The organism is Streptomyces sp. NPDC043680, from assembly GCF_056436685.1.
In genome coordinates, this window is the sequence record NZ_JBWKCE010000012.1 from 57,672 (window position 1) to 115,342 (window position 57,671).

Sequence of the window (57,671 nt, forward strand, 5' to 3'; positions counted from 1 at the left end):
TCGAACGCTGGCGCGGGCTGGCCCTGGGCGGGCTCACCGTCCACGTGACCGAGGGAGACCACATGTCGCTGATGTCCGAACCCCTGATCGGCACCACCGCGGCCCTGCTGCACTCGATCCGGACGGAGGCCCGGCGATGACGACCCTGACGACGATGACGCAGACGACTGCGACCGCGGAAGCGGCGGCGGCGACTGCGACGGCGGCACCCGCCTCCGCGCCGGCCGGCTTCACCGAGCGGTACCTGCTCGACCCCGCCGTCAACGCGGACCCGTACCCGTACCTCAACTCCCTGCGCGACCACGATCCGGTGTACTGGAGCGCCATGCACCGCGCCTGGCTGGTGACGGGCCATGCCCAGCTGATGCACTGCCTGCGCGACCCGGCGGTCTCCGCCGAGCGGGTGCGCCCGCTGATGGACGCCGTACCGGAGGGTGCCCGAGAGGACGCCGAGCGGGCCTTCGCCATCCTGTCCCGCTGGATGGTGTTCAACGACCCGCCGCAGCACCGGCGGCTGCGCCAGGTGTTCCAGGAGCAGTTCGCGGCCCGCTCGATCGGCCGCTACCGCACCTTCGTGGAACGCGCCACCCGCGCCATGCTCGCCCGGCGCGCGGTTCCCGGCCGGACCGGCGACCTGGTCGCGGACATCGCCCGGCCGCTGCCCGCCCTGGTCTTCGCCCGCTGGCTGGGCGTACCCCAGGCGCACGGGCCCTCCTTCTGGTACTGGAACGCCCGGGTGGGCGACCTGGTGCTGGGCGCCGCCCAGGAGGAGCGCGAGTACCGCACCTCGCTCCAGTCCCTGGTCAACTTGGACGACTACCTCGCCGGCCTGGTCCGCGAACGCCGCGCCGACCCCAAGGACGACCTGATCAGCGCCGTGCTCGCGGGCGGCCAGATCGGCACGTCGGTGAGTGAGGAGGAGTTCGTCGGGATGCTGACCCAGATGGCCTTCGCCGGCGGCGAGACCACCAGCAACCTCATCGTCAACACCGTGCTGGCCCTGCTGCGCCATCCGCAGGAGCTGGCGGCCGTACGGGAGGACCCGGCGCGGGTGTCGATGGCGGTGGAGGAGGCGCTGCGCCACGACGGCCCGTCGAAGATGTCGATCCGCACGGCCGCCCGGGACTTCGACCTCGACGGCCACCCGGTGCGCTCCGGCGACCGGATGTTCCTGGTCACCGCGGCCGCCAACCGGGACCCCGAGCGCTTCGCCGATCCCGACCGGTTCAGCGTGCTGCGCGGCAGCGCCTCCCACCTGGGCTTCGGCTTCGGGGCGCACTTCTGCATCGGGGCGGCGCTGGCCCGGCTGGTCGCGGGGGCGGTGGTCGACGTGCTGGTGCGCGAGTACCCGGACCTGGAACTGCTCGAACAGCAGCTCACCTGGCAGCCTTCGCTGCTCAACCGCGCGCTGACCGCCCTGCCCGTCCGCTACTGAAAGGCCCCTCTCATGGCTACCACCTTGGCGGGCGCGGGATCACGGCTGCGCGCCCCCGCCCGGCTGCCGTCCTTCCGCCTGCTGTGGCTCGGGCAGTCCCTGTCCCTGCTCGGCGACGGGTTCAGCTACATCGCGTTCGCGTGGATCACGCTGGGCCTGACCGGGTCCACCCTGGCGCTGGGCTACGTCCTCGCCTTCCAGGCGGTCCCACGGGCCCTGCTGACCCTGGTCGGCGGCTCCCTGAGCGACACCTGGTCCCCGCGGGCGCTGATGAAGTTCTCCAGCTGGGCCCGGGCCGCCCTGATGACGGCGGTCGGGCTGGCCGGCACGACCGGTTCCCTGACGCTCTGGATGCTGTGCTGCGCCGCCGCCGCCTTCGGCGCCGTCGACGCGTTCTTCCAGCCCGCGCGGGCGTCGATCCTGCCGTCGGTGGTCGACGAGGAGCTGCTGGCGCCGGCCAACGCCCTGCTCGCGGTCGGCACCAAGGTGGCCGCGGTGCTGGGGCCGGCCGTCGGCGGCATGGTGGTGGCGTTCAGCGACGCGCCCGTCGCCTTCCTCGTCGACGGGGTGTGTTTCGCGCTCTGCGGACTGTGCATCGCGGGGATACGGCCCCCGGCGCGGCCCGCACCGGATCCGGAACCGGGGGACGCGAAGGCGGCGGAGCCCGCTGCGGCGCCCCCGGCGCCCGCCCCGCTGACGGCCCGGATGCGGGAGGGGCTGCGCTACGCCCTGGAGGACCCGCGGATCCGCACGATCCTGGTCGTGGACGCGGCGGTGACCTTCTGCCAGTCGGGCCCGTTCACCGTCGGCTTCGCCACCCTGGCCAAGATCGACCTGCACGGCGGTTCCACCACCCTGGGCCTGCTCAACGGCGCCCTGGCGGGCGGGGCGATGCTGGGCACGCTCGTCGGCGGGTCACTGGCCGGCCGCCCCCGGGTGGGCCTGCTGATCGCCGCGCTGGCCGGCTGGCTGGCGGTCGGCACGGCGCTGCTGGGCCTCGTCGGCAACACGGCGGCGGCGCTCGCCACGGTCCTGGCGATGGGCTTCGGCATGGGCTTCCAAGGGGTCTTCGGGATGAGCTGGATCCAGCGCAACATCCCGGGCTCCGTGCTGAGTCGCGTCATCGCGGTGGACATGGTCATCGGCTACGGGGTGGCGCCGCTCTCGCTGATCGCCTGCGGGGCCCTGGCCCACTCGGGCAGCGCCCCGATGTTCACCCTCTCCGCCGTGATCCTCTCGGTGACGGCCCTCGGGATCCTGGCCTCGAAGACGGTCCGCGGGATGCGCTGACCGGACGGCCGCAGCGCCGCCCCGCCCCCGGCGGGGCGGCGCCCGGTATCAGGCGGGGCGGCGCCCGGTATCAGGACTCCAGGGACGCCGACAGCTCGCACAGCGCCGCCCGGTTGGCACGGCCCGTCTTCGTGCCGAGTGCGGCGATGTGCTTCTCGACCGTACGCGGCGAGATGTAGAGCCGGTCGGCGATGTCCTTGTTGCCGAGCCGCTCGGCGAGCAGCTGGAACACCTCGTACTCGCGGACGGTGACGCCCTGGGAGCGCAGTACCTCCGGGATCCGGCTCGAACCGGTGCGGCGCTGGTGGACCGGGGCGCCCATCCGGCGCAGCCCGGCCCGGCAGGCGCCGGCGACATAGGCCACCCCGCCCTGGTGGAAGTGCTGTTCGGCGCGGCGCAGCCAGGCCACCGGCTCGCCCCAGCCGTCCTCGAACGCCGCGTCCGCGATCAGCCGCAGGCCCAGGTGCAGGGCGGTTGCGTACGGCTCGGCGGCGTGCAGGGCCTCGGCGACGCAGGCGGCCGCCTCCTCGGGGCGGCCCTCGCGGCCGTGCACCACGGCGCCGGCGAAGTGGACGAACTGCCGGTTCCAGCGCATGCGCCCGGGGGCGGTGGCGGCGATCTCCTCGTATGCGGGGCGCCCGGCGGCGCCGGCGAGCACGTCCAGGAGCAGGCCGATGCCGTAGCGGCCGCTGAGGTAGTAGGTGCTGGGGTTGGTGCTCTCCAGTTCGGCCACGGCGCGCAGTTCGCGTACCGCGCCGGGCCGGTCCTCCTCCATGAGCGCGCAGAAGGCCCGGGCGAGGCCGCGGGTGAGCGGCTCCTCCTGGGATCCGGCCCCGTCCCACTCGGCGAAGGCGGCCAGCGCCCGGTCCATGGCCGCGCGCTCCCCGCGGTGGGCCGCCAGGCTGGCCTGGGCCATCAGGACGTACCGGGTCGCGGGGGCCAGCCGCAGCCGCTGTACGACGGCCAGGCACTCCTCGGCGCACCGCTCGGCGGTGGCGAAGTCGCCGCGCAGGACGGCGTCCAGGATCATGATGCCGTCGATGGTGTGGACGATGGTGGCCGAGCCGAGCCGCAGGGCCTCGGCGCGGGCGTGCAGCAGCGGGGCGGTGTTGCCTTCGGTGAGCCAGTTGTTGCCGCCGATGCGGGTGAGCGCGTACATCCGCTGGAGCGGGAGCTGGTGCTGTTCGGCGGTGTGGAGGGCCGATTCCAGCAGGGCGGTGGCCTCGTCGAAGTCGCGTTCGCGGGCGAGGGTGGCCAGGAGTTCCCAGGCCTGGCAGACGACCGTGGCCAGGCCGTGCCGCTCGGCGGCGAGGAGGCCGGAGTAGGCGAGTTTCTCGGCCAGTTGGGTGCGGTCCGGGCCGGGGGTGTCGAGGGCGAGGTAGGCGGCCGTCACGTCGATGGAGGCGGTGCTGCGCTCGTCGGGGTTACCGCCCAGGAGTGCTCTGGCCTGGGCTATCTGTCTATTGCCGTCCTCCCAGCGGCCGGCGGTGTGGGCCACCTTGGCCAGGCGGGTGTGCAGGGCGGCGAGCCGGGTGGCGCCGAGCCCGCTGCCGACGAGGGTGTGCATGTTCTCGGCGAAGCTGAAGGCCCGTGCGAAGTCACCCGCCTCGGCGAGTGCGGGCAGCAGCGCCTCCAGGGCGACGGTGCGGCCGGCGGCGTCCTGGCTGCCCGCCAGCAGCCGTTCGGCGCGGCTGAGCAGGGTGACCGCCGAGCCGATCGCGCCGGCCGACAGCGCCCGCAGTCCGGCGTCCGTGAACAGGGTGCCGGCCTCGGCGTCGTCGCCCGCCTGGGCGCGCAGCTCCGCGACCAGGGGGCACCAGTCGCCCTCCAGGTCCGGGTAGAGCGCCTGGACCGCGTCGGCGGCCTGCCCCGACATCGCGGCCCGGTTGGCCGGGGTGAGCTGGGTCAGCAGCGCCTCGGCGGTGAGGGAGTGCCGGAAGGCGTACCAGTCGGGCGCGGGCTCGTCGGGGACGACGAGCTGGGCGGCGACGCCCGCGTGCAGGTGGCTGAGCAGGCCGCGGTCGTCGATGCCGGTCATCCGCTGGAGCACGGTCAGGGGGAAGCGCCGCCCGATCACGGCGGCCGCGGACAGCAGGGTCAGCCCCTGGGGCCCCAGCCGGTCGATGCGCCGCAGGATGCCGCGGGCCAGGGCGGTGGACACGTCGCTGCGCAGGTCGCCGACGACCCGCCAGCCGTCCTCGGAGCGGACGAGGGCGCCGCTGCCGATCATGCCCTGGAGGAGCTCCTCGACGAGGAAGGGGCTGCCCGCGCTGTCGTCCCACAGCCGTTCCAGGGCCTCGGCGGGGACCAGTTCGGGTTCGGTGTCCAGCTGGGCGGCGATGAGGCCGCAGACCTCGGTGCGGGTGAGCGGGGCGAGTTCCAGTACGGTCCCCACGCCGCGCCGGCGGGCCGAGTCGGCCATGTCGAGCGCGTCGCAGGGCTCCGTACGGATGGTGGCCAGGAGCACCACGTTGGTGTACTCCAGGTTGTCCACCAGGTACTCCACGACCGCGAGGGTCTCGGGGTCGGCGTCGTGCAGGTCCTCCAGCAGGAGCAGCTGGCCGTGCTCCTTTCCGGTGGCGATGAGCAGCCGCAGCACGGCCTCGCCGAGGATCACCATGGAGCTGTTGTTCTGGGCGTCGCTGCTCCAGTCGGGGATGATCCTGCCCAGCGCCGGCCGGTAGGGCCCCAGCGGCAGGTCGTCCAGCGGTTCGCCGCTCCGGAAGAGCGACATGAGTGCTTCGGTGAGTGGCCGGAACGGCACGGTGGGGCCGGTGGTGCTGCTCCGGCCCCGCAGTGCGCGCATGCCCGTGCCGAAGGCCATGCCGACGGCTTCGGCGGCGAGCCGGGACTTGCCGATCCCGGCTTCGCCGACCAGGAAGACGACCCTGCCGCGTCCTTCGCCCGCGTCGGTCAAGGCCTGCTGGATGTCCCGCAGTTGCGAGTCACGACCGACGATGTACCGCGAACGGGAACGCATGAGCGCAATCTAGTTCATGCGTACGGGGCTCCGTGCGGCGAAAGTTGGCCTTTTCCGATGCCTTGCGAACAGGACGCGGGAGGGGACGGCCGCCCCGGCTACCAGGAGACGTTGGGGGCCGAGACGCTGGTGTCGATCGTGCTCAGGGTGATCACGATGCCGCTGGTGAGGACCACACCGGCCAGAGCACGGGCCCGGGCGCACGCCTTGTTCCGTCCCGACAGGGTGATCCCGCCGGCCGGGTCCTCGACCCGCGTCCCGGCCTCGATCGCCTCGGCGGCCGTCACGGACTGGGCGTTGACCTGGGTCTTCTGCATGGTGGTGAGTACCTTTCTCGATACCTGATGGGAGTGGTGCTCGGTGCAGTGGTACGTGGTGCCGTGACGCTGGTCAGCAGGTGGTGCGGGACGGGCCGCCCGCTACCGCGGGGCGGCGTGGTCGAGCAGCAGGACGGAGGGGACCGCCTCCGGGAAGCCCAGCCGGAGCAGGGCGTACCCGATGCCGGAGAGGCCGGTGAGGAGGCCCGGGGACGGGACGTGGTCGGGGGTGCCGCAGCGGCGGCCGTGGTCGTCGAGCCGGCCGAGCACCTCTCCGGTGCGGCGCACCAGCGCGGACCGGGCGGCGTCGTGGCCCTGTCCGGCGAGGACGCCGAGCAGTTCCAGGGAGCCGAACGCGCCGTGCCGCAGGCTCAGGTCGGGGCATTCGGCGGGCGCGGCGTCCAGCAGCGTGACGCACCGGTCGATTTCGGCCGCCGGGAGCGGGCCTGCGGCGCCGAGCAGGCCGGGGCCGAGGCCCTCGGCGGCGGACAGCGCGTCGGCGGCGGCCAGGGCGGTGCCCGCCAGGCCCGAATGCCAGCCGAGGTCGGCCGGGCCGGGCCGGCCGGCCCGGCGCAGGGACGCGTCCAGCGCCCGCCGCAGCAGCGCGGCTCCGGCGCGGGCGTGGGGGGCCGTGGCCGGGGCGGCAACCGAAGGCTGCCCGGACGGCCGGGCGGACGGCTGGGCGGACGGCTCCTGGGCCGCGGCGTAGCGCAGCAGGGCCCAGCCGATGCCCGCGTCGCCGTGGGCGAAGCCGGGGGCGCCGGGGCGCTGCCGGCCCGCCCGGACGAGCAGCCGGTCGGCGAGCCGTCGGGCCGCTCCCGCCACGGCGGGGTGCCCGTACGTCCGCTGCACCGCGACGGTGGCGGCGAGGGCCCCGGCGAGGCCGTCGGCGAGGTCGACAGAACCCTCGGGGTCGGCCTCGACGGCGAGTTCCAGGGCGGCGAGGGCGGCGGGCAGGCAGGCGGCGAGGCCGCTGCTGTCGCCGTCGCCGTCGCCGGAGTGGTCGAGGAGGGCGGCCAGCCGGGCCGCGGCGTAGAGGATGCCGCCGAGTCCGTGCAGGGCGCCGGGGCCCGCGGCGGCGCTCAGCGCCGGGTCCGCGGCCATCGCGGACAGCAGCCCGGGCAACGGGCGTACGGCCTGCCGGGCCAGCGTGGTGTACCGGTCGGCGCCGGTCAGGGCGCCGAGCTGGGCGAGGAACAGCGCGACCCCGCAGTAGCCCTGGGCGAGGCCGCCGCCCATCGGCAGGACGGCCCAGTGCTCGGCGGCCACCTCCTCCAGGCCCAGCCAGTTGACGCGCCCGTCGCCGTGGACGGCGCGGGCCGCGATCTCGTCGGCGATGCCGCAGGCCGCGGCGAGCAGCCGGGAGGGCTCGGGTACGACGGCCGGTGCCACCCTTCCGGTCAGGGCCGAACGCGGCCCGTCCACACTGAGGTTGGCGCCGGTGACGGCGAGCGTCGCCGAGATCACCCACTCCTGGTCGTGGCGGTCCACCTCGCCCATGGCGGCGATCTTCTCGCGGGCGGCGCGCAGGCTCGGTGCGGGCAGCACCCCGTCGAGGAAGGTGCCCCGGGAGGTCTCCAGCGAGGTGTGCGCGGGGTGGTGGAAGAAGAGCGGCACGTCCCCGCACCACAGATCGGCGATCTCGTCCTCGATCAGGCGCTGCCGGGCCGGGTCGTGCTCGGACTCCGCCCAGAGCACGGCGAGTACCGCGTCCCGGGTCAGCGCGTCGTGCAGCACGTCGGGGTGGGTGGACTCGTCCAGCAGGGTCGTGTAGAGGCGCGTGGAGCGGGCGATCAGCCGCCCGGGGCTGGTGGCCCAGCGGGCCAGCAGGCCCGGCTCGGTCCCGTCGCCGAGGAGTTCGGTGCGGTGCGCGGTGATCGCGTCGTACCCGGCGCGGAAGCCTTCGAGCAGCGCGGCGCGGTGGTCGGCGTGGCCGGCCGCCCTGTGCTGCGGCAGCGGCCGGTTCTGGCCGGCCGGGCTGGCGATGCGCCCGCGCAGCAGCCGCATCTCGTCTGTCCCGGCGGCCTCCCAGCGCAGCCCGTCGCTCGGGTAGGAGCCGCCGTCGGGGCCGCCGAGGGCCGAGATGTCCATGGCGCCGTTCTCGCCGATCAGCAGGCTCGGCAGCAGGCAGGTGCGGTACACCGAGGCCGCCAGGGCCTCGGCCGCCGGGTCGGAACCGCAGGTCACGGCGGCGGGCAGACCGGCGTGCAGCAGGGTCTCCGCGTCCACCAGGACCGGCTGGTCACCGCAGGCGATGACGTTCTCGTAGTGCATGTCCACGCCGTCGATCGCGTAGAGCAGGGCGAGCAGGGCGCCCTGGCGCCGGTAGAACCGGTCCAGTTCGGTGGGCGACCGGCACCAGCCGTGCTCGATGAACTCCAGCCAGCCGTACCCGTCGCGGCGCAGCGAGCCGGGGGTCCGCAGGCCGAGGCCGGGCACCTTGCCGTTGGCCCAGCCGACCGCCTGGTCCAGCAGGGCGTGCTGGCCGAGGGGGCGCGGCTTGTAGACGACGGTGGCACCGCCGGCGAAGTGCAGCAGGGCGACCGACCGGTTCCGCTGGTGGGCGTCGCCCCGCCCGAGGTCCACCCGGACGAGCGGGCCGGGATCGCTGCCGCCCAGCAGCTCCGTGGTGATCGCCCGGCGGTCGGCGGAGAACCGCTCCAGCAGCTCCACCGCGGCCTCGACCGCGTACCCGCAGGTCTGGCCGAGCATCCGGGCCAGCACCGGGTAGCGGGCGAACAGCCGCTCCAGGCCCGGCCGGCTGCCGATGTGGGCGAGGAAGGCCGCGAACCGCTCCCGGGGGGTCTCCCCCCGCAGCAGGCCGGCCGTGCGGGACCGGTGGAGTTCCTTGACCAGGGTCCGGGCGGCCTGCCGCACCAGCCGGTCGCCGAGCCGCTCCTCGAAGGCCGCCCGCACCGCGGCGAGTTCGGGCCCGGCCGGCTCGGTCCGCGCGGCCACCTCGGCCCAGGCGGACGTGACCAGGGGGCGCAGCGCCGGCAGGAACACCTCGGCACCGCCGGCGCGGTCCTCCGTACGGCCGGGGACGCCGTCCTCGGCACCGTCCTCGGCACGGCCCTGCGCCGGGACTTCCCGCGGCGCCCCGGCCACCACCTCCTCGATGTACCGCGCCCACCGCGGCTTGGTGCTGCGCCCGGCCAGCCGGCCCGGCTCCTCCGCCGCGAGGGCGTACGCCGCCTCCTGTGCGGTCCCGAGACCCGCCAGCCGTGCGGCGAAGCCCTCGGTGTCTCCCAGGGACCACGACGCCGGTCGGGTGTGGGGGGCGTCGGCCGGGACGGGTGCGGGGGCACCCGGGGCGGCGAGCCGCTCCCGCAGGTTCAGGGCCCGGGCCCACCAGGAGTGGGTCAGGCCACCGACCCGGGTCTCTTCGGCGGTGGTGGCGGTGTCAGTCACGAGAAGAAAACTCGCAGAGCGCGGCGTCCCGCACATGGGGGCCGTGCCCCCATATTCCCCGGACCGGCCTCCACAAGGGCCGCGGACGCCCCCGTGAGGGGCGGGTGGTGCGGGGGGACACCGGCCCGCCCCCACCCTTTCGACCTGCGGCTGCGCCGCGGCGGCGGTGCGCGCACCGGGCCGTCTTCACAGGATCCGCCCCCCTGGGGGCGCACCTTCACAAATGTGGGGGCCACCGCCCGATGCCGACCGCGCACCCGCGGACCCAGTCTGGGCGCAGTGCCCCTTCCGCCGTCCGGCACCCCGGCCGGCGGATGATCATCGGAGGACCTGGTGGGAGAACCCGTCCCTGTCGACGTCGTCGCATTCGACCCCGTGCTGGAAGCCGGGACCAAGAGCACCCTGTCCGGCTGCCCCGAGGTGTGCCTGACCGCCGCGGGCACGCAGCCGCGGGTCGTGGTCATGACGGTGGACCAGGTCGGTCGGCCGGAGCTCGACGTCCTGCGCACCGTCCGCGACACCCCGGGCCGCCCCGAGGTGGTCGTGGTGGCCGGCGAGCTGGCGCCGGAGGGCGCCCTGCACGCCATCGCCGCCGGCGCCCGCGGGCTGCTGCGCCGCCGGGAGGCGGACGCCGTCCGGCTGCCGCGGGCCGTACTGGCCGCCTCGCGCGGCGACTGCACGCTGCCGCCGGATCTCCTGGACCGGCTGCTGGAGCGCTCGGCCGCCGGCGGACCGGCGGCGGACGGCTCCCCGGACCCCTGGGGCGCGGCGGGGCTCAGTGACCGGGAGCGCAGTGTGCTGCGCCTGGTCGCCGACGGCCACGAGACCAACGAGATAGCCAAGCAGCTGTGTTACTCGCCGCGCACCGTGACGACCGTCGTCCACGACATCACCCAGCGCTTCAGGCTGCGCAACCGCGCCCACGCCGTGGCCTACGCCCTCCGGGTGGGCCTGCTGTGAGCGCCGTCGCCGAACTCACCCGCACGCGGAGCGCCGCACCGGCGGACCGGCTGAGCCTGCTGCGGCAGGCCGGGGACGGCCGGATGCCGTACCCGGCCCTGGTCCGCCTCCTCGGCGCCGTCGCCGCGGAGCCGCCGGCCCGCCCCGCGGCGGCGCCGCAGACCCCGCGCCTGACGGCCCGGCAGACGGCGGTGCTGACCTTGATGGCGGAGGGCCACGGCAACGCGGTGATCGCCCGCACGCTGTCGTGCTCGGAGCACACCGTGAAGAACGTGATCTACGAGCTGATGTCCCGCCTCCAGGCCCGCAACCGCGCCCACGCGGTGGCCTGCGCGGTGCGCCACAGCCTCATCTGAGGTGTTGTCCGGAAAGGCACCCTTGCCCGTCGCGGCGCGGGTGTACGGTCATCGCTCAAACAGTGGGCGGGGTACGGGGGTTGGGGTGGAATGAGCGACAGTACCGGACGTCCGGGCGGCGACGTCGGCCGCCCGCGCGACGAAGACGGCGGCCGGAGCGTCGATGTCCGCCGTCGGGTGGAGCAGGTCGCGCTGGGCCTGATGGCCACGTCGGGTGTGGTGGTCCTGCTGGCGGACCTCTTCGGCTGGCTGGACACGCTCGCCCCCGGAGGCGCACTGCCCAAGGTCACGTTGCTCATCCTGAGCACGGTCACCGTGTTCCTGCTCATGGAGCTCGAACGGCTGAAGAAACTCGACGCCGTCGACGACCGGGTCAGGAACCTCGGCCCCGACGTGGGACGGAAGGTCTCCGCCCTGGAGGAGAACGTCGGCACGAAGTTCACCGCCCTGGAGACCAGCGTCGGCACCCAGATCACCACCCTGACCGCGAACGTCGAGGCGCACCTGTCCAAGCTGGACATCGACGCCATCGCGCAGCGCCTCAAGCGGCAGCACTACGGCGGCGTGGTCGGGATCCACAGCCGCTTCCCCGAAGACGCGTTCACCGGCCTGCTGGAGCGCGCCGGTGACGAGCTGGTGATCCTGCAGACCTGGATCCCCAACCTGCACCACCTCCGGGCGGCCCTGCACAAGGCGATCACCGACCAGCAGGTCCACGTCCGCATCCTGCTGCTGCACCCCGCGTCACCCGTGGCCGGGCTGCGCGACGAGGCGCTCCGGGCGGTGCGGGATCCGGCCCTCGCCGTGAACGTGCGGGCGAGCGTCGAGAGCTGCCTCGCCGGACTGGCCGAACTCAACACGGCGCTCGCCCCGGGGAACCGCAACCGCCTCCAGGTGCGTCTCTACAACTCCCTGCCCTCCATCGCCGTGTTCAAGATCGACGAGCGTTTTCTGGTCAGTTCGTTCCTGCACGGCCAACTCGCCATCGACTCGACGCAGATCGAGATCGACGGCGGCGACACGGTGATGGGCGAGGAGGTCCAGCGGGAGCTGCGCACGCTGTGGAGCATCGGCGCGGATGTGGACCTCCTCGACTGGCGCACGTCGGTGGCCGGCATCAGCCTGTGATCCACGCCCGTGATCCACGGAAAGGTACCGTCATGCACGATCTGCACGCTCTGGACGCGTTCGAGGACGCACTGGTCGAGCGGTTCAAGGAACACCCGGTCCTTGCGAACGTCGCAGCCCTCCCGGACGAGGACTTCGCCGCGCTCCTGCTCCAGCGGCGCTTCGTCTCGCTCGCCTTCACCCCGTCCTACGACCTCGCGATCGACCTGCTGCGCGACGAGGCGGGGCTGCGGATCGCCCGGGTCATCCTGCGCGAGGAGTACCCGGACGACGGCCACGGCCACACCCCCTCGCACCGCGAGGACATGACGGAGGACCTGCGCCGCCTCGGGATCTCCCGCCCCGCCCTGGTGGCCTCGCGGCCCACGGCCCGGACCCGGCAGGTCATCCAGGACACCCTGGAGCTGATCGCCGACGCGGGCGGCCACCCCGACGCCGACCTGCGGCTGCTGACGATCCTGCGGTTCTGGGGCGAGGTGCTGGTCTCCGTCGAGTACGGCCGGCTGTGGGAGCGGATGGCCCCGATGCTGACCGAGGGCGGCAAGAACCGCTCCCGCTTCTACTACCCGCACCACGTCCACGACGCGAAGACCCACTCGCTCGCGACGCTGTCCCTGCTGTCGGGCTCCCACTCGGACCGCCTGGCCACCCGTGTGACCGAGCTCCTCGCCCACGAGGAGTCCACCGCCGGCTTCCGCGAGCTGGAGGAGCGCGCCCTCCACCTCAAGACCGCCTTCTACGACCAGTTCCTCCCGGCCCTGGACCGCGTCGCGGTCTGAGCCGGGGATCCGGCGGGGGCGAACCCCTTGAACGCGTCCTGACCCCGGCGCACGCGACTGCCGGGGTCAGCCCTCGTCCGGGGTCAGCCCTCGTCCGGGGTCAGGCGCAGCGAGATCGAGTTGATGCAGTAGCGCTGGTCCGTGGGGGTCGGGTAGCCCTCGCCCTCGAAGACGTGGCCCAGGTGGGAGCCGCACTTCGCGCACAGGACCTCGGTGCGCACCATGCCGTGCGAGACGTCCGCCCGCAGCTCGACCGCATCGGAGTCCTTCGGGTCGTAGAAGGACGGCCAGCCGCAGTGCGACTCGAACTTCTCCGTGGAGCGGAACAACTCGGCGCCGCAGGCGCGGCAGGCGTACACGCCCGGCGTCTTCGTGTCGGTGTACTCACCGCGGAACGCCGGCTCGGTGCCCGCGAGGCGCAGCACCTGGTACTCGGACGGCGTCAGCTCCGCCTGCCACTGCTCGTCCGTCTTCTCGACCTCGTAGGCCATGGCTCTCCCGCTCCCTCAGCTCGACAGGCGGGCGAGGATGGCCGGACCGAGGTCCGTGACGTCGCCCGCGCCCATCGTGAGAACGAGATCGCCGGGCTTCGCCATTCCCGCGATGACGTCGGCGACGTCTTCCTTCTCGTGCTCGGCGGTGACGTCGGCGCCCGCAGCGCGCGCCGCGGTGATGATGATCTCGCTGGTGACCCCGGGGATCGGGTCCTCGCGGGCCGGATAGATGTCCAGGACCACGGCGGAGTCGGCCAGCGCGAGGGCCTGGCCCATCTCCTTGCCCAGTTCCTGGGTGCGGGAGAAGAGGTGCGGCTGGAAGACGACCAGGATGCGGGAGTCCCCGGCGGCGCCGCGGATGGCCTCCAGGTCGGCGGTCATCTCCGTCGGGTGGTGGGCGTACGAGTCGATGACCTGGACACCCGCCGCCTCGCCCTTGAGCTGGAGGCGGCGCTTGACCCCGGTGTACTTGCCCAGCGCCGAGGCGAGGTTGTGCGCCGGGATGCCGAGGGCGACGCCCGCGGCGAGGGCGGCGACGGCGTTGTGCGCGTAGTGGCGGCCGGGCACCGAGACGGTGAAGGTGAGCATCCGGCCGTCCAGGACGACGGTGACCTCGCTGGTCAGACCACGCGGGGTGATCTTCGCGATCCGGACGTCGGCGCCTTCCTCCTCGCCGTACGTGACGACGGTGAGGCCGGCCGTGCCGGCGACGCGGCGGGCGATCTCGGCGGCGCCCTCCTGGCCGTGGGCCACGACCAGGGTGCCACCGGGCACGATCTTGCCGACGAAGGTCTCGAAGGACGCGTAGATCTCCTCCATCGACGCGTAGTTCGCGTGGTGGTCGAGCTCCGCGTTGAGGATGATCGCGACCTGCGGGGTGTACTTGTGGAAGCTGCGGTCGCTCTCGTCCGCCTCGGCCACGAAGATGTCGCCCTCGCCGTGCTGGGCGTTGGAGCCGGGGGCGTCCAGATCGCCGCCGATCGCGTACGAGGGGTCCAGGCCCAGCGCCGACAGGGAGACCGCCAGCATCGAGGTGGTGGTGGTCTTGCCGTGCGTACCGGCGACCGCGATCGGCCGCAGGCCGTCCATCAGGGCGGCCAGGGCGTCGGAGCGGTGCACGACCGGGACGCCGAGCTCGGCGGCGCGCGCCAGCTCGGGGTTGTCCGCGCGGATGGCACTGGAGACGACCACGCAGGTGGCGTCCGCGGCGAGGTGGTCGGCGGCGTGGCCGATGTGGACCGTCGCGCCGTGGGCGCGCAGCGCCTGGGCGGTCTCGGAGTCACGGGCGTCACTGCCCGCGACCTTCGCCCCGCGCTGCGCGAGGATCTTCGCGATGCCGGACATCCCGGCGCCGCCGATGCCGATGAAGTGCGGGCGTTCCATGGCGGTCGGCAGGCCGGGCGGCGTCATACGGGATCTCCCCAGGGTGCGGGTCGGACGGGTGCGGACGAGTATGTCGGGGGCCAGCCTATTCGTTGTGGGCGAAGAGCTTGAGCACCGGAACGCCGACCTTGTGCCGGGCCCGCGAGGCCCAGTCCCGGTGGAAGAACTCCTCCACGAAGTGCGGGGCGGTCAGGACGATCACCTCGTCGGCCGTCGACTCCTCCACGACCGTCTTCAGCTTGTCGAGCGGATGGTCCTCGACCAGCTGTCCGACGGCCGTGGCACCCTTTCGGCGCAACGCCTCCAGGGAATGGGCGAGCGCCTGCTCGGCGGGGCCGCGGGCGGCCTTCCCCTCGGGGATGTCGGCCTCGCGCAGGGCCTCGGGCAGCTCGCCGAGCGCCACGTCGTCGATGGCGCGCAGCAGCCGGTCCTGGTCGCCCCGGGGCTGCATGAGGACGACGAAGGAGACCGGGTCGTCCCCGTGCAGGGTGGTGACGAAGTCCACGTCGACCGGGGTCAGCGGCTGCTCGATCATCAATACGCTCGTGAACACGGACGCCCTCTCCTTCATGGGCCGCGGCCGGTCGGCCGGCCCCTGCGGAAACCATCCTGCCCCGCTCTCGCACGGGGCCTGCGCAGGTATATGTGCCCAGCGCAAGCTAAGCGGAACGGGGAGTTCCGCCCCTTGTCAGATCCGACGGTAGCTCGTGAAGAGGAACCCGGCCTCCTCCAGTACGGAGGCCGGCGCGAGCCGCTGCGGCACCGTGATCGACGGACCTGCCGAGATGCGCTGGGCGGTCCCCGCCGTGAGCATCGGCGAGATCGTCAGGCACAGCTCGTCCAGTGCGTCGGCGGCCACGAACTGGCCCAGCAGCCGGGGACCGCCCTCGGTGAGCTGGCGGCGCAGCCCCCGGTCGGCGAGCTCGCGCACCACCCGTACGGGGTCGGCGCCCGCGCCTTCTCCGGCCACCACGACCTGGGCCCCGGCCCGGGTGGCCTCGGCGACCCGGTCGGCGGGCGCGGCCGCCCCGGTGACGACGAGGGTGGGCACCAGGGGCGAGGTGAACAGCGGCAGGGAGAAGTCCAGGTCCAGACCGGCCGTGACCACCGCGATGGCCGGGGCGGGGCCCTGGCCGGCGGCCGCGCGCCGGGCCGCGAAGGCCTCCCGGGCCCGGGCCGGGCGGTAGCCCTCCTGGCGAACCGTTTCGGCTCCGACGACCACCACATCGGCGAGCGCCCGGAGGGTGCCGAAGATCCGCATGTCGGTCTCGCCGGAGATCGGCTGCGAGCGCCCGTCGTGCTGGGCGGCGCCGTCCAGGGTCGACACCATGTTCGCCCGCAGCCAGTGGCCGTCCGGCCGCATCGCGGGGTAATCGTAGGCCTCGGCCAGCTCGTCGAGCGACCACTCGCGGTCCGTGGCGGCGGGTGTCTGATCGGTCACAGGGAACAGGCGTCGCATCGGTGCAGTGTGCCATGACCCGTAGAGTTAAGAGCTGTGTCAACCTCACTCTCCGCCTCCGGTCCCCGCTCCGGGCGATCCCCGATAGCCGGTACGGCCCCCGCGGCCGACACGGTCGATGCCGGCCCGCAGGCGCTGTGCGCCCGAGAGCCGCGCGTGCCCGCCGAACGGCTGGTGGCCGAGATGGTGCCGCCGCCGCGGTTCGACTCGGTGCGCTTCGACACGTACGTCCCGGACCCGGCCCAGCCGAGCCAGGCCGAGGCCGTCACCGTGCTGAGCGGCTTCGCCGCCGGCCTGGGCGGGGCCCACGCCACCGGCTCCGGCAAGCGGCGGTGGTTCTCCAGGACCCCGAAGAGCGCGGCCCCGGCCGCCCCGCGCGGGGTCTACCTCGACGGCGGCTACGGCGTCGGCAAGACCCACCTGCTCGCCTCCCTGTGGCACGCCACCCCGGCCGAGCCCGCGCTGAAGGCATTCGGCACCTTCGTGGAGCTGACCAACCTGGTCGGCGCGCTCGGCTTCCAGCAGACCGTGCAGACCCTGGGCGGGCACCGGCTGCTGTGCATCGACGAGTTCGAGCTCGACGACCCGGGTGACACCGTCCTGGTGTCCTCCCTGCTCAGCCGCCTGGTGGAGCAGGGCGTGGCGCTGGCCGCCACCTCGAACACGCTGCCCGGCAAGCTCGGCGAGGGCCGGTTCGCCGCCGCCGACTTCCTGCGGGAGATCCAGGGCCTGTCGGCACACTTCCGCCCGCTGCGGATCGACGGCCAGGACTACCGCCACCGCGGCCTGCCGGAGGCCCCGGCCCCGTTCTCGGACGAGCAGGTGGCGAAGACCGCGTACGCCACCGAGGGCGCCAGCCTGGACGACTTCCCCGGCCTGCTGGACCACCTGGCCCGGGTCCACCCGAGCCGCTACGGCGCCCTGACCGAGGGCATATCGGCGGTCTGCCTGACCGACGTGGGGCCCGTGCCGGACCAGTCGACGGCGCTGCGGCTGGTCGTCCTCGCGGACCGGCTGTACGACCGCGAGATACCCGTGGTCGCCTCGGGAGCGCCCTTCGACCGGCTGTTCAGTGACGAGATGCTGAACGGCGGCTACCGCAAGAAGTACTTCCGCGCCATCTCGCGGCTCACCGCGCTCGCGCGCGACGCGAAGCCCCTGGTGTCCCAGTAGGTTGGGGGCGCCGGCCCGTTCCGCGAGCCGGCCGTGTCCACTTCTGCGAAGGGATCCACCATGGCCACCACGCGTCACGCCCACACCGTCTGGGAGGGCAACCTGCTGGAGGGCAAGGGCGTCGTCACCCTCGACTCCTCGGGCATCGGCTCGTACGACGTCTCCTGGCCCTCGCGCGCGGAGGCGGCGAACGGCAAGACCAGCCCCGAGGAACTGATTGCCGCCGCCCACTCCAGCTGCTTCTCGATGGCCCTGTCCCACGGCCTGGCCGGCGCGGGCACCCCGCCCACCCGCCTGGAGACCAAGGCCGACGTCACCTTCCAGCCGGGTGAGGGCATCACGGGCATCCACCTCTCGGTGCGCGGCGAGGTCCCGGGCCTGGACAACGACGCCTTCGTCGCCGCTGCCGAGGACGCCAAGAAGAACTGCCCGGTCAGCCAGGCCCTGACGGGGACGACGATCACCCTGAGCGCCGAGCTCGCCTGACGGGCACGGCACGGGGACGCAGCACCCCGAGCGCGGGGCCGGTCCGGCGACCGCATCCCCCGGCCGTCCGCGCCCCTCTGCCGAGCCGCCGCCGCGGCCCCTGGCCGGGCGCCCCTGCCGGTGCCCGGCCGGGCCCGGCGCCCTCGGGACGGGATCCGGCCGGTGGGGTGAGCCGCCGGGGGCCGTCGCACGCGTCAGGGCGCGGCCGGCGGGTCCGCGTGGTACCACGGCCCCTCACCCCCTCACCCCTCGCCCCGGGAGCCTTCGATGTCCCTCACCCGACGCAGCCTGCTCGCCGCCGGCACCGGCCTCGGCATCGCCTTCTCCGGAACCCTCGGCGCCCTCTTCGCCGCGAGCCCGCGGGCCGCGCAGGTACGACAGGGGTACGGGCCGCTGCTGCCCGACCCGCGCGGCCTGCTCGATCTGCCCGCCGGATTCGGCTACCGGGTGCTCTCCCGGGCCGGGGACCCGCTGCGGTCCGGCGAGGGCACCGTACCCGCCAACTGCGACGGCATGGCCGCCTTCGACGCGGGCCGGGGGCGGGTGCGGCTGGTGCGCAACCACGAGAACAAGCCCACCGCCGCCCTGCGCGTGCCCCCGGTGGAGGGGCTCACGTACGACCCGCACGCCCTCGGCGGCTGCACCGTCCTCGACCTCGACCCCGCCGGCCGGGTCACCGGCGAGCGCGTCGGCCTCGCCGGCACCGCCGTCAACTGCGCGGGCGGGCGTACGCCCTGGAACACCTGGCTCAGCTGCGAGGAGACCGAGGACCGGGCCGGGGACGCCACCGGGTACACCAAGGACCACGGCTACGTCTTCGAGGTCGACCCCGCCGACCCGCACCGCTGCGGGGCCGTTCCGCTCACCGCGATGGGCCGCTTCGCGCACGAGGCCGTCGCCGTCGACCCGTCCGCCGGCACCGTCTACGAGACCGAGGACGCCTTCATCAAGCCCTTCGGCCTGTTCTACCGCTTCCTGCCCGCGCGCCCGCTCGGCGGCCCCTGCTCCCTGCGGGCCGGCGGCACGCTGGAGGCCCTGCGCGTGCCGGGGGTGGCGGACCTGTCGGTGGTGAGCGAGCCGGGCACCGAGTTCCCGGTGGAGTGGGTGCGCGTCCCGGACCCCGCGGCGGCCACCACCCCGATCCGCTTCCAGGACTTCGGGCCGGGCGGGATCACCCACGCCCAGAAGCTGGAGGGCTGCTACTGGGGCGGCAGCGGCGTGTACTTCGTGTCCAGCTACGCCCGCAGCCGCGAGGGCGCCGCCGCCGACCACCACGGCCAGGTGTGGTTCCACGATCCGCGGCGGTCCGTGATCCGGCTGGAGGTGGTCTTCGGCCCCGCCGCCGACGTCCAGCTGCCCGGGGACGGCCCCGACAACATCTGCCTGGCGCCCGACGGCGGCCTGATGGTGTGCGAGGACGGCGGCGGCGCGCAGTACGTCTTCGGCCTGACCCCGGCCGGGGAGGTGTACCCCATGGCACGCAATGCCCAGGACATCGGCCGACCCGGGGCGCCGGAGTGGGGGGAGTTCGCCGGGGTGACCTTCTCCCCGGACGCGCGGACGATGTACGTCAACGCCTACAACCCCGGAACCACCTTCGCCGTGACGGGCCCCTGGAACTGACCGCCTCGCACCGTCGTTCGATGTGCGGGACGATCGTACGGAGTCGACGGATTGGGGCAGACGGCCGTGGCGCGGAAACCGGAGAAGCCGAAGAAGCAGAAGCATCCGAAGAAGCTCAAGAAGCCTGAGCGGCCGGAGGCGCCGAAGAGGGCGGAGAAGCCGGAGCAGCCTCAGCCGGCGCAGCACCCGGCCGCGGCCGAGGCGCAGCCCTCGCTGCGCCCGCTGCTGCGCGTCCCCGCCGGCGACCGGGTCGACCTCGGCGCCCTCCCCGCCGCGGGGGTACCGGCCGGCCCCGCCGACAAGGCGGCCGGGGTGGCGGCGACCGCCGCCCTGGCCAAGCCGCTCGCCTCCCTCCAGGAGCGGCTGTACGCGGCCAGTACCGCCGGGGACCGCCGGCGCCTGCTGCTCGTCCTCCAGGGCATGGACACCTCCGGCAAGGGCGGCACGGTCAAGCACGTGATCGGCCAGTTCAACCCGTCGGGCTGCCGGATCACGGCCTTCAAGGCGCCCACCCCCGAGGAGCGGAACCACCCCTTCCTCTGGCGCATCATGAACGCCCTCCCCGAGCCGGGCGAGATCGGCATCTTCGACCGCTCGCACTACGAGGACGTCCTGATCGCCCGCGTGCACGAGCTGGTGCCGTCCAGCCGGCTGGAGCGCCGCTACGACGAGATCAACCACTTCGAGCAGTCGCTGGTGGACGACGGCGTCACGGTGGTGAAGGTCTTCCTCCACATCGGGTACGAGGAGCAGCGCCGACGGCTCCTGGCGCGGCTCGACAACCCCGCCAAGCACTGGAAGTTCAACCTGGGCGACATCGAGGAGCGCGCCCTGTGGCCCGCCTACCAGCAGGCGTACGAACTGGCCCTGGAACGCTGCTCCACGACGGCCGCGCCCTGGTACGTCGTCCCGGCCGACCGCAAGTGGTACCGCAACTGGGCCATCAGCAAACTGCTGCTGGAACACCTGGAGGAGCTCGACCCGCACTACCCCGAGGGCGACTTCGACTTCGACATCGAGGATTGCCGCGCACGCCTGCTCCGGACCTGAGGGGCCGAATCACCGGCTGTCCGGCGCCTCCGAGGAAGGGCTGCAACCCGCGCGGTCAGGGTGAACATCAGGAGGTCGCACGCCCGGGGTCGCTCGGCCGGGGTCAGGCTTCTGGCTTCGCGCCGTAGACCTGTGATTGGCACATTGTCATATATTTTGCCTGCGTGACCTTTTATGTGCGCAAAGCGGCGGCTACTGCCGCCCTCAGTGCCGCTCTCGCCGCCGCCCTCGCCGGATGCGGCGGTGGCTCCGGCGGCTCCGCAGCCGGCAGTGCCGGGCAGGCCCGGATGGGGACGCCCGCGGGCTCCGCGGTGCCGTCCTCGGCCTCCTCCCCCGGGGCGGCCTCGCCCGGGGGAGCCGCCGCGCCGCCCGCCAAGGCTCCGACCCTGGCGCCCGGCCCGAACGGCCTGACCCCGGTCTTCGAGCGTGCGAAGCAGCACACCGACAAGGCCGTCGCCCTGACCTTCGACGCCGACATGACCTCCGATCAGGGGCCGCGCGCCGCGAGCGGGGAGCGCTTCGACAACCCCGAGCTGATCGCGACCCTCCGCACGCTCCAGGTGCCCTCGACCGTCTTCATGACAGGGCGCTGGGCCGAGGAGTACCCGGACCAGGCGAAGTCCATCGGCACCGATCCGAACTTCGAGGTCGCGAACCACTCCTACAGCCACCACGCCTTCAAGTCCCCCTGCTACGGGCTCCCGGCGCTCGACCCCGCCGCCGCCCGGGCCGACGTGGACCGGGCCTTCGCCGCCTTCCGCACGGCGGGCGCGGTCAACACCGTCCCGTACTTCCGCTTCCCCGGCGGCTGCTACGACGACGCCACCCTGCGCGTCCTGTCCACCGCCAAGGTCACGGCCGTCCAGTGGGACGTGGTCAGCGGGGACGCCTTCGCCAAGGACCCGGACGCGGTGGCCGAGCAGGTGCTCACGGGCGTGAAACCCGGCTCGGTGGTGGTCATGCACTGCACCCGCAGTGCGGCGCCGGTCACCGAGGAGGCCGTGCGGAAGATCGTCCCGGAGCTGCGCAAGCGCGGCTACCGCTTCGTGAAGGTCTCCGAGCTCATCGGAAAGTGACCCTCCGGGTCCGGTCGGCTCAGCCGGAGCAGGCGGTGCGCTCCGCGTCCTGCCACTCGCACACCGGGCACAGCACCACGCCCGGTGTGGCCACCCCGTACTCGGTGCGCTTGCCGCACTCCACGCAGTCGGCGTACGGCGGCCCGGGCGCCGGGCGGGCCGGTGCGGCCGGGGCGGGGCAGTACGACTCGGTCCCGGCCGGCCGGTCCGGTGCGTCGGCGCGGTCTTCTGCGTCCATGCGTCGAGCGTACTCAGCTGCGCCGCGCACTGACGAGGCAGGCCAGCGCCCCCGCCCCGCCGGCCAGCACCAGCGCGCCCGCCGCGGCGCCCAGCGGGAGCACCACCGTGCCCGCCCGGGCCCCCACGGTCAGCGCACCCACCGCGCTGCGCGCCGGTGAGCCGCCCAGGCCCAGGGCGAGCAGCGAGCCCAGGCCGCCCGCGAGCAGCGCGAAGCCGCCCGAGCGCAGCACCGGCCTGCTGCACACCGCCCCCACGGCGGTGCCGGTCAGGGAGCACGCCGCCACGGCGAGCGCCCCGGCACCGGCGGCCGTCCCGGGCTCCACGCCGCCGCGGTCGCCGGTCAGTACCACCGCCGCCGCACCCGCCGCACCGGCGAGTGCCGTCCAGCCGAGGGCGGTGAGCAGCGCCGCCGCATGCACCCGTACGGGACCGGCCGCGGCGGCCGCGCAGTCGCGGGCGGCGTCGGGCTCGTTGGTCACGCAGACCCGGACCAGCCAGGCGGTGACCGGGACCAGCCCGGCGGCCGCGAAGCCCAGCGAGTCCGGCATCGGATCGCCCGGCTGGATCCCGACGGCCAGCACGGCGGCGTACAGCAGCAGCGGGCCGATCCACCGCTGGGAGCGCAGCAGCAGGGCGCTCTGGTAGCGGAGCAACCCGCTCACTTCGCCTCCTCGCATTCCTTGACGGCTCGGATGTGCCAGGGCGGGTCCGCCATGAGCAGCTCCCGCAGCACCGCGTCGGACCGGGCGGCGGGCACCGTCAGCAGCAGGACGCCGCCGGGCGCGCGCCGCGCCGCCAGCTCGGGGGGCGGTGCGGAGCCCGGCGGTCCGGCGGCCTCGATCCGTACGTACGGGCCGCCGTCCGCGCCCGTGCGTACGGGAACCAGCCCGGTCCCCTCGACCCGGTAGTGCGCGTCGGCGGCCCCCGCCAGCCGCGCCGGGTCGTGGTCGACGAAGACCACCGTGCCCCCGGCGGCGGTCCGCTCGGCGACGGCCCGGTCCAGCTCGGCGCGGGCCGGCGCGTCGAGCCCGGTCCACGCTTCGTCGAGGACGAGCAGTCCGGGTTCGGCGAGCAGTGCCTGGGCGACGGCGACCTTCTGGCTGCTGCCTTTGGAGAGCTCGGCCAGCGGGGTGCGGGCGTACGCGGCGGCGCCGAACCTCTCCAGCCAGCCGGCCGCCCGGTCCTCGGCCGCGGCACGGGAGAGCCCGTGCACCCGACCCATGTGGGCCAGGTAGGCGCTCGCGGTGAGCGGCAGCGCGGCTGGGAAGCGCTCAGGTACGTAGGCCGTAGGGCGCGGGCGGCCGGTGATGCGCCCCTCGGTCGGGCGGTCGATGCCGGCGAGGAGGCGCAGCAGGGTGGACTTGCCGCCGCCGTTGCGCCCTTCGACGCGGACGAGCGCCCCCGCGGGCAGCTCCAGGGTGACCCCGCGCAGCACCCACGGCCGCCGCAGACCGTGGCGGCGGCCGACGCCGGTGAGCCTCAGTGGGCCGCCGCCGTCTCGGTCACCTCGCTGGGCCGGACGATGACGAAGCCCTCGCCGCTCAGCTTCAGCTGGACGGCCTCCCCGGAGCCGCCGCGGATCATCGAGCCGACCGACTGGGAGCGGTGCAGTCCCGTCTCCAGCTGCGCGCTCCAGCCGACCACCGCGTCCGTGTCCACGTACACCGGGGACTGGGTCGTGACCGGGATGACGATCGGGTTTCCGTCGCAGACCACGGCGAGCTTGCCGGTGCCGGTGAAGAGGCTGTTGAAGAGGCCGCCGCCGGTCATGCCCGCACCCTTGACCACCTTTATCTCGTAGGAGAGCGTCGGGTCGAAGCAGAGCACGTTGCGGCCGTTGACGGTCAGCGCGTCGCCCGGCTCGAAGTCGATGATGAAGCAGTTGCCGGCCTGGTGGGCGAACCAGGCCTCGCCCTGTCCGCGGACGGCCATCAGCGCCAGGCCCTCTCCGGTGACGGCGCGCTTGAGCAGGTTGCCCAGGCCCTGCCCCTTCCGCTCGAACTGGAGGTTGCCCCGGAAGGCGACCATCGAGCCCTGGCGGGCCAGCATTTCACCGTTGACGGTGTACTTCACGGACTTGGCGTTCTGCAGGATCATGCCCGGAGTGGCGGATTGCGGAGCCAGGTTCTCGGACGCGAAAAGGTCGCTCTTCATGAGCCCGATCCTCACCTGGCACGCACCCCCGCGGCATCATCCTCAAGTCGGAGCCTGGCATCCTTGGCCGGATGAGCACCGAGCACACCACACCGGCCCCGGCCGTCGGAGCGGACAGCCCGTTCCGGCAGGGCCGCATCTCCCGGGACGAGGCACCGCAGTTCGTCCTGCCCCTGGTGGTCCGCATCGAGAAGGCCGAGCCGCCGGCCCGGACGGACGCGCTGGAGACGGCCGCCCGCGCCGTCCTGGTCCTGCTGGCGGACGAGCGCGCGCAGGGCGGGGGCGAGTGGGCCGAGGCGGTCCGGGACTGGCAGGACGCGCGGATCCGGAAGGTGGTGCGGCGGGCCCGCGGGGCGGAGTGGCGCAAGGCGGAGACCCTGCCGGGTGTCACGGTGCACGGGGAGCGCTCGCAGGTACGGGTGTTCCCGCCGGTGCCGCTCGACGGCTGGCCCAAGGAGCTGGCCAAGCTCCAGGTGTCGGGCACGGATCTGGACGATCCGGAGCCCGCCGGTCCGGCCGAGCCGGGCGTGCCGGTGCTGTGGCTCAACCCCGACCTGGACATGTCCGCGGGCAAGGCGATGGCCCAGGCCGGGCACGCGGCGCAGCTGGCGTGGTGGGAGCTGACCGGCCCGGAACGGGACCGGTGGCGGGACTCCGGTTTCCGGCTGGCCGTACGGACCGCCGCGCCCGGGCAGTGGGCGGAGCTGGGCGGGAGCGGGCTGCCGGTGGTGCGGGACGCCGGTTTCACGGAGATCGCGCCGGGCTCGGCGACCGTGGTGGCGGACCACCCGGCGCTTCGGGCACGGTTCTGACGGGGCGGCGGGTGCCGGCCGTCGGAGGCCGGCGTCACGCCCGCCGGCCGTCGGCGCGGCGCATGACGGGCTGCAGGACGGGGCCGGCAGTGGAACCTCAAATGTTGCTCTGAACGTCCCCTCCCGCGGTTGGACCCGACCTCTTCGGGGCCATCACCACCGCACACGACCACGAGAGGGGGCGGGGGACATGAAGCCCATGGCACACCTGGGGGTGGGCATCGGCTGGCGGCCGGAGATCGCGGACGCCGTGGAGCGCCTGCCGGGGCTGGACTGGGTCGAGGTGGTGGCCGAGAACACCTGCCCCGGACACCTGCCCGCGTCCTTGCAGCGGCTGCTCGACCGCGGCGTCCGGGTCGTACCCCACGGGGTGTCGCTCGGCCTCGGCGGCGCCGAGCGGCCCGACCCGCAGAAGCTGGCTGCCCTCGGGGAGCGGGCGGTGGCGCTGGGGGCGCCGCTGGTCACCGAGCACATCGCGTTCGTACGGGCGTCTTCGCCGGCACCGGCGCCGGGCGCGGTGCTGGAGGCAGGGCACCTGCTGCCCGTGCAGCGCACGCGGGACGCGCTCGACGTGCTGTGCGAGAACGTCCGGATCGCGCAGGACTCCCTCCCGGTGCCGCTGGCCCTGGAGAACATCGCCGCGCTGGTCTCCTGGCCCGGGGAGGAGCTGACGGAGGGCCAGTTCCTCACGGAGCTGGTTGAGCGCACGGGCGTCCGGCTGCTGATCGACGTGGCGAACCTGCACACGAACCGGGTGAACCGCGGGGAGGACCCGTTCGCCGTGCTCGCCGGGATCCCGCTGGAGGCGCTGGCGTACGTGCACGTCGCCGGTGGCGTCGAGCGGGGCGGGGTGTGGCACGACACGCACGCGCACCCGGTGCCGGAGGAGGTCCTCGGCCTGCTGGCGCAGCTGCGGGCCCTGGTCGACCCGCCGGGTGTCCTGCTGGAGCGGGACGACGACTTCCCGGATGAGGAGGAGCTGGCCGCGGAGCTGGCCGCGATCCGCGGGGTGGTGGACGCCGGCCCCGCCCGGCCCGCCGCCCACGCCGTGCCCTCGCCGGAACCCGCACCCGCACCCGCCCCGGACCCCGCACCCTCGCCTGCGGCGGAGCGGGCCAGGTTGCGGGTGGGGGTGGAACAGGCCGCGCTGCTGTCCGCGCTCGTCGCGGGGACCCCGGTGCCCGAGGGCTTCGACCGGCAGCGGGTACGCGTGCAGGCCCGGGCGCTCGCCGCCAAGCGGGCCGGGGTGGTCGCGAAGCTGGCGCCGGAGCTGCCCGCCATCCTGGGCGGCGAGGAGCCGTACCGCGAGGCGTTCCTCGGCTACGCCCGCAACCGCCCCATGACCGCGGGCTACCGCCGGGACGCGCTGGCCTTCGCCGAGCACCTGCTGATCCGGGACCTGCCCGCCGACCCCGCCGCCCGGCGCCGGCTCACCGCCTGGTGGCGGGAGCGGGCCGGGGCGAGGCCGCCGGCCCGGGTCGTGCGGTGGGCCCGCTCGCTCGTGGGGCGGGCGGCATGAACGTTCTTGCCGTCGCGATATGGATCGCCGTCATCGTCTCCTGTGTCCTGCTGTTCCGCGGCGTGCGCCGCAGCCTGCCGCCCGCGGTCGGTGCCGCGCCGCGGCTGCACGACCTGTCCGAGGCCGCGTTCATGGCGGGCGGCCCGGGAACGGTGGTGGACACCGCGCTCGTCTCGCTCCTCGGGGACGGCCGGCTGCTCGTCGGCGGACCGGGGATCGTCCACGTCCGGCCGGGAGCGCGGGCCGGTGACACGGCCGAGCGCGCCGTGCTCCAGGCCTGCGCGCAGGCCCCCTCCGGCTGGCTGTACCAGGTGCGGTACGCGGCCATGCGCGATCCCGCCGTCCAGGAGACCGGCGACGGGCTCGCCGAGCGGGGCCTGCTCGCGGCGCCCGGTTCCGGCCGGAAGTGGCGGCGCCGGGCGGTGATCCAAGCCGTCGTGTGCGCGGCGTGGGTGGTGTTCTCGCTGCCGCTCACGTTCGTGGCGCTGGCGCTCGACCCGGGCCCGCAGGTGCCGTTCATCATCAAGGTGTTCCCCGCCCTGGCCGGCGGCATCGTGCTGGGCTGCGCCCTCGCGGTCCGGGCCAGGCAGCGGATCACCCCGGCGGGGCAGGCGGCACTGCGGGAGTTCCGCACGCAGTACCTCAACGACCGGACCCCGCACGTCCAGACCGCCCTGTACGGGCTCCGGGGCCTGCAGGACCCGTACCTGCGCGCGCACCTGCTCCCGGCCGCCCGCGACACCCGCCTGGCCGCCGCCCAGGCGCGGGCCGCGCGAACCGGCTCCTCCCACGCCGCCTCCTCCCGCACCGGCTCCTCCTGCGCCTCCCCTGCCGAGGTCGTCCCGGTGCTCTGGTGCGCGGGCAGCGACACCGGCGGCGGGGACAACTCCGGTTCGGGCTGCGGCTACTCGGGCTCGGGCTGCGCGTCGTCGAGTTGCAGCGGTTCGAGCTGTGGCAGCTCCTCGGGATCCAGCTGCGGCAGCTCCTCCGGTTCGAGCTGCAGCAGCAGTTCCAGCTGCGGCAGCAGTTCGAGTTGCGGGAGCAGCAGTTCCTGACCGCCCGCAAACGGGGGGACCACGGCCGACACCCGGCCGTGGTCCTGTACAACCGGCCGCCTTGCACATCTCATCGGTTCATCCGAAGAGATGAAGGGGCTGGTATGCCGACTCCGCTCGTACGCCACGGGGTCGCCGCGGCGGCGCTCTGCCTCCTCCTGTGCGCCCCGGCGCCGGCCCCGGCGCACGCGGGCGAAGCCACTGCCCCCGGGCTCGGTCGTGCATCCCCGTCCGGCCCCGGCCCGGCCGGCACGGAGCGAATCGCCACAACGGGAGCCGGCAGGGCCGCAGCCGCCCGGGCCGCCGGCGAGGCCGCCGCCGCTGCGCCCCACGCGCTCGCCCGGGCGGCCGCCCAGAACGCCGGGGCCGAGCTCGTCGCCCGCCGCGCCGCAGAGGCCGCCTCGGCGCCCACCCTTCCCGCCGCCGGGGGCGCAGGCAGCTCCGGGAAGGCCGGCAGCTCCGGGAACGCCCGCGGCCGAAGCGGACGGCTGGAGTTCGGGGAATGTCCCGCCGTCGAGGAACTGCCCACCTCCGTGCGCTGCGCGACCCTGCCGGTTCCGCTCGACTACGCCCGGCCCGACGGCCCGTGGATCACCCTCACCGTCAGCCGCGTCGCCGCCGACGGGCGCGGGGGCGCCGACCGGCAGGGGGCGCTCGTGTACAACCCGGGCGGGCCCGGAGCCTCGGGGATGTTCTTTCCGCTCGTCGGCGGCCTGCCCGAATGGCAGCGCATCGCCGCCGCCTACGACCTCGTCGGCTACGCCCCGCGCGGGGTCGGCCGCTCGGCCCCGCTGTCCTGCGAGGATCCCGCCCGGCACGACCGGGCCCCCACGCAGGTGCCCGCGGAGCCCTCCCCCGCGTACAAGGAGGAACGTACCGCCGCCGCCCGCGCCTACGCCCTCGGCTGCGCCCAGCGGGCCGGTGCGGCCCTGCCGTACTACAACACCCTCGACAACGTCCGCGACCTGCACGTGCTCCGTGCCGCGCTCGGCGAGGAGAAGCTGACCTTCATGGGCGCCTCCTACGGCACCTACCTCGGCGCCGTCTACGCCACGCTGTACCCCGGCCACGTCCGCCGCATGGTCCTCGACTCGGCGGTCGACCCGGATCCCCGCCGCATCTGGTACCGCGCCAACCTCCACCAGGCCGTCGGGTTCGAGCGCCGCTGGGCCGACTTCCGCGCCTGGGCCGCCCGTCACCACGCCGTCTACCGCCTCGGCGCCACCCCGGCCGCCGTACAGGCGAGCTACGAGCGGGTGCGGGACGCGGTGGCCCGCACCCCCGCGGGCGGTGTGGTCGGCACCGGTGAGCTGCAGGCGGCTTTCCTGCAGGCCGCGTACTACGACGACGTCTGGGCGGAGCGGGCGGCGGCGCTCAGCGCCTTCCTGGCGGGCGATCCGGGCCCGCTCGTCCGGCAGGCCGTTCCCGACCGGGAGTCTGCGGCCGAACGCGAGAACGCCCGGGCCGTCTACACGGCGGTGCTGTGCAACGACGCACCCTGGCCCGCCGACTGGGAGACCTGGGACCGCGACACCACCGAGACCGCCCGCCGCGCCCCCTTCGAGGCGTGGCCCAACACCTTCCTGAACCTGCCCTGCGCGTACTGGCCGGCGGCCGGGCGGCAGCAGCCGGTGGCGGTGGGCGCGCAGCCGGACGCGCTCCCCCGCACGCTGATCGTCGCGGCGGAGCGGGACGGGGCGACCCCGTACCCGGGTGCGCTGGAGCTCCAGCGGCGGCTCGGCCGGCAGGCCGCGCTGGTCACGGAGCGGGGGGCGGGCACGCACGGAGTCGTCGGCGGGCGCAATGACTGCGTCGACCGCCACGTGGAGCGGTACCTGCTGACGGGTGCCACCGCGGGGTGGCGCGTGTCGTGTGCGCCGCATCCGGAGCCCGCGCCGGTGTCGCTGGACGACAGGGCGGCGAGCACCACGGGGAAGGCCCCCAGGGCACTGCTGCCGCCTGTCGTCTGAACTTCCGGGCGGGATCTCCGGCTGCGTCGATTCGGAAGTTCGGGTCTGTCTTCCGATCCGCCGGAGGAGGTCGATCCTCCGGCCCTTCCCCCCAGGGGAGGTATCAGGCGAGCCCGGCCACCAGGTCGGCGACGGACTTGCGGCGTCCGGTGAAGAAGGGCACCTCTTCACGGACGTGCATGCGGGCCTCGGAGGCGCGCAGGTGACGCATCAGGTCGACGATGCGGTAGAGCTCGTCGGCCTCGAAGGCGAGGAGCCACTCGTAGTCGCCCAGCGAGAAGGAGGCGACGGTGTTGGCGCGCACGTCGGGGTAGCCGCGGGCCATCTTGCCGTGGTCGGCGAGCATGCGGCGGCGGTCCTCGTCGGGCAGCAGGTACCAGTCGTACGAGCGCACGAAGGGGTACACGCTGACGTAGTCGCGGGCGACCTCGTCGGCCAGGAAGGCCGGGATGTGCGACTTGTTGAACTCGGCGGGGCGGTGCAGGGCCATGTTCGACCACACCGGCTCCAGCGCGCGGCCCAGCCTGGTGCGGCGGAACAGGTTGTACGCGGTCTGCAGCTCGTCCGCGGTCTCCGCGTGCCACCAGATCATGACGTCGGCGTCGGCGCGCAGGCCGGAGACGTCGTAGGTGCCTCGGACGGTGATGTCCTTGGCGGCCAGCTGTTCGAACAGCTCCTGGACCTCGTCGGCGTAACCGGCGCGGTCCTCGGGCAGTACGTCCTTCAGCTTGAAGACGGACCACAGGGTGTAGCGGATGACCTCGTTGAGGTCCTTCGCCTTCTTCCCCGCGTTGGGAATCTTCTCCGGTGCAGTCATGTGCCTATTGTCCCGTGTGCGGATCAGTGGTCTGCGCCAGGGGTGCCCCCCGCGAGGCCAACGTGGCGACCACCACGTCCGCGGCCTTGCCCGCGCTCGCGATGCAGGCCGGGATGCCCACCCCGTCGTAGAGGGCGCCGCACACCGCGAGCCCGGGCAGCGCGGCGACGGCTTCGCGGATCCGGGCCACCCGGCCGAGGTGCCCGACCGGGTACTGGGGCAGGCCGCCGTCCCAGCGGGTCACGGTGGAGGCGACGGGCCGGGCCGTCAGGCCGACGGCCTCGCCCAGGTCGCGGAGCGAGACCTCGACCAGCTCGGAGTCCTCCCGGGCGAGGTCGCCCTCGTCGGCGTGGCGGCCCACGGAGGTGCGCAGCAGGAAGAGTTCGGGGTCGGTACCGGCCCAGGCCCACTTGTTGCTGGAGAAGGTGGACGCCTTGATGGTCCGCCCGTCGACGGGCGGTACGAGGAACCCGCTCGCACCGCCCCCGGTGATCGGGGCCGGCAGCTCGGAACGCCGGAACGCCATGGTGACCAGGGCCATCGAGGCGTACTCCACGGTGCGCAGCTCGGCGGCGGCGGCCGGGGCGAGGTCGCCCAGCAGCCGGGCGGCGGGGCCGGCCGGGGTGGCCACGACGACGGCGTCGGCGTCGATGGCCTCCGCCGCCCGCGCTCCCTCGGCAGCGGCGACGACCCGCCAGCCGCCGACCGTACGCAGGACCTCGCGCACGGCGGTCCCGGTGCTGATCCGCGCCCCGGCGGCCCGGCAGGCCTCGGCCACGGCCTGCGGGAGCCGGCCGATGCCGCCGGCGATGCCGGAGAAGACGGGACCGGCCGCGCCCTGCGCCGCCGCCCGGCGCTGCAGTTCCCGTACGCCCTCCCCCAGCGAGGCGTGCGTGCGGGCCGCCTCGAAGAGCTGGGGCACGGCGGCGCGCATGGAGATGCGGTAGGCGTTGCCCGCGTAGACCCCGCCGAGCAGGGGTTCCACCAGGCGGTCGACCACCTCGTGGCCGAGCCGGGCCGCGATGTACTCGCCGACGGCCACGTCCTCGCCGATCGGGGTGGGCGGCAGCGAGCCTTCGGCCTCGATCCGGGCCAGGCCCTCGGCGGAGAGCACGCCGGACGCGGCGAGCGGCCCCAGGTCGCCGGGGACGCCCATGACATGGCCGCGCGGCATGGGTCGCAGGGCGCCGCGGGTCCACAGGTGGGCGGTGGCGGTGGCGGGGGGTTGCAGGGCCTCGCCGAGGCCCACGGCCCGGGCCAGTTCCATGGCCTCGGGCCGGCGGGCGAGCACGGACTCGGCGCCGAGGTCGACGGGGAGTCCCGCGAGTTCACCGGCGTGCAGCTTGCCGCCGAGGCGGGGGCCGGCCTCCAGCAGCGTGACGCGCAGGCCCTCGGCGAGGAGCCGGTGGGCTGCCGCGAGTCCGGCGATGCCGCCGCCGATGACGACGACGTGGCCGGCCGAAGGCCGCCCGGCCGCAGCATCCGTACGCATGTCCGCTTCGTGCATGGACACATCGTCTCAGACCGATCTGCGGCCGATCACCGAGGCCGGACCGTGACCGCATCGGGACCGGCTCGGGACCGCGCGGGCGAAACCGGCGGCGGGAGTCCGTACGTCGAACCGGCACATACGCCGATCCCGGGGGGATGCATGCACCACACTGCGCACGGACACGGCCCGAACCACCGGCGCGGCGCGGCCGCCCTGGCCGCCCTCTGCCTCGCGGGCACGCTCGCCCTGACCGGCTGCGGGGCCGGGGACGAGGCGGCCGGGCAGTCCTCGGCCAAGGACCCCCGGGCCGCCGCCGGCCCCGCGCAGGGCAAGCCGGGGGCCGGCCCGGCGGCGGGGTCGGGCGCGGGCGCCGCGGCTCCCCCGGCCGCTGATGCCGCCAAGAACCCGCAGCAGCCCGCCGTACGCCCGCACGTGATCCGTACGGCCACCCTCGCCATCGAGACGGCGGACGCCCAGAAGGCCCTGGCCGCGGCCCGCACGGCGGCCGAGGGCGCGGGCGGCTTCGTCGGCAACGAGTCCACCCGGCGCGGGAAGGACGGCCTGATGACCTCGACGGTGACCCTGCGGGTGCCCGGCGAGCGCTTCGACGCCGTGCTCGGCGCCCTGGAGGGGAGCGGCAGGCTGCTCGGCCGCACGGTCGAGGCGCAGGACGTGACGGAGAAGGTCGCGGACGTCGACAGCCGGGTCAGGTCGCAGCAGGCGAGCGTGGCGCGGGTGCGGGACATGATGGAAAAGGCCTCGGCCCTTGCCGATGTGGTCATGCTGGAGAACGAGCTGAGCAAGCGTCAGTCGGACCTGGAATCCCTGCTGGCGCAGCAGACGGCGCTGAAGGACCAGACCTCGCTGGGCACGATCACGGTGGAGGTCACCGAGCCCGCGGCCGAACCGGAGGCGAAGAAGGACGCGCCGCCGTCCTTCGCCGACGCGCTGCGCGGCGGCTGGCACGTCTTCGCGACGCTCCTGCACCACCTGGTGCTGGCGGTCGCCGCCGTGCTGCCGTTCGCGGTCACGGCGGCGCTGGCGGCCCTGGGGTGGCGGGTCCGCCGGCGACTGCGCCCGTCCTCGCCGAAGACGGGCCCGGCGGGCCCGGCGCCCCGGCGGGTCCCGGGGGCGCGGGCGGCCTCGGCGGGGCAGCCGCTCCCGGCCGACCGGCCTGCGGACCCGACGGAATCGGAGCACGCTTCGGACTGAACGCCCATTCCCCCGTAGCGTGTTCCCCAGGAGACGGTGGCGGCGGCGGTGGAGGACGGTGCGGACGATGGCGGCGAGGGAACGACTGGTGGTGGTCGGCGGTGACGCGGCGGGGATGTCCGCCGCGTCGCAGGCCCGGCGGCTCAAGGACCCCGCGGAACTGGAGATCGTCGCCTTCGAGCGGGGCCACTTCACCTCGTACTCCGCGTGCGGCATCCCGTACTGGATCGGCGGCCAGGTCACCGAGCGGGACGACCTGATCGCGCGCACCCCCGAGGAGCATCGCGCCCGGCACATCGACCTGCGGACCCGCACGGAGGTGGTGGAGCTCGACCTCGACGGGAGCCGGGTCCGGTCCCGCGACCTGGATTCCGGGGCCGAGGCCTGGACGGGCTACGACAAGCTCGTGCTGGCCACCGGCGCCCGGCCGGTGCGGCCCCGGCTGCCCGGCATCGGCGCGCACGGGGTGCACGGCGTACAGACGCTGGACGATGGCCAGCGCCTGATGGACACCCTGGAGCGCACGGAAGGCCGCAGGGCGGTCGTCGTCGGGGCCGGCTACATCGGGGTGGAGATGGCGGAGGCCCTGGTCGGCCGGGGCTACGGGGTCACCGTCCTGCACCGCGGCGAGCAGCCGATGGCCACCCTGGACCCCGACATGGGCCGCCTGGTGCACAGCGCGATGAACCGCATGGGGATCCGTACGGTCTCCCGCGCCGAGGTGACGAAGATCCTCGCGGACGAGGAGGGCCGGGTCCGCGCGGTGGCGACGGCGTCCGGGGAGGAGTACCCGGCGGACGTGGTGGTCCTCGGCATCGGCGTGGAGCCCCGGACCGCGCTCGCCCGGGCGGCGGGCCTGCCGCTCGGGGAGTCGGGCGGGGTGCTGACCGACCTGTCGATGCGGGTCCGCGGGTACGAGAACATCTGGTCCGGCGGCGACTGCGTGGAGGTCCTGGACCTCATCTCGGGCCGGATGCGCCACATCCCGCTGGGCACGCACGCCAACAAGCACGGCCAGGTCATCGGCGCGGGGGTGGGCGGCGGCTACGCGACCTTCCCGGGAGTGGTCGGGACGGCGGTGAGCAAGGTCTGCGACCTGGAGATCGCCCGGACCGGGCTGCGGGAGAAGGACGCGCTCGCGGCGGGGCTGCGCTTCGTGACCGCGACGATCGGCTCGACGACGACGGCGGGCTACTACCCCACCGCCGCGGACATGACGGTGAAGATGCTGGCGGAGCGCCGTACGGGCCGGCTGTTGGGCGTCCAGATCGTCGGCGGCGCGGGCTCCGCGAAGCGGGTGGACATCGCGGCGGTCGCCCTGACGGCGGGTATGACGGTGGAACAGGTGGTCAGCCTGGACCTGGGCTACGCCCCGCCGTTCTCCCCGGTCTGGGACCCCGTCCTGGTGGCCGCGCGCAAGGCGGCCACGGCGGTCCGCACGGCCGGCCCCTGAGCCCCTCCCGCGAGCGGGAGGGGAGGCGCGCAACGACCTGGTGGCCCTCCCCTGCGCGAGGGGGTGACCACCTGACGGACGGGGGCGGGTTCCCGGCGGTCAGCGTGCGGTCTGCGTGTGGACGTAGTCCACGAGGCGGGTCAGGGCGTCCGGGTTCGTCGTGGGCAGGACGCCGTGGCCCAGGTTGAAGACGTGGCCCTCCAGGGAGGCGGCGGCGTCCAGGACCTCGCGGGTCTTGGCCTCGACCGCCTCCGGCGTGGAGAAGAGCACCGCCGGGTCCAGGTTGCCCTGGAGTGCCTTGCCGGTGCCGACCCGGCGCGCCGCCTCGTCCAGCGGGATCCGCCAGTCGACGCCGACGACGTCCGCGCCCGCCTCGCCCATCAGGCCCAGCAGCTCGCCCGTGCCCACGCCGAAGTGGATGCGCGGGACGCCGTACGAGGCGACCGACTCGAAGACCTTCGCCGAGGCCGGCATGACCGAGCGGCGGTAGTCGGCGGGGGCCAGGGCCCCGACCCACGAGTCGAAGAGCTGCACCGCGGAGGCGCCCGCCTCGATCTGGACCTTCAGGAAGGCCGAGGTGATCTCGGCGAGGCGGTCCAGCAGGTCGGCCCACAGCTGCGGGTCGCCGTACATGAGGGCCTTGGTGTGCTCGTGGTTGCGCGACGGTCCGCCCTCGACCAGGTAGCTCGCGAGAGTGAAAGGTGCACCTGCGAAACCGATCAACGGCGTGGAGCCCAGTTCACCCGTGAGCATGCCGATGGCCTCGGTGACGTACGAGACGTCCTCGGGGGTCAGGTCGCGCAGCTGTGCGAGGTCCTCGCGGCGGCGGATCGGCTGAGCGACGACCGGGCCGATGCCCGGCTTGATGTCCAGGTCGACGCCGATGGCCTTGAGCGGGACGACGATGTCGGAGAAGAAGATCGCCGCGTCCACCTTGTGGCGCCGCACGGGCTGCAGCGTGATCTCGGTGACCAGGTCGGGCCGCATGCACGACTCCAGCATCTGCGTCCCCTCGCGCACCTTGCGGTACTCGGGGAGGGAGCGCCCGGCCTGCCGCATGAACCACACCGGGGTGTGCGGCACCGGCTCCCGGCGGCACGCCTTCAGGAAGGCGGAATCGTACGTCTGACTCGGCTGGCCCGTGGGGCGGTCATTGGCGCTCACGCCGCAAATCTTCGCACGTATGAAGAAGTGCCCGACCCGGCGCGGGTGTCCCTGCGCCGCAGGGGCGCTCGTTCCGCCTAGTCTTCCCCGCATGGCTGCGGCTCAGGGACGATTTTCAGATGGCGCCGGGGGTACGGACAGCGCGAAGGAGAGCTCCGTCCCGCTCCCGTTCCGGCGGGCGGTCGACGGCTTGAAGAAGGCGCGGCTGCGGCCGGGGATCGAGATCGACCCGACGAAACCGCCCCAGCGGCTGGCGCCGTACGCCTACGCCCTGGAGGCCGCGGTCGTGGACGGGGAGGACGACCTCGCCGACGGCCGGCTGATCCTGCTCCACGACCCGGCCGGGCACGACGCCTGGCACGGGACCTTCCGGCTGGTGACCCTCGTACGGGCGGAACTGGAGCCGGAGATGGCCGCGGACCCGCTGCTCCCGGAGGTGTGCTGGTCCTGGCTGACCGGGGCGCTGGAGGCGCGCGGGCTCGGGTACGGGGAGGCGGGCGGGACGGTGACCATGGCGAGCTCGCACTCCTTCGGGGGGCTCGCGGAGCGGCGGCCGACCACCCAGATCGAGATCAGGGCCTCGTGGACGCCACGCGAGGGGGTGGGCGGGGTGCCGGACACCCCGGCACACCTGGCGGCGTGGTGTGAACTGCTGTGCCAGATCGCGGGGCTGCCGCCGGCCGGGCCGACGGACTCGGGCACGGGCGTCGTCTCGCTGCCGCAGCGGCGCGGTCCGCACCACCCGTAGCCTGCCTCCGCGCCGCAGCGGACGCAGCGGACGCGACCCCGGGCAGGCAGGCAGGGAACAGCCGATCGGCCGGGCGTAGAACGGCCGATCGAGTGAGCGTGACGACAGGTCAGAACCGGACGCCCGGTGCGGGCTTCTGATCACCTGATGATCGATCACCCGTCCGAATTGCCCGAATTGTTACTCACCAAATCGTGATCATTCCCTAAAGCCGGGCGGGTGACGTGCCGAAGGAGTCAGTGACCATCCGCACGGTTCGCACCGGCTTCCTTCCCCGAGCCGGCCGTCCCGCCACTCCCCCAGGAGGCCTAGGTGTCCGTTCTCCTTGAGCAGCCCGCAAGCCTGGTCGCCTACCGCCCGAACAAGCCGACGGCCATGGTTGTCGTGGCCGACCCCCGCGTTCGTTCCACCGTGACCCGCCACCTGTGGGCCCTCGGAGTACGCGACGTCATCGAGGCTTCGTCCATCGCGGAGGCCCGCCCCCGCGTCGGCAACCCGCGCGACATCTGCGTGGCCGACGTACACCTGCCCGACGGTTCCGGTCTCACCCTGCTCTCCGAGACCCGCGCCGCGGGCTGGCCGAACGGCCTGGCCCTGTCCGCAGCCGATGACATCGGCGCCGTGCGCAACGCCCTCGCGGGCGGGGTGAAGGGCTACGTCGTCACCGGTACGCGGACCAACATCGGGCTCCCCACCCGGCCCGGCGCCGCCCCCATCGGCGCTGCCGCCGCCCGTATGCACCGCCGCCCCCCGGGTGCCCCGAGCCACCCGGGCGGCTACCGCGAGCTCTCCGGGCGCGAGGTCGAGGTCCTGCGTCTCGTCGCCGAGGGCCAGTCCAACAAGGCCATCGGCGTCTCGATGGGCCTGTCCGCCCTGACCGTCAAGTCCCACCTCGCCCGGATCGCCCGCAAGCTGGGCACCGGGGACCGGGCCGGGATGGTCGCCGTCGCCCTGCGTACCGGGATCATCCACTGACCCTGGCCGGCAGCCGCCGGCCGGGCGAGGGCCGGAGGATTTCCGGGAGCCGTCCGCACGTCCACTGCGCGCCCGTCGACGGAACGTTCCGGCGACGGGCGCGAGGTGTTCCCGGCGAGGCGCGAGGTGTTCGCGGCACGGGCCGCTGTGACGGCCCGGGGCTCAGCCCCGCTCGTAGGCTTCCTGGGCTTCGACGACCTGGCTGAGGAGGATCTCGGCCTGGGCCCGGGTGTCGCCGCCCTCGGGGATGTCCCACTTCAGGGCCGGCAGCACGTCGGCCAGGTTCGCGAGGTCGTCGCGGTCCATGCGGGCGATGGACTGTGCCACGCGTTCGATGTCGAGTGTCATGGTGATCACGGGCTTTCGGAGTACAGCTCCATTGTGCGATGCGACGCGTGCGGGTGTGCGGGCGTGCGGCTGATGCGTGCGGCTGAGGCGTGCGACGCAGGGGTGCGATGCCCCGGTTTCCGGCCGTGAGAGCACATACAGGACACCCGATGGCGGGATCGCCGCGCTGCGCCCGGACGTACTGAGGCACGTTTTCGCAGGTCAACCCCTCCGTTGCACGAAGGCGCAGGTCAGGCGGTCGCGCGGGCGGATACCCTTGAGCGGTGACCGACGCCCAAGAGACCGCAGCAGACCTGCGCACCACCACCGGGGGCGGCCCCCCGGACGACGTCGAGAAGGCGCCGATTCCCTTGCTCGAACCGCGCGAGGGGATCCCCCCGGTGGTCGCCGACGAGGAGGCCCTCGCCCGGGTGGTCGCGGCCTTCGCCGCGGGGACCGGACCCGTGGCCGTCGATGCCGAGCGCGCCTCCGGATACCGCTACGGCCAGCGCGCCTATCTGGTGCAGCTGCGCCGCGAAGGCGCGGGGTCCGCGCTGATCGACCCCGTGGGCTGCCCCGACCTCTCCGCCCTGGGCGAGGCCCTGTCCGGCACCGAGTGGATCCTGCACGCCGCCACCCAGGACCTGCCGTGCCTGCGCGAAATAGGCATGGTGCCCACCTCCCTGTTCGACACCGAGCTGGCCGGCCGCCTCGCCGGCTTCCCGCGGGTCGGACTGGGCGCGATGGTCGAGAGCGTGCTCGGCTACGCCCTGGAGAAGGGCCACTCCGCCGTCGACTGGTCGACCCGCCCGCTTCCCGAGCCGTGGCTGCGCTACGCCGCGCTCGACGTGGAGCTCCTGGTGGACCTGCGCGACGCGCTGGAGAAGGAGCTGGAGCGGCAGGGCAAGCTGGAATGGGCCCGGCAGGAGTTCGACGCCATCGCGGCCGCCCCGCCCGCCCCGCCGCGCAAGGACCCGTGGCGCCGCACCTCCGGCATGCACAAGGTGCGCCGCCGGCGGCAGATGGCGGTCGTACGGGAGCTGTGGGAGTCGCGGGACCGGATCGCGCAGCGCCGTGACGTGTCGCCCGGCAAGGTGCTGGGGGACGCGGCGATCGTGGAGGCCGCGCTCGCGCTGCCGGCGAACGTGCACGCGCTGGCGGCCCTGCCCGGCTACGGGCAGCGGATGGGGCGGCGCCAGCTGGACCAGTGGATGGCCGCGGTGGACCGGGCGAAGGCGCTGCCCGAGAGCCAGCTGCCGCAGCCGGGCGCCACTCCGGCGGGGCCGCCCCCGCCACGCTCCTGGGCCGACAAGGACCCGGCCGCCGCGGCCCGGCTGTCCGCGGCGCGCGCCGCGGTGTCGGCGCTGGCGGAGGAGCTGAACCTGCCCCAGGAGAACCTGATCACCCCGGACACCGTGCGCCGGCTGTGCTGGGAGCCGCCGCAGCGGCTGGAGGAGGACGCGGTGGCCCAGGCCCTGGCCGGCTACGGCGCCCGCCCCTGGCAGGTCGAGCAGGTGGCGGCTGCGCTGACCACGGCCCTCAGGGCCACCGCCTGACCCTCCCGCATCCCCTGAAGCCCCCGGCCGGCCGGGGGCTTCTGCGTGCCCGGCGCCACGGCGCGGACGAGCGCCGGCGGGCGCGTACGGGAGGGACCGGACCCGTCGCGGACCTCCGCGGCAGTGTGACCTTCGCCGCTCCCGCCGTGAAGGGTGTCCACATGGGTTACCCGCAAGTAGCATGGGCCAGGTGAGCGCCCGCTCAGTGAGTGGCGTCCACGCGCAGCAGTGCCATCCCGCACCTGGAGGAGAGCCAACGTGCCTCGTACCGTCAGGGACGTCGTCTTCGTCGACGGCGTCCGCACCCCGTTCGGCAAGGCGGGCCCGAAGGGCATCTACCACGAGACCCGCGCCGACGACCTCGTCGTGAAGGCGATCCGGGAGCTGCTGCGCCGCAACCCGGACCTGGACCCCAAGAAGATCGACGAGGTCGCCATCGCCGCGACCACGCAGATCGGCGACCAGGGTCTGACGCTGGGCCGCACGGCCGGCATCCTCGCGGGCCTCCCCCAGTCCGTCCCGGGTTACTCGATCGACCGCATGTGCGCCGGTGCGCTGACCGCCGTCACCGCCGTCGCCGGCGGCGTGGCCTTCGGTGCGTACGACGTCGCCCTCGCCGGCGGTGTCGAGCACATGGGGCGCCACCCCATGGGCGAGGGCGTCGACCCCAACCCGCGCTTCGTCTCCGAGAAGCTGGTCGACGAGTCCGCCCTCTTCATGGGCATGACCGCCGAGAACCTGCACGACCGGTACCCGACGATCACCAAGCTCCGCGCCGACGAGTACGCCGTGCGCTCGCAGGAGAAGGCCGCCAAGGCGTACGCCGACGGCAAGATCCAGCAGGACCTGGTGCCGATCTCGGTGCGCAACACCAACGAGGCGGCGGGTGAGACGGGCTGGGGTCTGGTCACCTCCGACGAGCCGATGCGCCCGGGCACCACGCTGGAGAACCTGGCGAACCTGAAGACCCCGTTCCGTACGCACGGCCGGGTCACCGCGGGCAACGCCGCCGGTCTCAACGACGGTGCCACCGCCGCGATCATCGCGTCCGAGGACTTCGCCCGGGAGAACAACCTCCCGGTCAAGATGCGCCTGGTCTCATACTCCTTCGCGGGTGTCGAGCCGGAGGTCATGGGTTACGGCCCGATCCCGGCCACCGAGAAGGCCCTCGCCCAGGCCGGTCTGACGATCGACGACATCGGCCTGTTCGAGATCAACGAGGCCTTCGCCGTGCAGGTGCTGGCCTTCCTGGAGCACTACGGCATCGCCGACGACGACGCCCGGGTGAACCAGTACGGCGGCGCCATCGCCTTCGGCCACCCGCTCGCCTCCTCCGGCGTCCGCCTGATGACGCAGCTGGCCCGCCAGTTCGAGGAGCAGCCGCACGTCCGCTACGGCCTGACCACCATGTGCGTCGGCTTCGGCATGGGCGCGACGGTCATCTGGGAGAACCCGCACTTCGAGGGAGACGACAAGTGAGCACCACCACTGAGCTCCTCAAGGGCGCGGCCGAGCTGTTCCCGGACGAGGTCGTGACCTCGGCGCACGTCCGCCACCTGGACCTGCCCTTCGGCGCCGGGCGCTTCGCGCTCATCACGCTGGACAACGGCTTCGACCACACCAAGCCGACCACCTTCGGCCCGCAGTCCCTCGCCAACCTGAACGCGGCGATCGACCAGGTCGAGCAGGAGGCCCTGGCCGGCTCCGTCGTCGGCGCGGGCATCACCGGCAAGCCGTTCATCTTCGCGGTCGGCGCCGACCTCAAGGGCGTCGAGCTGCTGAAGAAGCACGACGAGGCGCTCGCCATCGGCAAGGGCGGCCACGACGTCTTCAAGCGCCTTGCGGGCCTGGCCGTTCCGACCTTCGCCTACTACAACGGCGCGGCGATGGGCGGCGGTGTCGAGGTCGGTCTGCACTGCACCTACCGCACCGTCTCGAAGGCCATCCCGGCCTTCTCGCTGCCCGAGGTCTTCCTCGGCCTGGTTCCGGGCTGGGGCGGCTGCACCATCCTGCCGAACCTGATCGGTGCGGACCGCGCGGTCTCGGTGATCATCGAGAACTCGCTGAACCAGAACAAGCAGCTCAAGGGGCAGCAGGTCTTCGACCTGGGCATCGCCGACGCGCTGTTCGAGGGCGCCGACTTCCTGGAGCAGTCGCTGCTGTGGACCGCGAAGGTCCTCAAGGGCGAGACCGAGGTCGTACGCGCCGAGGTCGACCGCGGCGAGGGCTGGGACGCGGCGGTCGCCCGCGGCCGCTCCATCGCGGACTCCAAGGTGCACGGCGCGGCTCCGGCCGCCTACCGCGCCCTCGACATCATCGAGGCGTCGAAGGACGGCGACCTGCAGAAGGGCTTCGACGCCGAGGACACCGCGCTCGCGGACCTCATCATGGGCGGCGAACTGCGCTCCGGCATCTACGCCTTCAACCTGGTCCAGAAGCGCGGCAAGCGCCCGGCCGGCGCCCCGGACAAGTCCCTGGCCCGCCCGGTCACCAAGGTCGGCGTCGTCGGCGCGGGCCTGATGGCCTCGCAGCTGGCGCTGCTGTTCCTGCGCCGCCTGGAGGTGCCGGTGGTCCTCACCGACATCGACCAGGAGCGCGTGGACAAGGGTGTGGGCTACGTCCACGCCGAGATCCAGAAGCTGCTCGGCAAGGGCCGCATCAACCAGGACAAGGCCAACCGCCTGACCGCCCTGGTGAGCGGTGTGCTCGACAAGGCCGAGGGCTTCGCGGACGCGGACTTCATCATCGAGGCCGTGTTCGAGGAGATGTCCGTCAAGCAGAAGGTGTTCGCGGAGGTCGAGGCGGTCGCTCCGGCGCACGCGATCCTCGCCACCAACACCTCCTCGCTGTCGGTGTCGGAGATGGCCTCGAAGCTCCAGCACCCGGAGCGCGTGGTCGGCTTCCACTTCTTCAACCCGGTCGCGATCCTCCCGCTGCTGGAGATCGTCCGCGGTGAGCAGACCGACGACGCCTCGCTGGCCACGGCGTTCGGTGTCGCCAAGAAGCTGAAGAAGACCGCGGTCCTCACCAAGGACGCCCCGGCGTTCGTCGTGAACCGCATCCTGACCCGCTTCATGGGCGAGATCCAGAACGTCATCGACGAGGGCACCCCGGTCGAGACCGCGGAGAAGGCCATCGAGCCGCTCGGTCTGCCGATGTCCCCGCTGGTGCTGCTGGAGCTCGTCGGCCCGGCGATCGGCCTGCACGTCTCCGAGACCCTGAACCGCGCCTTCCCGGAGCGCTTCACGGTCTCCGCGAACCTCGCGGCCGTCGTCAAGGCCGGCAAGCGCGGCTTCTACGTCTATGACTCGGGCAAGCCCGAGCTGGACCCCGAGGTCGCCGCGCTCCTGGTGCAGGGCGACAGCGTCCTGACCGAGCAGCAGGTCCGCGACCGCGTCCTGGACGCGGTGGCGCAGGAGATCGGCCTGATGCTGGAGGAGGGTGTCGTGGCCGAGGCCCAGGACATCGACCTCTGCCTCATCACGGGCGCCGGCTGGCCCTTCCACCTGGGCGGCATCACGCCGTACCTGGACCGCGAGGGCGTCTCGGAGCGGGTGAACGGAAAGAAGTTCCTCGCCCCCGGTGTGGCGAGCGTCCCCGCCTAGTCGGCGGTGCGCCGCGGAAGCCCGTCCCCTCGGGGGCGGGCTTCCGCCGTTCCCGGGGGCGGCCGCGGGGCAGCCCGTGCAAGCTGGCAGAATACGGTGCATGGCGGATGGCAAGAGACCTTTCAGCCGCCGCACGCTGCTGTTCGCGGGCGGCGCGGTGGCCGCCGGGCTCACCACCACCGGCGGGCTGACCTGGGCCCTGCGGCCGGGTTCCGCGGAGCAGGACGGCCCTCGCGAGCCGGACAGCACCCAGCCGATGGCCGGCGACTTCGACATGCGGACCGGCACGCGGCTGCTGGCCTCGACCGCGCTCTTCAATACGACGGGACCGCAGTCGTTCGCGTTCGACGACACGAACGGGCAGGTCTACACGCTGCAGACGGTGCAGGGCGGTATCCGGCTCGACGACGAGGAAGAGCCGGTGAGTGCGGGCGACCGCAAGGACGCCGGCGATATGTGCCTGACCCGGCTGAGCAGTTCCGGTGAAACGCTCGGGCATATGTATCTGCGCGGTTTCGGGCACGGCATTTCCTTCGGTGTCGAGCCGACCGGCCAGCGTACGTACATATGGGTGGAGGGGAACGCGGACACCGAGAGCGGATACGGCCGCTCGGTGGTCCGGGTGCCGTTCAAGGACGGCGCGGTCCTGGACAGTTCCGACCCCTCGGTCCGGCATTTCGAGCCGCTCCCCGGCGCCTCCGGCGTCTCCCCCGCGCTCGACCTGGCCGGTGAGCGGGTGCTGGTCAGCCGCGAGGAGGAGGGCGTGCACCGGTTCGCCGTATACGGGATGCAGGACTTCCTGGCCGGGCGCTTCGGCGCCGCACAGGTCGTCAAGGCCGGCGTACAGGTCAAGGAGGAGGAGTGGTTCCAGGGTTGCGCCCTGTACGGGGACCACGTCTACGTGCTGACCGGTGGTCCGTATACCGGTAAGAACGGGGACAACCCGCCGAAGTCCGGCGGAAATACCTACATCACCGTGATTGACGTGCGGACCGGGGAGGCGCAGGGGCGCCACCGCGTGACGGTCGCACCGGATCTGCCCTTCCGGGAGCCGGAGGGAATCGCGGTCAGGCGGGTCGGGTCACGGGCTGCTTTGTGTGTCGGATTTTCCGTGAAGGCGAAGGACCGGCGCGAGCTGGCGCTGTATCAGTACACCGGCTGAGAGCTCCGGAGACGGAGCGGCGAAGGTCACATATTCCGTGCTACGAAGCCGTTAATCATTGGCCCGCGGTTCACCCGGCGTTCTAGAGCCGTCCACAAGGCTGCTTATACTACTGCGACACTTCACGGGATTCTTATACCTCCACAGGGGAGGCACCGCACCATGGGCTCCAAGCGGCTGCGCGCCGTGCTCGGCGTTCTGATCACCTCTGGGCTCATCCTCAGCTTCCTGGGCATGCTGGTCGCCGTCGCGTTCGTCTCCCTCCCCCTGTTCGCGGGCTGCGCCGCCCTCAGCTACATCGCCGACCTGATGCTGCACAACACCGAGTCGACGACCCTGGAGCGGCTGCGCGATTCGCGCTTCGGCCTCACCATGCGCTTCCTGATCCGCCAGTTCCTGCTGCTGGGCCTGTGCGGTGCGGTTTCGGACATCGAGTCGTTCGTGGCCCAGATGACCACCATCGGCCTGCTCCTGCTGTTCATCCTCCAGCTCGCGTACGGCGCGCTGCTCAAGCACGTCCGCAAGATGCGCAACGAGCTGCCGTTCACCACGCGCGGGCTGGACCTTGAGGCACTCGGCATCCGCCGCATGCCGCACCCGTTCCTGATGAACAAGCACGTCCGCAAGACGCTGCACCTGGACATCCCGCTGGTGGCCGGATCCCTCGCCACCATCGCGACGGACGACTGGCGCTACGTCACGTACGGCATGATCACCACCGTCTTCCTCGCCTACTTCTCCCTGCTGGTGCTGGTGCCCGACGCGCGCAACGCGCTGAAGCTGCCCACCACCGACGAGGCCATCGACGAGCTCAACCACCAGCTGGCCGAATACCGCCCCCAGGTCGCGCTCTACTTCACCTTCGCGGCCATCTCCAAAGACTTCATGTACCAGGTCAACATGTGGCTGGAATCGCTGGAGGCGCTCGAACTGCGGCCCATCATCGTGCTGCGCGAGCGGGCCACCCTGCGCTACCTGGACGCGACGTCCGTGCCCGTCATCTGCATTCCCAAAGCAGACAATCTGGCGCGTATCGAAATGCCGGAACTCCGCGTCGCCCTTTACCCGGGCAATGCGGGCAAAAACGTGCACATGCTCCAGCGCGCCGAGGTCAAGCACGTGTTCATCGGCCACGGCGACAGCGACAAACTCGCCAGCAGCAACCGCGTCAGCAAGGTGTTCGACGAGATCTGGGTGGCCGGCCGGGCCGGCCGCGACCGCTACGAGCGCATCAAGCACGCCGTCTCGCACCACCAGATCGTCGAGGTCGGCCGCCCCCAGCTGATGCCCCTGCACCGCTGGACCGGAAAGGTCGCGGGCCCCATCCCCACCGTCATCTACGCCCCCACCTGGGAGGGCTGGACCGACGACGCCTGCTACACCTCGGTCATCCCGGCCGGCGAAAAACTGATCAAGGCGCTGCTGGACTACGAGCGCGAGATCCGCATCATCTACAAGCCGCACCCGCTCACCGGCTCACGCTCCGCCGAGGCCGCCGCCGCCCACCGCCGCGTCATCGCCCTCCTGGAAGAGGACAACGCGCGACGTTTCGGCCGCAACCTCACCGACTCCAAGGCCGCCGCCAAGAAGCTCGCCCGGATCGACAAGCGCATCGCCGAGCTCTCCGAGCGCGGCGTCCGGTCCAAGTACCCGGACCTCACGGAGGAGGAGCGGACCGCGCGCATCCGGCGCAGCCGCAACCAGGCCGGCGCCCTGTACTGGAGCGCCGTACCCGACTCCGCGCACCACGTGGTGACCGACCGGATCCCGGCCCTCTACGACTGCTTCAACCAGTCCGACCTGCTCATCGGCGACATGTCCAGCGTCGTCTCCGACTTCGTCGCGACGCTGAAGCCGTACGCCATCTTCAACCTCGACGGGTTGCCGGACGACCAGTTCCGCAACGAGCAGCGGACGGCGTACGCCTCCTACCTGCTCGACGGCGACTGCAACGGTCTGGCGGAGGCCATCGAGGCGACGCTGAACCCGCGCGAGGACGTCATGGCGCCCTACCGCGAGCAGCTCAAGGAATACCTCCTCGGCGAGGAGTACCCGCCCAGCATCGTCCGCTTCAACGCGGCCGCGAACAACCTCTACCGGCGGGGGCTGCGCGACTTCCCCATCGAATACCCGGAGCCGATCCCCCACTCCGTGTGACCGCGTCGCACCGTCCCACCCCCGCCGTCCACCGCCGTGCCGCATCCCCACCCCAGGAAGTAGGAGCCCGTGTCCTCCAGACCTGCCCCCCGTCGCACCATCGCCGTCGTTCTCGCCGGGGGCACCGGTCAGCGCATCGGGCTCGAAATCCCCAAGCAGCTCATCAAGATCGCCGGCAAGCCGATCCTGGAACACACGCTGCACATCTTCGAGAACGCCCCGGACGTCGACGAGGTGATCCTCCTCATGACGCCCGCCTACGTGGACGACGCGCGGCGCATCGTCGAGCGGGCCCGCCTGGGCAAGGTCACGCAGGTCCTCGCGGGCGGCTCCACCCGCAGCGAGACCACCCGGATCGCCATCAGCGCGGCGGCCTCGGGCCTCGCCGAGGGGGAGGACTGCAACCTCCTCTTCCACGACGCGGTGCGCCCGCTGCTCTCGCAGCGCGTCGTCCGCGAATGCGTGGAGTCCCTGGAGCGCTACCAGGCCGTCGACGTAGCCATCCCGTCCTCCGACACCGTCATCGTGACCCGCACCCACGGGGACGACGGCGAGTTCATCACCGAGGTGCCCGACCGCTCCCGGCTGCGCCGCGGCCAGACCCCGCAGGGCTTCCGCCTGTCCACCATCCGCGCCGCCTACGACCGGGCGGCCGCGGACCCGTTCTTCCAGGCCACCGACGACTGCTCGGTGGTCGTCAAGTACCTGCCCGACGTCCCGGTCCACGTGGTCACCGGCGACGACTACAACATGAAGGTCACCCAGCCGGTCGACGTGTTCATCGCCGACAAGCTGTTCCAGCTCGCCTCCCACGCCGCGCCCGCACAGGCCGGCGAGCAGGCCTACCGGGAGCAGCTGGCCGGCAAGACGATGGTGGTCTTCGGCGGCTCGTACGGCATCGGCGCCGACATCTCGCGCATCGCCGAGGGCTTCGGGGCCCGCGTCTTCGCCCTGGGCCGCACCTCGACCGGTACGCACGTGGAGAACCTCGACCACGTCGAGGAGGCCCTCGCCCGGGCCTACGCCGAGACCGGCCGGATCGACTACGTCGTCAACACCGCGGGCGTGCTGCGCGTCGGCCGCCTCGACGAGACCGACAACGACACGATCCGGGAGGCGCTGGAGGTCAACTACCTCGCTCCCGTGAACATCGCCCGAACCTCGTACAAGTACCTGAGCGAGACCCGGGGCCAGCTGCTGCTGTTCACCTCCAGCAGCTACACCCGCGGCCGCGCCGAGTACAGCCTGTACTCCTCGACCAAGGCCGCCATGGTCAACCTGACGCAGGCGCTGGCCGACGAGTGGGCCGAGGACGGCATCCGGGTCAACTGCGTCAACCCGGAGCGGACCGCGACCCCGATGCGCACCAAGGCGTTCGGCCAGGAGCCCTCTTCTTCGCTGCTGACCTCCGAGTCGGTGGCCCTGACCTCCCTGGACGTCCTCGTCTCGGAGATGACCGGCCACGTGATCGACGTGCGCAAGCAGGACCCGACCACGACGCCGGCGCAGCGCTCCGGCTTCGAGGCGGCCCTGGCGTCCGTGCTGATCCAGACCACGGAGGACCAGGGGGTCTAGGCGTGACGTACGCACCCGGGCAGCAGCAGCACCGGCCGCGGAGGATCTTCGTGGCGGGCGACTCCGAGGCGGTCACCCGGCCGTACAGCTACCTGCCGATGGCGGGCTGGGCGCAGACGCTGCCGCTCTTCCTCACGGACGCGGTCGAGGTGGTCAACTGCGCCCGCGCCCGTGCGAGCTCGAAGAGCTTCCGCGAGCGCGGGCGGCTCCAGTGGATCCTCGACCAACTGGAGCCCGGCGACTACCTGCTGTTCGGCTTCGGCCAGATCGACTGGAAGACCGACCCCGGCCTGCACACCAAGCCGTTCTCCACCTTCCAGGAGCACATGGCCGCCTTCGTGCACGGGGCGCGGGAGCGGCAGGCCCACCCGGTGATCCTGCTGCCGTACGAGCGGCGCCGCATGGACGCCCACGGCAACGTCGCCCGTTTCCTGGGCGACTACCCGCTCGCCGCGCGGCAGCTGGCCGAGGACGAGCACGTCCCCGTCGTCGACCTGTACGGCCAGAGCCTGCAGTGGTGGGAGGAGCTCGGGCCGGAGTCGTCCAAGCTCGTCTTCACGTATCTGCGACCGGGCGAGCCGCTCCTGGAGAACGTCCAGGACGGGGACAACGTGCACCTGCGGGCGGAGGGCGCGGTCGAGTGCGCCCGGTTCGTCGCCCGGAGCCTGGCCGAGCAGGGCGTCATCCCCTCCCACTGGGTCCGCGACCTCGACCGCCGCCGGTTCTCCTACGAGGAGATGGGCTGGCTGGACGAGGACACGTTCGCGCACCGTACGAAGTCCCGGGTGTCCGAGCCCGCAGTACGCAAGGAGTCCACCGCGTGAACCTCCTCCGCCGGGGACAGGCCGTCGGCGACACCCCTTCGCTCGGCACCGTCTACGCGGCCCTGTACAGCTCGGCCGACCCGCGGCGCGGCGCGTCCCCGGGCGAGACCCTCCAGTTCGGCCTGTCCGTGGCTCCCGACCAGGGCGCCTCGCGCGGCTGCGCGTACCTGACGGAGGAACCGCTGACCGCCGTCGGCGAGATCGTCGGCGTGCAGGGGCTGGAGTACTTCCCCCGGCAGCGCTGGTTCCGGGTCCGCGCGGACGCCGGGGAGCAGACGACGGGGGTCCTGCACCTGCGCGTCGGCGACTCGGCCACCGCGCGCAGCATCCGCCCCCGCATCCTCGTGGGCATCCCGGACGCGTCCGGCCGCAAGCTCGTGCGCACGGGCAAGCTCGCCGCCGAGCCCCTGCCGCTGCGGCCGCCCACGGCCCGCGGCCTGCGGATCGCGACCGAACCGGGCCGGCCGGGCACGGTGAACGTGCTGTCGGGGGCCCCGGCGGGAAGCACCGCGATCTCCGTGACGCAGCCGAAGAGCGGCCGGGCGGAGCTGTCGCAGGACGGCTGGGCCACCTACGCGCCCGCCCCCGGCTTCACCGGCTACGACCGGTTCACCTACACCGTGGGCACGGCGGCGTCGGCCAAGCTGACCTCGCACGTGAACGTCTTCGTGGGCTCGCTGGAACACATCCCGGGCGCCTTCCCGCAGCATCCCGCGGACAGCGCGCCGCGCCCCTGGCAATGGCCCGAGCTCACCGGGGAGATGCCGTGGCCCCGCCCCGCCGCCCCGCAGAACCGATGAGGATCCCGAGATCATGAACACCGCCGTCGTCGGCGCCACCGACGTCAAGGACGTCACGGTCGCCGTCCGGGTCTGCAACCAGGCCGCCGCGCTCGACGCCTGTCTGGCCTCCGTCCTCGTGCAGTCCATCGGCACGGACCGGCTGGAGATCATCGGTGTCGACGACGGCTCGACCGACGAGAGCGGGTCCGTACTGGCCCGTGCGGCGCACCAGTACCCCTCGTTCGTCCGCGCGGGCCAGGTGTCCCACGGGCTCAGCCCGGCGGCGGCCCGCAACTGGGCGCTGAGCCAGGTGCGCGGACGGTACGTCACCTTCCTGGAGGCCACCGACCGGCTGGCGCCCGACGCCCTGGAGCGGATGGTCACGGCCGCCGACACCCACGAGGCCGACGTCGTGCTCGGGAAACTGGAGAGCGCGGGCCGGCATGCGGTCGCGACCTCGATGTTCCGCAAGAACCAGGCCTACGCCGATGTGTACGCCTCGCGGGTCTACTGGTCGCTGACGCCGGACAAACTGTTCCGCACCAGCATGCTGCAGCGCCGGGGGCTGAGCTTCCCGACCGACATGCCGATCGGCGACGACCAGGCGTTCACCGCCGCCGCCTTCATCGGGGCGGACAACGTCTCCGTCGTCGGCGATGGGACCTGCGTGGTCAAGGGTGCCCCGCCGGCGGAGCGCGCGACGCTGCCGGACCGGGTCGCCCTCGCCTCCCGGATGCTGGGCGTGGTCGCCTCGCAGCTGCCCGAGGGCCCGCGCCGGGACAAGCTGCAGTCCCGCCACCTGGAGGTGGAGCTCGGCAAGGCGACCGAGGCCGCCCTGCTGTCCGCCGCGGACGCGGCGGAGCGTGACCAGGCCCTGTGGGGCGCGGCCGAGGTGCTGCGCACCCAGGCCTCGCCGGGGGCGCTGGCCCTGCTGCCCCGGATGGTGGCCGTGCGGTACGCCCTGCTCGCGCAGGGCCGGTTCGCCGAGGCGCAGCAGATGGCCGCCTTCGAGGCGGACAAGGACCGGCCGGCCGTCCGCAAGACGGTGGAGAACGGCCGGGTGTTCACGACACTGCCGTTCTTCCGCGACCCGCAGGTCGCCCTGCCGGACGAGCTGTTCGACATCACCGGTGACATGACGGTCACCCACCAGTTGGAGAAGGCCCGCTGGGACGGGCCGATGCTGCTGCTGGAGGGCTTCGCCTTCTTCGAGCAGCTGTCGACGAAGGACCGTGCCACCCGCGTGGTGTTGCGGGAGCGCACGAGCGGCGCGCAGGAGAGCTACTCGGTGACGGCCCGCCGGGACGACACCCTGACCAACGCCAAAGGCAGGCCCCGGGCGATGGGCCGCTTCTCCTCCCGGGTCAACCTCGCGCAGACCTCCAGCGGCTGGCCCCTTCCCCCGGGCACCTGGGACCTTTACCTCGCGGTCGGCTTCGAGGGCGTGACGCAGGAGGTGCGGCTCGGCCCACGGCGCTCCGCCGATCTCGACACGACCGCCCGGATGCCGGTGCGGATCGCTGCCGCGCCCGGTGGGCAGGGCATGGAGCTGGTGGCCATCCCGTACTACACGGAGTCCGGCGGGCTCACCATCGAGGTGTCCCAGCGCACGCCGCTGCCGCGGCACGCCTGACCGCCCGCCGGCCGCAGCCTGCGCCCGACGCCGCTGCCCGCCTCAGGCGGCGGCGTCCCAGGGGCCGAAGACCAGCCCCGGCTGGGTGGCGTCCTGGCGGGCGCAGATGAGGGTGCCGTCGGCGTCGAAGGCGGCGACGACGAGACGTCCGGCCGCGTCGACGGCGACCTGCGGGGCGTAGGCGCCGTGGCCGCCGAGGGAGGCCCACCACGCGCCGTACCCCTCGTTCTCGGTGACGTAGGCCGTGAGTTCGACGTCGCCCTCCGCACCGATCTGGGCGAGCACGGTGCAGTCGTAGCCGCCGATGACGGCCCTGACGACACCCGGCGCCCCCTGGCCCCCGGCGCCGCCCAGGCTCATCAGGCCGCTCTGGACACCGCCCTGGGCCGCGCGCCAGGCGACGAGCGAGCCGTCGCCGGGGTACCGCCAGAAGTACGTCACCCTGCGCGGGCCCGTCTCGTACAGGACCGGGGTTCCCGGGACGACGGGCGTGGGGATGCGGTCGGCGAGCTGGAAGCGGCCCTGGCTGACACCCACCCAGCGGTCGGCTCCGGCCGGCCCGAGGGCGAGCAGCTCCAGCGGCCCGCCGACCGCCATCAGCGGGGTCGCGTCACCGCGGTAGGGCTCGGGCGAGACCGGCTTCCACCCGCCCCAGACGCCCTCGGCGTTACGGCTGCGCCGCAGGATGCCACCGTGGCGCAGGGAGACGATGACGTGCGTGGAGCCGGAGCGCTGGTTGACGGCGATGCGCGGGGGGCCGGCCAGGGTGTCGTCCGGGGGGCCGCCGCGCAGGCCGGGGGTGCCGAGGCTGTGCCAGTCGTAGATGCCGCGGCCCGGCTGGAACTGGGTGGACACGATGACCTCGGGGCTGCGGGAGCCGTCCGCAGCGGCCCTGAGGGCGACGAAGTGGACATATCCCTCGCGGCTCTGGGCCATCGAGACGGCCCCCGTCCAACCGGGCACGTCGAGGGCCTCGGGGCCGGTCCAGCCGGTGTGGGGGGCGGCGGCCTCGGTCCAGCGCAGGAGGCCGTGCGGTCCGCTGGCGTAGGCGCTCAGACGTCCGTCGGCTCCGGCGAACAGCCAGTTTCCGGCCGGGGGCGCAAAGGGCGGGGCGCCGGCGCCGGGCAGGGCGCCGGCCTCGGCGCCGCGGGCCGAAGAGGCAGCCCGGCCAACGCTTTTGCCTCGGATCACGCCGCTGTCCACCCTTCTGCCGAGTATGTCCACTGTGCGAGCGACAGGGCTCTGCACCCATAAGAATCAGCCACTCGAAAGTGTGTCTTATGATGCACCCCATCGATAATAGAAGGGCCCTGCCTCCATGACCGACCGCCCCTCGGCCTCTTCCCCTTCGTCCCGGCGCAAGCCGAGGCGCGGCGGCAGGCGAGTCCTGCGCATCGTGCTGCTGACGACGGCGGTCCTCATCCTGGCCGTCGGCGGCGTCGGCTGGTGGACGTACAGCCACCTCAACGGCAACATCGACAGCGTCGACCTCGACCAGGCCATCGGGGACAACCGGCCGAAGAAGGTCGTCGCGGGCGCCCAGAACGTCCTGGTGCTCGGCTCCGACTCGCGGGCCGGGGCGAACGGGGACCTCGACCACGGCGATGTCAGCGGCGCCCGCTCGGACACCGCGATGCTGGTGCACATACCCGAGGGCCGGGCCAGGGCCACCGCGGTCAGCATCCCGCGCGACACCCTGATCAACCGGCCCGAGTGCAAGGACGGCGAGGGCAACACCGTCAAGCCCGCCAACCGGGTCATGTTCAACTCGGTCTACTCCCTCGCCGGCCCCGCCTGCGTGGTCAAGACCGTGGAGGAGATGTCGGGGATCCGCGTGGACCACTTCGTCGAGGTGGACTTCGCCGGGTTCAAGGGGCTGGTGGACGCCCTGGGCGGGGTCACCGTCACCCTGGACAAGCCGATGAGCGGCGCGAAGGGCGGCCTCAAGCTGGACGCGGGCACGCACCGGCTGAACGGCACCGACTCGCTGAAGTTCGTCCGCACCCGCTACGGCTACGGCGACGGCAGCGACCTGGGGCGCATAGGCCTCCAGCAGCAGTTCATGATGGCCATGCTGTCGGAGATCAAGAGGCAGGACGCCCTCGGCAACCCCGCCCGGCTCTACAAGCTCGCGGACGCCGGCACCAAGTCGCTGACCACGGACTCCGACCTGGGCTCGCTGACCGCCCTGGCCGACTTCGCCCAGAGCATGAAGGGCGTGGACCCGGACACCATGGAAACGATCATGCTGCCGGTGGCCTACGACAAGGTCGACCCGAACCGTGTCGTCGTCGCACAGCCCCAGGCGGGCCTGCTGTGGGAGGCCCTGCGCACCGACCAGAAGATCCCGGCCGAGGCGAAGAAGTCACCCGCCAAGGGCTGATTCCGAAGCTCCCTCAGAACTCCGCGCCGCGCCCGACCTTGTGCAGGCGGCTGTTGCGGCGTCCGTACAGGAAGTAGACGAAGAAGCCGATCACCATCCAGATCCCGAAGCGGATCCAGGTCTCCGTCGGCAGGTTGAGCATCAGCCACAGCGAGGCCGCGATCGACAGGATCGGGATCACCGGCACCCACGGGGTGCGGAAGGACCGGTGCAGATCGGGGCGGGTCCGGCGCAGGACGATCACGCCGAGGGCGACCACCACGAAGGCGAACAGGGTGCCGATGTTCACCAGTTCCGCGAGCTTCTCAAGGCTGGTGAAGCCCGCGACGACGGCGATGAGCACACCCAGCAGGATGGTCGCCCTGTAAGGGGTGCGGTACTTCGGGTGGGTGACGGAGAAGACGCGCGGCAGCAGTCCGTCACGGCTCATCGCGAAGAACACCCGGGTCTGGCCGAGCAGCAGGATCATGCACACGGTGATCAGGCCGACGGCCGCACCGAGGCTGATGGCGCCGGCGAAGAAGGGCTGGTCCACCGACTTGAAGGCTTCGGCGAGCGGGGCGCTCGCCGACATCTGCCGGTAGTCCTGCATGCCCGTGACCACCAGCGTCACCGCCACGTAGAGCACCGTGCAGATGAGGAGCGAGCCGAGGATGCCGCGCGGCATGTCCCGCTGGGGGTTCTTGGTCTCCTCGGCCGCGGTGGCCACGACGTCGAAGCCGATGAAGGCGAAGAAGACGAGAGAGGCCGCGGTGAAGATGCCCATGACGCCGAAGTTGGTGGGTTCGTAGCCGAAGAGCACCTGGACCAGCGGCGCCTTCAGGCCGCTGCCCGCGGGTTGCGGCTCGGCCGGAGGGATGAACGGCGAGTAGTGGTCCGCCTTGATGAAGAACAGGCCCGCGATGATGACCAGCAGCACGACGGTGACCTTGATGGCGACGACGATCGCGGTGATCCGGGCCGAGAGCTTCGTCCCGACGACCAGGATCGCGGTGAGGGCCAGGACCAGCAGGAAGGCCAGCAGGTCGAAGGTTCCCCCCGCGTCGGGCCCGGCCAGCGCGACGGGCAGGTCCCAGCCGAGGTTGGTGTGCATGAGGTGGCGCACGTACCCGGACCAGCCGACCGCCACGACGGCGGTGCCGAGCGCGAATTCGAGCACCAGGTCCCATCCGATGATCCAGGCGGGCAGTTCACCGATCGAGGCGTACGAGAAGGTGTACGCCGAGCCGGCCACCGGCACGGTGGACGCGAACTCGGCGTAGCAGAGCGCCGCGAGGGCGCAGACGATGCCGGACGCCACGAAGGCGAGGGCGGTGGCGGGCCCGGCGTTGTTCCGGGCTGCGATGCCCGTGAGGACGAAAATGCCGGTGCCGATGATGACGCCGACGCCGAAGACGGTCAGGTCCCATGCGGACAGGGACTTGCGGAGCGCGTGTTCCGGCTCCTCGGTGTCCCGGATGGACTGTTCCACCGTCTTGGTGCGGAAAGGACTGTTGAGATCCGTACTCACCGACGTACCTCCGTACGGGGACGCACGCGAAAGGGCCGGGAGGCCCACCTCCTTCAGGGTGATCTCCCGGCCCGTGACGTGCAACCGCGCCTCGGCCCTCTGGCCCAGTCGCCGGCCTAGTCGACCGCGGCGGCCGGCTCGCTGTCGAAGCGCCCGTCCAGCTTCGCCACCAGACCGGTGACCTGGCGCGCGATGTCCGGAGCGGTCAGGCCGATCTCCGCCAGGATCTCCTTGCGCAGGGCGTGGTCCAGGAAGCGCTGTGGGATGCCGAAGTCGCGCAGCGGTACGTCCACACCGGCGTCGCGCAGCGCCTGCGAGACGGCGGCGCCCACACCGCCGGCGCGGCCGTTGTCCTCGACGGTGACGACCACCCGGTGCCGCTCGGCGAGCGGGGCCAGCGCCTCGTCGACCGGCTTGACCCAGCGCGGGTCGACCACGGTCGAGGAGATGCCCTGCTTGTCGAGCAGGTCCGCGATCTCCAGGCACATCGGGGCGAGCGCGCCGACCGAGACGAGCAGTACGTCCGGACGGGTGACCTCGGGAGCCGGGGGCCGCAGCAGGTCCATGCCGCCGATGCGGCCCACGGCCGGGACGGCCGGGCCGACGACGCCCTTGGAGAAGCGGACCACGGTCGGGGCGTCCTTGACCTCGACGGCCTCGCGCAGCTGGGCGCGCAGCTGCTCCGCGTCGCGCGGGGCGGCCAGCCGCAGGCCGGGCACGACCTGGAGGATCGACATGTCCCACATGCCGTTGTGGGAGGCGCCGTCGTCGCCGGTGACACCGGCGCGGTCCAGGACGAAGGTGACACCGCACTTGTGCAGGGCCACGTCCATCAGGACCTGGTCGAAGGCGCGGTTGAGGAAGGTGGCGTACACCGCGAAGACGGGGTGGACCCCGCCCGTGGCCAGGCCGGCCGCGGAGGTCGCACCGTGCTGCTCGGCGATGCCGACGTCGAAGATGCGGTCCGGGAAGGCCTCGGCGAACTTGTTGAGGCCGACCGGGTGCAGCATGGCGGCGGTGATGCCGACGATGTCGGGGCGCTCGTGGCCGAGCTTGACCATCTCGTCGGCGAAGACCGAGGTCCAGCTGGCGGCGGCGGTCTTGACGGGCAGACCGGTGTCCGGGTGGATCACGCCGACCGCGTGGAAGCGGTCCGCCTCGTGCTCCAGTGCCGGGGTGTAGCCGCGGCCCTTCTGGGTGAGGCAGTGCACGATGACCGGGCCGCTGAAGCGCTTGGCGCGCTGCAGGGCGGACTCCAGGGCCTCGATGTCGTGGCCGTCGATGGGCCCGATGTACTTCAGGCCGAGGTCCTCGAACATGCCCTGCGGGGCGATGAAGTCCTTGAGGCCCTTCTTGGCGCCGTGCAGGGTCTCGAAGAGCGGCTTCCCGACGACGGGGGTGCGCTCCAGGATCTCCTTGCCGCGGGCCAGGAAGCGCTCGTAGCCGTCCGTGGTGCGCAGGGTGGCCAGGTGGTTCGCGAGGCCGCCGATGGTGGGGCCGTACGAGCGCTCGTTGTCGTTGACGACGATCACCAGCGGGCGGTCCTTGGCGGCTGCGATGTTGTTCAGCGCCTCCCAGGCCATGCCCCCGGTGAGCGCGCCGTCGCCGATGACGGCCGCGACGTGGTGGTCCTCCCGGCCGAGGACCTCGTTGGCCTTGGCGAGGCCGTCGGCCCAGCCCAGCACCGTGGAGGCGTGCGAGTTCTCGATCACGTCGTGCTCGGACTCGGCCCGCGAGGGGTAGCCGGACAGGCCGCCCTTGGTGCGCAGGCCGCCGAAGTCCTGGCGGCCCGTGAGGAGCTTGTGCACGTAGGCCTGGTGGCCGGTGTCGAAGAGGACCTTGTCCTTGGGCGATTCGAAGACCCGGTGCAGGGCGATCGTCAGTTCGACCACACCGAGGTTGGGGCCGAGGTGCCCGCCGGTCTTGGAGACGGCGTCGACGAGGAAGGACCTGATCTCGGCGGCGAGCTGCGTGAGCTCCTCCTGACTGAGCCGGTCCAGATCGCGCGGTCCCTTGATGCGGGTCAGCAGCACCCGTGCCTCCTTGCAGTTGCTTGCTGGTCTGTCGAGTCTAATGTTCCGTCGGCGAGCGAAGTCATCGGGCTGCCGCAAGCGGGTCACAGCTCTGTGATACCTGTACACATCACCCTGATGTCACACATCACATTCGGGCGTTTACCCACACAGCTGTACGTAAGGCAGCTGTGCCGGCGCACGCACATGTGCCCGGCGCCACACGGAGTGGCACCGGGCACTGTGGCCGTTCTTACCGTTCCTACCGCTCTTGCCGCACCGGGCGCGGTGTCAGGCGCGTCCGGCCGTCTTCTGGGTCTTGCGGGTGACCGAGTCGATGACCACGGTCGCCAGCAGCACCGCACCGGTGATCATGTACTGGATCGGCGTGGCGATTCCCTCAAGGGCCAGACCGTACTGGATCGAGGTGATCACCATGACACCGAGGAGGGCGTTCCACGTGCGGCCGCGGCCGCCGAAGAGGCTGGTGCCGCCGATCACGGCCGCCGCGATCACGTTCATCAGCAGGTCGCCGGCGCCGGCGCTCTGGTTGGCCGCCGCGATCTTGGAGGCCCAGAACAGGCCGCCGATGGCCGCGAAGGTACCGGCGATGGCGAAGACCGCGATGCGGATCCCGGTGACGTTGATGCCCGCACGGCGGGACGCCTCGACGCTGCCGCCGAGGGCGAACACGTTGCGGCCGAACGTCGTGCGGCGCAGGACGAAGTCCGTTCCGACCAGCACCACCACGAAGAGCACCACCGCGAGGGGCAGGCCCTTGTACTGGTTGAACACCGCGGCGGGGCCGAAGGTGAACAGAGCGAGCAGGCCGGTGCGCAGCACGAGCTCGCTCATCGGGCGGGACGGGACCCCCGCGGCCTGGCGGCGGCGGTTGTCGTAGAAGCTCGCCAGGAAGTATCCGACCACGGCGACCGCCGCGAGGCCGTAACCCGCCGCCACGTCCGAGAAGTAGTACGTGGTGAGCTGCCCCACCACGCCGTCGGAGTCGAGGTTGATCGTGCCGTTGCTGCCGAGGATCTGCAGCATGGCTCCGGACCAGAACAGCAGGCCGGACAGGGTGACCGCGAAGGCCGGCGCGCCGATCTTGGCGAAGAAGAAGCCGTGGATGGCCCC

At 73.0% G+C, this 57,671-nt stretch carries 49 protein-coding genes (2 of these 49 cut by a window edge); 30 read left to right on the forward strand and 19 right to left on the reverse strand.

All coding sequences use genetic code 11. The features are described 5' to 3' along the window. The 3 genes in view from AC0666_RS23130 to AC0666_RS23140 are tightly spaced (at most 14 nt apart) and all read left to right on the forward strand, a layout consistent with a single transcriptional unit that may run on beyond the window. Window positions 1–140, forward strand: partial view of an amino acid adenylation domain-containing protein gene (locus AC0666_RS23130; protein WP_478708210.1) — the end only. It extends 7,165 nt beyond the left edge of the window; 140 of the gene's 7,305 nt are visible here — the last part of the coding sequence; its start codon lies beyond the left edge, outside the window; its stop codon occupies window positions 138–140. Between the two features lie 14 nt (window positions 141–154). Further along, window positions 155–1,435, forward strand: coding sequence for a cytochrome P450 (locus tag AC0666_RS23135; protein ID WP_468971627.1), 1,281 nt, complete (start codon window positions 155–157; stop codon window positions 1,433–1,435). A gap of 12 nt (window positions 1,436–1,447) precedes the next feature. Continuing rightward, the gene (locus tag AC0666_RS23140) at window positions 1,448–2,725 is read left to right on the forward strand and encodes an MFS transporter (RefSeq protein ID WP_478708211.1); all 1,278 of its coding nucleotides are present in this window, start codon (window positions 1,448–1,450) and stop codon (window positions 2,723–2,725) included. 70 nt (window positions 2,726–2,795) lie between these two features. On the opposite strand, the gene AC0666_RS23145 is transcribed toward AC0666_RS23140, so the two are convergent. From AC0666_RS23145 to AC0666_RS23155, 3 genes are all read right to left on the reverse strand, one after another. Beyond that, entirely contained in the window at window positions 2,796–5,705 is a 2,910-nt protein-coding gene (locus AC0666_RS23145; protein ID WP_478708212.1) for a helix-turn-helix transcriptional regulator, read from the reverse strand. Window positions 5,706–5,803: 98 nt separating this feature from the next. Further along, window positions 5,804–6,022: a hypothetical protein gene (locus AC0666_RS23150; RefSeq protein WP_468971621.1), complete on the reverse strand. Its 219-nt coding sequence runs from the start codon at window positions 6,020–6,022 to the stop codon at window positions 5,804–5,806. Between the two features lie 102 nt (window positions 6,023–6,124). Beyond that, window positions 6,125–9,433, reverse strand: a complete 3,309-nt coding sequence (locus tag AC0666_RS23155) for a type 2 lanthipeptide synthetase LanM family protein (protein ID WP_478708213.1) — start codon at window positions 9,431–9,433, stop codon at window positions 6,125–6,127. 333 nt (window positions 9,434–9,766) lie between these two features. On the opposite strand from AC0666_RS23155, the gene AC0666_RS23160 reads away from it, so the two are divergent. The 4 genes from AC0666_RS23160 to AC0666_RS23175 all read left to right on the forward strand — a co-directional run bounded on the left by AC0666_RS23160 (window position 9,767) and on the right by AC0666_RS23175 (window position 12,656). After that, the gene (locus AC0666_RS23160) at window positions 9,767–10,393 is read left to right on the forward strand and encodes a helix-turn-helix transcriptional regulator (protein WP_478708214.1); all 627 of its coding nucleotides are present in this window, start codon (window positions 9,767–9,769) and stop codon (window positions 10,391–10,393) included. After that, window positions 10,390–10,749, forward strand: coding sequence for a response regulator transcription factor (locus AC0666_RS23165; protein ID WP_468971616.1), 360 nt, complete (start codon window positions 10,390–10,392; stop codon window positions 10,747–10,749). The genes AC0666_RS23160 and AC0666_RS23165 overlap by 4 nt, the downstream gene beginning before the upstream one ends. Before the next feature lie 90 nt (window positions 10,750–10,839). After that, complete coding sequence (locus AC0666_RS23170) at window positions 10,840–11,877, forward strand: hypothetical protein (protein WP_468971615.1); 1,038 nt, start codon at window positions 10,840–10,842, stop codon at window positions 11,875–11,877. Between the two features lie 32 nt (window positions 11,878–11,909). Further along, entirely contained in the window at window positions 11,910–12,656 is a 747-nt protein-coding gene (locus AC0666_RS23175; protein WP_361712804.1) for a hypothetical protein, read from the forward strand. A gap of 83 nt (window positions 12,657–12,739) precedes the next feature. Here AC0666_RS23175 and msrB read toward each other — a convergent pair whose 3' ends face one another. From msrB to AC0666_RS23195, 4 genes are all read right to left on the reverse strand, one after another. Further along, entirely contained in the window at window positions 12,740–13,147 is a 408-nt protein-coding gene (gene msrB / locus AC0666_RS23180; protein ID WP_361712802.1) for a peptide-methionine (R)-S-oxide reductase MsrB, read from the reverse strand. 15 nt (window positions 13,148–13,162) lie between these two features. After that, window positions 13,163–14,560, reverse strand: a complete 1,398-nt coding sequence (gene murC, locus AC0666_RS23185; RefSeq protein WP_468971613.1) for a UDP-N-acetylmuramate--L-alanine ligase — start codon at window positions 14,558–14,560, stop codon at window positions 13,163–13,165. Between the two features lie 58 nt (window positions 14,561–14,618). Then, complete coding sequence (locus tag AC0666_RS23190; RefSeq protein WP_468585395.1) at window positions 14,619–15,086, reverse strand: indole-3-glycerol phosphate synthase; 468 nt, start codon at window positions 15,084–15,086, stop codon at window positions 14,619–14,621. A gap of 135 nt (window positions 15,087–15,221) precedes the next feature. Beyond that, window positions 15,222–15,992 carry a pyrimidine reductase family protein gene (locus tag AC0666_RS23195; RefSeq protein WP_468971612.1) on the reverse strand — a complete coding sequence of 257 codons (771 nt, stop codon included), beginning with the start codon at window positions 15,990–15,992 and terminating at the stop codon, window positions 15,222–15,224. Between the two features lie 36 nt (window positions 15,993–16,028). Here AC0666_RS23195 and zapE point away from each other — a divergent pair, with 36 nt between their 5' ends. From zapE to AC0666_RS23220, 5 genes are all read left to right on the forward strand, one after another. Next, the gene (gene zapE / locus AC0666_RS23200) at window positions 16,029–17,165 is read left to right on the forward strand and encodes a cell division protein ZapE (protein WP_468971610.1); all 1,137 of its coding nucleotides are present in this window, start codon (window positions 16,029–16,031) and stop codon (window positions 17,163–17,165) included. A 60-nt stretch (window positions 17,166–17,225) separates the two neighbouring features. Next, complete coding sequence (locus AC0666_RS23205) at window positions 17,226–17,651, forward strand: OsmC family protein (protein WP_361712794.1); 426 nt, start codon at window positions 17,226–17,228, stop codon at window positions 17,649–17,651. A 267-nt stretch (window positions 17,652–17,918) separates the two neighbouring features. Next, window positions 17,919–19,274, forward strand: a complete 1,356-nt coding sequence (locus AC0666_RS23210) for an alkaline phosphatase PhoX (RefSeq protein ID WP_478708215.1) — start codon at window positions 17,919–17,921, stop codon at window positions 19,272–19,274. Window positions 19,275–19,487: 213 nt separating this feature from the next. Then, window positions 19,488–20,324, forward strand: a complete 837-nt coding sequence (locus tag AC0666_RS23215) for a PPK2 family polyphosphate kinase (protein ID WP_468971696.1) — start codon at window positions 19,488–19,490, stop codon at window positions 20,322–20,324. 164 nt (window positions 20,325–20,488) lie between these two features. Continuing rightward, window positions 20,489–21,400, forward strand: coding sequence for a polysaccharide deacetylase family protein (locus tag AC0666_RS23220; protein ID WP_478708216.1), 912 nt, complete (start codon window positions 20,489–20,491; stop codon window positions 21,398–21,400). 19 nt (window positions 21,401–21,419) lie between these two features. On the opposite strand, the gene AC0666_RS23225 is transcribed toward AC0666_RS23220, so the two are convergent. From AC0666_RS23225 to AC0666_RS23240, 4 genes are read right to left on the reverse strand one after another with little or no spacing between them, the layout of a single operon-like run. Beyond that, window positions 21,420–21,638, reverse strand: coding sequence for a hypothetical protein (locus AC0666_RS23225; protein WP_468971604.1), 219 nt, complete (start codon window positions 21,636–21,638; stop codon window positions 21,420–21,422). A 13-nt stretch (window positions 21,639–21,651) separates the two neighbouring features. Next, on the reverse strand, window positions 21,652–22,302 hold the full coding sequence (locus tag AC0666_RS23230) for an ABC transporter (RefSeq protein ID WP_478708217.1): 651 nt from the start codon (window positions 22,300–22,302) through the stop codon (window positions 21,652–21,654). Then, window positions 22,299–23,123, reverse strand: a complete 825-nt coding sequence (locus AC0666_RS23235; protein ID WP_478708250.1) for an ABC transporter ATP-binding protein — start codon at window positions 23,121–23,123, stop codon at window positions 22,299–22,301. The genes AC0666_RS23230 and AC0666_RS23235 overlap by 4 nt, the downstream gene beginning before the upstream one ends. Then, window positions 23,120–23,794 carry an AIM24 family protein gene (locus AC0666_RS23240; RefSeq protein ID WP_478708218.1) on the reverse strand — a complete coding sequence of 225 codons (675 nt, stop codon included), beginning with the start codon at window positions 23,792–23,794 and terminating at the stop codon, window positions 23,120–23,122. The genes AC0666_RS23235 and AC0666_RS23240 overlap by 4 nt, the downstream gene beginning before the upstream one ends. Before the next feature lie 71 nt (window positions 23,795–23,865). Between AC0666_RS23240 and AC0666_RS23245 the strand changes: the two genes are divergently transcribed. The 4 genes from AC0666_RS23245 (at window position 23,866) to AC0666_RS23260 (ending at window position 29,150) form a co-directional block, all read left to right on the forward strand. Then, a complete protein-coding gene (locus AC0666_RS23245) occupies window positions 23,866–24,606 on the forward strand; it encodes an aminoacyl-tRNA hydrolase (RefSeq protein WP_468971600.1) in 741 nt (246 codons plus the stop codon). Window positions 24,607–24,805: 199 nt separating this feature from the next. Beyond that, window positions 24,806–26,125 carry an MbnB/TglH/ChrH family RiPP precursor modification enzyme gene (locus AC0666_RS23250; RefSeq protein WP_478708251.1) on the forward strand — a complete coding sequence of 440 codons (1,320 nt, stop codon included), beginning with the start codon at window positions 24,806–24,808 and terminating at the stop codon, window positions 26,123–26,125. Then, window positions 26,122–27,180, forward strand: coding sequence for a TIGR04222 domain-containing membrane protein (locus AC0666_RS23255; protein ID WP_468971598.1), 1,059 nt, complete (start codon window positions 26,122–26,124; stop codon window positions 27,178–27,180). Before AC0666_RS23250 ends, AC0666_RS23255 begins: the two co-directional genes overlap by 4 nt. Window positions 27,181–27,284: 104 nt before the next feature. Beyond that, complete coding sequence (locus AC0666_RS23260; protein WP_478708219.1) at window positions 27,285–29,150, forward strand: alpha/beta hydrolase; 1,866 nt, start codon at window positions 27,285–27,287, stop codon at window positions 29,148–29,150. Between the two features lie 103 nt (window positions 29,151–29,253). Here the strand turns inward: AC0666_RS23260 and hemQ are convergent, their stop codons facing one another. Then, on the reverse strand, window positions 29,254–29,967 hold the full coding sequence (hemQ, locus tag AC0666_RS23265; protein ID WP_478708220.1) for a hydrogen peroxide-dependent heme synthase: 714 nt from the start codon (window positions 29,965–29,967) through the stop codon (window positions 29,254–29,256). Between the two features lie 4 nt (window positions 29,968–29,971). After that, window positions 29,972–31,474 (reverse strand): protoporphyrinogen oxidase, encoded by a 1,503-nt coding sequence (gene hemG / locus AC0666_RS23270; RefSeq protein WP_478708221.1) that lies wholly within the window; start codon window positions 31,472–31,474, stop codon window positions 29,972–29,974. Between the two features lie 144 nt (window positions 31,475–31,618). Between hemG and AC0666_RS23275 the strand changes: the two genes are divergently transcribed. Further along, window positions 31,619–32,671, forward strand: coding sequence for a DUF4349 domain-containing protein (locus AC0666_RS23275; protein WP_468971590.1), 1,053 nt, complete (start codon window positions 31,619–31,621; stop codon window positions 32,669–32,671). A 67-nt stretch (window positions 32,672–32,738) separates the two neighbouring features. Next, entirely contained in the window at window positions 32,739–34,124 is a 1,386-nt protein-coding gene (locus AC0666_RS23280; RefSeq protein WP_468971588.1) for an FAD-dependent oxidoreductase, read from the forward strand. Window positions 34,125–34,223: 99 nt separating this feature from the next. Here AC0666_RS23280 and hemE read toward each other — a convergent pair whose 3' ends face one another. Continuing rightward, window positions 34,224–35,288: a uroporphyrinogen decarboxylase gene (hemE, locus tag AC0666_RS23285; RefSeq protein WP_468971586.1), complete on the reverse strand. Its 1,065-nt coding sequence runs from the start codon at window positions 35,286–35,288 to the stop codon at window positions 34,224–34,226. Window positions 35,289–35,379: 91 nt separating this feature from the next. Between hemE and AC0666_RS23290 the strand changes: the two genes are divergently transcribed. Together AC0666_RS23290 and AC0666_RS23295 are read left to right on the forward strand one after the other, a co-directional pair. Then, window positions 35,380–36,036 (forward strand): DUF3000 domain-containing protein, encoded by a 657-nt coding sequence (locus AC0666_RS23290; protein ID WP_468971584.1) that lies wholly within the window; start codon window positions 35,380–35,382, stop codon window positions 36,034–36,036. Between the two features lie 312 nt (window positions 36,037–36,348). Beyond that, on the forward strand, window positions 36,349–37,011 hold the full coding sequence (locus AC0666_RS23295; RefSeq protein WP_356847010.1) for a helix-turn-helix transcriptional regulator: 663 nt from the start codon (window positions 36,349–36,351) through the stop codon (window positions 37,009–37,011). 162 nt (window positions 37,012–37,173) lie between these two features. On the opposite strand, the gene AC0666_RS23300 is transcribed toward AC0666_RS23295, so the two are convergent. Then, window positions 37,174–37,368 carry a hypothetical protein gene (locus tag AC0666_RS23300; protein ID WP_468585380.1) on the reverse strand — a complete coding sequence of 65 codons (195 nt, stop codon included), beginning with the start codon at window positions 37,366–37,368 and terminating at the stop codon, window positions 37,174–37,176. A 254-nt stretch (window positions 37,369–37,622) separates the two neighbouring features. Between AC0666_RS23300 and AC0666_RS23305 the strand changes: the two genes are divergently transcribed. The 9 genes from AC0666_RS23305 to AC0666_RS23345 all read left to right on the forward strand — a co-directional run bounded on the left by AC0666_RS23305 (window position 37,623) and on the right by AC0666_RS23345 (window position 50,632). After that, window positions 37,623–38,894, forward strand: a complete 1,272-nt coding sequence (locus AC0666_RS23305; protein ID WP_468971581.1) for an HRDC domain-containing protein — start codon at window positions 37,623–37,625, stop codon at window positions 38,892–38,894. Window positions 38,895–39,152: 258 nt separating this feature from the next. Then, the gene (locus AC0666_RS23310) at window positions 39,153–40,373 is read left to right on the forward strand and encodes a thiolase family protein (protein ID WP_361712762.1); all 1,221 of its coding nucleotides are present in this window, start codon (window positions 39,153–39,155) and stop codon (window positions 40,371–40,373) included. Next, window positions 40,370–42,499 (forward strand): 3-hydroxyacyl-CoA dehydrogenase NAD-binding domain-containing protein, encoded by a 2,130-nt coding sequence (locus AC0666_RS23315; protein ID WP_478708222.1) that lies wholly within the window; start codon window positions 40,370–40,372, stop codon window positions 42,497–42,499. Before AC0666_RS23310 ends, AC0666_RS23315 begins: the two co-directional genes overlap by 4 nt. A gap of 100 nt (window positions 42,500–42,599) precedes the next feature. Further along, entirely contained in the window at window positions 42,600–43,661 is a 1,062-nt protein-coding gene (locus tag AC0666_RS23320) for a phage baseplate protein (RefSeq protein ID WP_478708223.1), read from the forward strand. A gap of 162 nt (window positions 43,662–43,823) precedes the next feature. Further along, on the forward strand, window positions 43,824–45,818 hold the full coding sequence (locus tag AC0666_RS23325; protein ID WP_468971574.1) for a hypothetical protein: 1,995 nt from the start codon (window positions 43,824–43,826) through the stop codon (window positions 45,816–45,818). A 69-nt stretch (window positions 45,819–45,887) separates the two neighbouring features. Beyond that, complete coding sequence (locus AC0666_RS23330; RefSeq protein ID WP_468585374.1) at window positions 45,888–47,393, forward strand: SDR family NAD(P)-dependent oxidoreductase; 1,506 nt, start codon at window positions 45,888–45,890, stop codon at window positions 47,391–47,393. 2 nt (window positions 47,394–47,395) lie between these two features. Then, entirely contained in the window at window positions 47,396–48,217 is an 822-nt protein-coding gene (locus tag AC0666_RS23335) for a rhamnogalacturonan acetylesterase (protein WP_469156398.1), read from the forward strand. Continuing rightward, a complete protein-coding gene (locus AC0666_RS23340; RefSeq protein WP_478708224.1) occupies window positions 48,214–49,017 on the forward strand; it encodes an Ig-like domain-containing protein in 804 nt (267 codons plus the stop codon). The genes AC0666_RS23335 and AC0666_RS23340 overlap by 4 nt, the downstream gene beginning before the upstream one ends. A gap of 13 nt (window positions 49,018–49,030) precedes the next feature. Further along, a complete protein-coding gene (locus AC0666_RS23345) occupies window positions 49,031–50,632 on the forward strand; it encodes a glycosyltransferase family 2 protein (RefSeq protein ID WP_478708225.1) in 1,602 nt (533 codons plus the stop codon). Window positions 50,633–50,674: 42 nt separating this feature from the next. Here AC0666_RS23345 and AC0666_RS23350 read toward each other — a convergent pair whose 3' ends face one another. Beyond that, the gene (locus tag AC0666_RS23350) at window positions 50,675–51,823 is read right to left on the reverse strand and encodes a PLL family lectin (protein WP_478708226.1); all 1,149 of its coding nucleotides are present in this window, start codon (window positions 51,821–51,823) and stop codon (window positions 50,675–50,677) included. A 127-nt stretch (window positions 51,824–51,950) separates the two neighbouring features. On the opposite strand from AC0666_RS23350, the gene AC0666_RS23355 reads away from it, so the two are divergent. Further along, complete coding sequence (locus tag AC0666_RS23355) at window positions 51,951–53,015, forward strand: LCP family protein (protein WP_361712744.1); 1,065 nt, start codon at window positions 51,951–51,953, stop codon at window positions 53,013–53,015. A 13-nt stretch (window positions 53,016–53,028) separates the two neighbouring features. Here AC0666_RS23355 and AC0666_RS23360 read toward each other — a convergent pair whose 3' ends face one another. The 3 genes from AC0666_RS23360 to AC0666_RS23370 form a co-directional block, all read right to left on the reverse strand. Beyond that, window positions 53,029–54,525 (reverse strand): amino acid permease, encoded by a 1,497-nt coding sequence (locus tag AC0666_RS23360; RefSeq protein WP_468971564.1) that lies wholly within the window; start codon window positions 54,523–54,525, stop codon window positions 53,029–53,031. Between the two features lie 116 nt (window positions 54,526–54,641). After that, window positions 54,642–56,558 (reverse strand): 1-deoxy-D-xylulose-5-phosphate synthase, encoded by a 1,917-nt coding sequence (dxs, locus tag AC0666_RS23365; RefSeq protein ID WP_468585368.1) that lies wholly within the window; start codon window positions 56,556–56,558, stop codon window positions 54,642–54,644. A gap of 270 nt (window positions 56,559–56,828) precedes the next feature. Continuing rightward, window positions 56,829–57,671: the 3' portion of a sugar ABC transporter permease gene (locus AC0666_RS23370; protein ID WP_468585367.1), read on the reverse strand. Its footprint extends 450 nt past the window's final position; only the last 843 of its 1,293 coding nucleotides appear in the window; its start codon lies beyond the right edge, outside the window; the stop codon is at window positions 56,829–56,831.

Coding starts and splice junctions, on each gene's coding strand:
- AC0666_RS23135 (WP_468971627.1), top strand. CDS start 155: ATGACGCAGACGACTGCGACCGCGGAAGCGGCGGCGGCGACTGCGACG.
- AC0666_RS23140 (WP_478708211.1), top strand. CDS start 1,448: ATGGCTACCACCTTGGCGGGCGCGGGATCACGGCTGCGCGCCCCCGCC.
- AC0666_RS23145 (WP_478708212.1), bottom strand. CDS start 5,705: ATGCGTTCCCGTTCGCGGTACATCGTCGGTCGTGACTCGCAACTGCGG.
- AC0666_RS23150 (WP_468971621.1), bottom strand. CDS start 6,022: ATGCAGAAGACCCAGGTCAACGCCCAGTCCGTGACGGCCGCCGAGGCG.
- AC0666_RS23170 (WP_468971615.1), top strand. CDS start 10,840: ATGAGCGACAGTACCGGACGTCCGGGCGGCGACGTCGGCCGCCCGCGC.
- AC0666_RS23175 (WP_361712804.1), top strand. CDS start 11,910: ATGCACGATCTGCACGCTCTGGACGCGTTCGAGGACGCACTGGTCGAG.
- msrB (WP_361712802.1), bottom strand. CDS start 13,147: ATGGCCTACGAGGTCGAGAAGACGGACGAGCAGTGGCAGGCGGAGCTG.
- murC (WP_468971613.1), bottom strand. CDS start 14,560: ATGACGCCGCCCGGCCTGCCGACCGCCATGGAACGCCCGCACTTCATC.
- AC0666_RS23195 (WP_468971612.1), bottom strand. CDS start 15,992: ATGCGACGCCTGTTCCCTGTGACCGATCAGACACCCGCCGCCACGGAC.
- AC0666_RS23205 (WP_361712794.1), top strand. CDS start 17,226: ATGGCCACCACGCGTCACGCCCACACCGTCTGGGAGGGCAACCTGCTG.
- AC0666_RS23210 (WP_478708215.1), top strand. CDS start 17,919: ATGTCCCTCACCCGACGCAGCCTGCTCGCCGCCGGCACCGGCCTCGGC.
- AC0666_RS23225 (WP_468971604.1), bottom strand. CDS start 21,638: ATGGACGCAGAAGACCGCGCCGACGCACCGGACCGGCCGGCCGGGACC.
- AC0666_RS23240 (WP_478708218.1), bottom strand. CDS start 23,794: ATGAAGAGCGACCTTTTCGCGTCCGAGAACCTGGCTCCGCAATCCGCC.
- AC0666_RS23245 (WP_468971600.1), top strand. CDS start 23,866: ATGAGCACCGAGCACACCACACCGGCCCCGGCCGTCGGAGCGGACAGC.
- AC0666_RS23250 (WP_478708251.1), top strand. CDS start 24,806: ATGGCACACCTGGGGGTGGGCATCGGCTGGCGGCCGGAGATCGCGGAC.
- AC0666_RS23255 (WP_468971598.1), top strand. CDS start 26,122: ATGAACGTTCTTGCCGTCGCGATATGGATCGCCGTCATCGTCTCCTGT.
- AC0666_RS23260 (WP_478708219.1), top strand. CDS start 27,285: ATGCCGACTCCGCTCGTACGCCACGGGGTCGCCGCGGCGGCGCTCTGC.
- hemQ (WP_478708220.1), bottom strand. CDS start 29,967: ATGACTGCACCGGAGAAGATTCCCAACGCGGGGAAGAAGGCGAAGGAC.
- hemG (WP_478708221.1), bottom strand. CDS start 31,474: ATGCACGAAGCGGACATGCGTACGGATGCTGCGGCCGGGCGGCCTTCG.
- AC0666_RS23275 (WP_468971590.1), top strand. CDS start 31,619: ATGCACCACACTGCGCACGGACACGGCCCGAACCACCGGCGCGGCGCG.
- AC0666_RS23280 (WP_468971588.1), top strand. CDS start 32,739: ATGGCGGCGAGGGAACGACTGGTGGTGGTCGGCGGTGACGCGGCGGGG.
- AC0666_RS23290 (WP_468971584.1), top strand. CDS start 35,380: ATGGCTGCGGCTCAGGGACGATTTTCAGATGGCGCCGGGGGTACGGAC.
- AC0666_RS23320 (WP_478708223.1), top strand. CDS start 42,600: ATGGCGGATGGCAAGAGACCTTTCAGCCGCCGCACGCTGCTGTTCGCG.
- AC0666_RS23325 (WP_468971574.1), top strand. CDS start 43,824: ATGGGCTCCAAGCGGCTGCGCGCCGTGCTCGGCGTTCTGATCACCTCT.
- AC0666_RS23345 (WP_478708225.1), top strand. CDS start 49,031: ATGAACACCGCCGTCGTCGGCGCCACCGACGTCAAGGACGTCACGGTC.
- AC0666_RS23355 (WP_361712744.1), top strand. CDS start 51,951: ATGACCGACCGCCCCTCGGCCTCTTCCCCTTCGTCCCGGCGCAAGCCG.